The sequence below is a fragment of the Acuticoccus kalidii genome (genome assembly GCF_021556395.1).
Lineage (GTDB): Bacteria > Pseudomonadota > Alphaproteobacteria > Rhizobiales > Amorphaceae > Acuticoccus > Acuticoccus kalidii.
The window spans coordinates 216095-256620 of the sequence record NZ_JAKGCS010000005.1 but is presented as its reverse complement, the minus strand read 5'-3'; the positions used below and the strand labels follow the sequence as shown (position 1 = coordinate 256620).

The 40526-nt window shown below is 65.4% G+C and carries 38 protein-coding genes and 1 riboswitch (1 of these 39 cut by a window edge); of the genes, 26 read left to right on the top strand and 12 right to left on the bottom strand.

Translation table 11 applies throughout. From position 1 onward, the window contains the following. The 3 genes from L1787_RS01360 to L1787_RS01350 all read right to left on the bottom strand — a co-directional run. Window positions 1–262: hypothetical protein (locus L1787_RS01360; protein ID WP_235706678.1), on the bottom strand; the 262-nt coding region annotated here is incomplete at its 3' end. Between the two features lie 2001 nt (window positions 263–2263). After that, the gene (locus tag L1787_RS01355) at window positions 2264–3610 is read right to left on the bottom strand and encodes a sensor histidine kinase (protein WP_235706677.1); all 1347 of its coding nucleotides are present in this window, start codon (window positions 3608–3610) and stop codon (window positions 2264–2266) included. Further along, window positions 3603–4283 (bottom strand): response regulator, encoded by a 681-nt coding sequence (locus tag L1787_RS01350; protein ID WP_235706676.1) that lies wholly within the window; start codon window positions 4281–4283, stop codon window positions 3603–3605. The genes L1787_RS01355 and L1787_RS01350 overlap by 8 nt, the downstream gene beginning before the upstream one ends. A 146-nt stretch (window positions 4284–4429) precedes the next feature. Here L1787_RS01350 and L1787_RS01345 point away from each other — a divergent pair, with 146 nt between their 5' ends. Then, a complete protein-coding gene (locus L1787_RS01345) occupies window positions 4430–5149 on the top strand; it encodes a class I SAM-dependent methyltransferase (RefSeq protein ID WP_235706675.1) in 720 nt (239 codons plus the stop codon). Window positions 5150–5232: 83 nt separating this feature from the next. Here the strand turns inward: L1787_RS01345 and L1787_RS01340 are convergent, their stop codons facing one another. After that, window positions 5233–6009, bottom strand: coding sequence for a hypothetical protein (locus tag L1787_RS01340; RefSeq protein ID WP_235706674.1), 777 nt, complete (start codon window positions 6007–6009; stop codon window positions 5233–5235). 292 nt (window positions 6010–6301) lie between these two features. On the opposite strand from L1787_RS01340, the gene L1787_RS01335 reads away from it, so the two are divergent. From L1787_RS01335 to L1787_RS01310, 6 genes are all read left to right on the top strand, one after another. After that, entirely contained in the window at window positions 6302–7078 is a 777-nt protein-coding gene (locus L1787_RS01335) for an SDR family NAD(P)-dependent oxidoreductase (RefSeq protein WP_235706673.1), read from the top strand. A gap of 98 nt (window positions 7079–7176) precedes the next feature. Continuing rightward, window positions 7177–8703 carry an ABC transporter substrate-binding protein gene (locus tag L1787_RS01330; RefSeq protein WP_235706672.1) on the top strand — a complete coding sequence of 509 codons (1527 nt, stop codon included), beginning with the start codon at window positions 7177–7179 and terminating at the stop codon, window positions 8701–8703. A gap of 30 nt (window positions 8704–8733) precedes the next feature. After that, a complete protein-coding gene (locus L1787_RS01325) occupies window positions 8734–9681 on the top strand; it encodes an ABC transporter permease (protein WP_235706671.1) in 948 nt (315 codons plus the stop codon). Beyond that, entirely contained in the window at window positions 9678–10541 is an 864-nt protein-coding gene (locus L1787_RS01320; RefSeq protein ID WP_235706670.1) for an ABC transporter permease, read from the top strand. Before L1787_RS01325 ends, L1787_RS01320 begins: the two co-directional genes overlap by 4 nt. 2 nt (window positions 10542–10543) lie before the next feature. Beyond that, window positions 10544–11512, top strand: a complete 969-nt coding sequence (locus L1787_RS01315; protein WP_235706669.1) for an ABC transporter ATP-binding protein — start codon at window positions 10544–10546, stop codon at window positions 11510–11512. After that, window positions 11505–12518 carry an ABC transporter ATP-binding protein gene (locus L1787_RS01310; protein WP_235706668.1) on the top strand — a complete coding sequence of 338 codons (1014 nt, stop codon included), beginning with the start codon at window positions 11505–11507 and terminating at the stop codon, window positions 12516–12518. Before L1787_RS01315 ends, L1787_RS01310 begins: the two co-directional genes overlap by 8 nt. A gap of 66 nt (window positions 12519–12584) precedes the next feature. Here the strand turns inward: L1787_RS01310 and L1787_RS01305 are convergent, their stop codons facing one another. The 4 genes from L1787_RS01305 to L1787_RS01290 form a co-directional block, all read right to left on the bottom strand. Continuing rightward, window positions 12585–13733: an amidohydrolase/deacetylase family metallohydrolase gene (locus L1787_RS01305; RefSeq protein ID WP_235706667.1), complete on the bottom strand. Its 1149-nt coding sequence runs from the start codon at window positions 13731–13733 to the stop codon at window positions 12585–12587. 90 nt (window positions 13734–13823) lie between these two features. After that, window positions 13824–15065, bottom strand: a complete 1242-nt coding sequence (locus L1787_RS01300) for a mechanosensitive ion channel family protein (protein WP_235706666.1) — start codon at window positions 15063–15065, stop codon at window positions 13824–13826. A 297-nt stretch (window positions 15066–15362) separates the two neighbouring features. Then, window positions 15363–16478: a ribonucleotide-diphosphate reductase subunit beta gene (locus L1787_RS01295; RefSeq protein WP_235706665.1), complete on the bottom strand. Its 1116-nt coding sequence runs from the start codon at window positions 16476–16478 to the stop codon at window positions 15363–15365. Continuing rightward, a complete protein-coding gene (locus L1787_RS01290) occupies window positions 16475–19327 on the bottom strand; it encodes a ribonucleoside-diphosphate reductase subunit alpha (protein ID WP_439648251.1) in 2853 nt (950 codons plus the stop codon). The genes L1787_RS01295 and L1787_RS01290 overlap by 4 nt, the downstream gene beginning before the upstream one ends. Window positions 19328–19427: 100 nt before the next feature. Further along, a riboswitch (cobalamin riboswitch) is annotated at window positions 19428–19632 on the bottom strand. 278 nt (window positions 19633–19910) lie between these two features. Here L1787_RS01290 and L1787_RS01285 point away from each other — a divergent pair. The 16 genes from L1787_RS01285 to aspT all read left to right on the top strand — a co-directional run bounded on the left by L1787_RS01285 (window position 19911) and on the right by aspT (window position 35063). Further along, window positions 19911–20213, top strand: coding sequence for an urease subunit gamma (locus L1787_RS01285; RefSeq protein WP_235706664.1), 303 nt, complete (start codon window positions 19911–19913; stop codon window positions 20211–20213). Window positions 20214–20235: 22 nt separating this feature from the next. After that, a complete protein-coding gene (locus tag L1787_RS01280) occupies window positions 20236–20652 on the top strand; it encodes an urease subunit beta (protein ID WP_235706663.1) in 417 nt (138 codons plus the stop codon). Window positions 20653–20654: 2 nt separating this feature from the next. Then, on the top strand, window positions 20655–22373 hold the full coding sequence (locus tag L1787_RS01275; protein WP_235706662.1) for an urease subunit alpha: 1719 nt from the start codon (window positions 20655–20657) through the stop codon (window positions 22371–22373). Window positions 22374–22426: 53 nt separating this feature from the next. Beyond that, window positions 22427–22810 carry a fluoride efflux transporter FluC gene (locus L1787_RS01270; protein ID WP_235706661.1) on the top strand — a complete coding sequence of 128 codons (384 nt, stop codon included), beginning with the start codon at window positions 22427–22429 and terminating at the stop codon, window positions 22808–22810. Window positions 22811–22822: 12 nt separating this feature from the next. Then, on the top strand, window positions 22823–23209 hold the full coding sequence (crcB, locus tag L1787_RS01265; protein ID WP_235706660.1) for a fluoride efflux transporter CrcB: 387 nt from the start codon (window positions 22823–22825) through the stop codon (window positions 23207–23209). Window positions 23210–23235: 26 nt separating this feature from the next. Further along, window positions 23236–23820 (top strand): urease accessory protein UreE, encoded by a 585-nt coding sequence (locus L1787_RS01260; protein ID WP_235706659.1) that lies wholly within the window; start codon window positions 23236–23238, stop codon window positions 23818–23820. Window positions 23821–23874: 54 nt separating this feature from the next. Then, window positions 23875–24555: an urease accessory protein UreF gene (locus tag L1787_RS01255; protein WP_369415042.1), complete on the top strand. Its 681-nt coding sequence runs from the start codon at window positions 23875–23877 to the stop codon at window positions 24553–24555. Window positions 24556–24581: 26 nt separating this feature from the next. After that, window positions 24582–25247 (top strand): urease accessory protein UreG, encoded by a 666-nt coding sequence (gene ureG, locus L1787_RS01250; RefSeq protein WP_235706657.1) that lies wholly within the window; start codon window positions 24582–24584, stop codon window positions 25245–25247. A gap of 12 nt (window positions 25248–25259) precedes the next feature. Continuing rightward, window positions 25260–26195, top strand: a complete 936-nt coding sequence (locus tag L1787_RS01245; RefSeq protein WP_235706656.1) for an urease accessory protein UreD — start codon at window positions 25260–25262, stop codon at window positions 26193–26195. Window positions 26196–26212: 17 nt separating this feature from the next. Then, on the top strand, window positions 26213–27217 hold the full coding sequence (yut, locus tag L1787_RS01240; protein WP_235706655.1) for an urea transporter: 1005 nt from the start codon (window positions 26213–26215) through the stop codon (window positions 27215–27217). A gap of 78 nt (window positions 27218–27295) precedes the next feature. Then, window positions 27296–28537, top strand: coding sequence for an ammonium transporter (locus tag L1787_RS01235; protein ID WP_235706654.1), 1242 nt, complete (start codon window positions 27296–27298; stop codon window positions 28535–28537). A 129-nt stretch (window positions 28538–28666) separates the two neighbouring features. Beyond that, complete coding sequence (locus tag L1787_RS01230) at window positions 28667–29920, top strand: ArsB/NhaD family transporter (RefSeq protein ID WP_235706653.1); 1254 nt, start codon at window positions 28667–28669, stop codon at window positions 29918–29920. 27 nt (window positions 29921–29947) lie between these two features. Then, the gene (locus tag L1787_RS01225; protein WP_235706652.1) at window positions 29948–30568 is read left to right on the top strand and encodes a hypothetical protein; all 621 of its coding nucleotides are present in this window, start codon (window positions 29948–29950) and stop codon (window positions 30566–30568) included. 181 nt (window positions 30569–30749) lie between these two features. Beyond that, the gene (locus L1787_RS01220) at window positions 30750–31304 is read left to right on the top strand and encodes a hypothetical protein (protein ID WP_235706651.1); all 555 of its coding nucleotides are present in this window, start codon (window positions 30750–30752) and stop codon (window positions 31302–31304) included. A gap of 23 nt (window positions 31305–31327) precedes the next feature. Then, window positions 31328–33286 carry an FUSC family protein gene (locus L1787_RS01215; RefSeq protein ID WP_235706650.1) on the top strand — a complete coding sequence of 653 codons (1959 nt, stop codon included), beginning with the start codon at window positions 31328–31330 and terminating at the stop codon, window positions 33284–33286. Window positions 33287–33371: 85 nt separating this feature from the next. After that, a complete protein-coding gene (gene aspT, locus L1787_RS01210; RefSeq protein WP_235706649.1) occupies window positions 33372–35063 on the top strand; it encodes an aspartate-alanine antiporter in 1692 nt (563 codons plus the stop codon). On the opposite strand, the gene L1787_RS01205 is transcribed toward aspT, so the two are convergent. After that, the gene (locus L1787_RS01205; RefSeq protein ID WP_235706648.1) at window positions 35000–35242 is read right to left on the bottom strand and encodes a hypothetical protein; all 243 of its coding nucleotides are present in this window, start codon (window positions 35240–35242) and stop codon (window positions 35000–35002) included. The two genes, aspT and L1787_RS01205, sit on opposite strands and share 64 nt — an antisense overlap. Before the next feature lie 493 nt (window positions 35243–35735). Here L1787_RS01205 and L1787_RS01200 point away from each other — a divergent pair, with 493 nt between their 5' ends. Then, on the top strand, window positions 35736–36293 hold the full coding sequence (locus L1787_RS01200) for a hypothetical protein (protein WP_235706647.1): 558 nt from the start codon (window positions 35736–35738) through the stop codon (window positions 36291–36293). 24 nt (window positions 36294–36317) lie between these two features. Here L1787_RS01200 and L1787_RS01195 read toward each other — a convergent pair whose 3' ends face one another. Next, window positions 36318–37208 (bottom strand): LysR family transcriptional regulator, encoded by an 891-nt coding sequence (locus L1787_RS01195; RefSeq protein WP_235706646.1) that lies wholly within the window; start codon window positions 37206–37208, stop codon window positions 36318–36320. A gap of 159 nt (window positions 37209–37367) precedes the next feature. Here L1787_RS01195 and bla point away from each other — a divergent pair, with 159 nt between their 5' ends. After that, a complete protein-coding gene (bla, locus tag L1787_RS01190) occupies window positions 37368–38252 on the top strand; it encodes a class A beta-lactamase (RefSeq protein WP_235706645.1) in 885 nt (294 codons plus the stop codon). 80 nt (window positions 38253–38332) lie between these two features. On the opposite strand, the gene L1787_RS01185 is transcribed toward bla, so the two are convergent. Together L1787_RS01185 and L1787_RS01180 are read right to left on the bottom strand one after the other, a co-directional pair. Next, entirely contained in the window at window positions 38333–38995 is a 663-nt protein-coding gene (locus L1787_RS01185) for a TetR/AcrR family transcriptional regulator (RefSeq protein WP_235706644.1), read from the bottom strand. Between the two features lie 93 nt (window positions 38996–39088). Next, entirely contained in the window at window positions 39089–40096 is a 1008-nt protein-coding gene (locus L1787_RS01180) for an NAD(P)-dependent oxidoreductase (RefSeq protein ID WP_235706643.1), read from the bottom strand. Between the two features lie 90 nt (window positions 40097–40186). Here L1787_RS01180 and L1787_RS01175 point away from each other — a divergent pair, with 90 nt between their 5' ends. After that, on the top strand, window positions 40187–40526 hold the 5' portion of the coding sequence (locus L1787_RS01175) for a TetR/AcrR family transcriptional regulator (RefSeq protein ID WP_235706642.1). The gene runs 272 nt beyond the window's last position; the window shows 340 of its 612 coding nt (coding positions 1–340); it begins with the start codon at window positions 40187–40189; its stop codon lies off the right edge, out of view.

The window sequence follows — 40526 nt, the reverse complement described above, 5'->3', positions numbered from 1 at the left end:
CCCCACCCGCGTCGCGAGCAGCCCCGCCTCGTTGGTGATCGCCCGCACCGAGGCGTCGTAATCGAGGTGCATCCCGTAGGTGAGGCTGCCGACCCCGTTTGGCGTCGGCCAGCGGGTACTTCGTCAACACCCCCGCCGGGCTGAGCTCCATGTCGCGCACGAAGAAGGTCGTCTCCGCCGTGCCGCCGGGCGGGGTCACGGTCCGCACAAAGCGCGCATCGTCCGGCCCGTGGGCCATCTCGGTGAGACCGTTCTTGGTCACCCGGCTGACGCGGTTGAGACCGCCCCAGACGATCGTCCGGTTGATCGCGGCAAAACCCTGGACCGTCTCGAGATTGCCGTTGGCGTCATAGGTGTTTTTGGGAAAGACGCGTCAGGCGCGTATCGCGACCGTCCGTAGCGCGCCGTCGCAGCCAACTATATGCGCAAGAGCAATGGCTATGCGTGCAGTACTCGTGTGAGGCTCTAACTACCCCCCCCCCGACGAGAACTTATAGAGCTGGCAGAGTATCATTGCGTAGCTTTCCTTGCGGTTTAAGGTAGGCGGCGCCTTTACACACCTGAAGATCAATTCAATAAGAATTTTCAGTTTTTATATCTGCTTATCGAGACTAAGAGAGAGCCTATCTCAGAATTATTTTTAATACTCATATTTTATGAATTTTATACTATTTCAATGGATCTACAGGATCTAGCATCTGATTACTATAAATTTCATTTACAGGAATCGCGTTGATACGATCAAATCTTCGATCAATATCTCCTGTAGCAAAGAACAAAATTATTGATTGAATCATATTTATACCCCTTTCACTTGCCTTCTTGATAAGAAGGCCTTTCCCTAAAATTATAAACAGTCGAGATACGCAGAAAAATCTATCAGCTTTCTGCCTCGGCAAAGCCATATAGTATGAGGATCATGACCATATTACCCTCGGTTCTTTTTTGTAAAGATTTTTGTCCTTTGATGACGCAACTGTTCTAAAATTTAGGGCAAAGCACGGCCTATCATATTTATCCCACTGAATTTCAATGAGGCAAATATCGTTGCTATCTCTTTTAAATAAGTGATCCTTATCGCAATATCCATTGCGCCTCACCTCAGAAAATCCATTTTTACTGAATATTTCCGCCGCATCCTTTAGAAGGGTATCGTGAAGTTGGTCAGATATGGACACATCCATCTATTTGTCTCGAATTCAATCTGTCACATCGTCAAATATACCGAATTGTGCTTCAATTCGATTGCCGATAACTCCTCCCGCAGCGCCAGCCGGAGCGCCCGCAATTTTGCCAACAGTCCTAGGTCCGGTTCTATGCACCTCATATTGCGGCCCATAGACTCGCTCAGCTTTACGTTGATTCGGGCTCAATCTCGCCTTCGGCCCAAATTTACTTTCGATATATCGCACACGTATTTCCGCCTTTGGGCGGACCGTAATGTGCGGTATGCTTCTCGGCCTTGACATAAAGTCAACTCGGCTATGTCGCCCTTGTCCAATAGCAAGTCTAACCTGTGTTTGCACACTGTTTCCGCGAGCTCGTTCCCTCACGGATGTTATGGATTCCCCCAATCGCCCCTTCGCTTGACTAGATAGGGCAGCAGAGCGGTGAGACGCAGCCACTCCTACTACCCCGCCTAGCGCAGCGCCAACACCCGCAGAGGTGGCGAGTTTTTCAGTGTCGATAGCGCGTCCTTGGAGTAAATCCTCGGACGCCGACATAACAGCTCCCGCTACCAAGTCCTACTGCGTCTGGCCCAACCGCCACTGGGTCAATCCGGCCAACAACGCCGCCGAGTCCGGGCCTGAGAAATCCCTCGATCTGGCGTTTGCGCGCGAGACCGGAGCGAAACATCCCGCGAGAGAATGCCGTCAGTGTGTGATGATTTCGCAGACCGCTTCCGCATTGTCGGTGGCGGACTCGATGGGCTGCTCGGTGCAGGCACAAGCTGGTCGGCGCATGTCCGCTTCTGGCACTGGGTTACCGCAGCGTCTCAGTGGCCTCCCGGCGACCGACACAACCTTCCCAAGGCCATCGAGAAATTTTCCAGTCAATCATGCGCCCTCTACCGATCCTCTCATGAGACGGCTCACACAGTGCTGGCTCAAGCCCTCAGAAATCCGCAGAAACCCTCAACATTCCGCGACACCTCAGCTCTCCCCCGGAGCACCATTCCCCGCCGAATGGCCCTGACTTCCAAACTCTCCTACCGACCACACCCCGGCGCTCACCAGTGCCGCTCCACGGCGTCCCCCAACCCCTACCCCGGAAAGACGAGCTCCACCCGCAGACCGGTCGGCGCGAGGTTCGAGATCGCGAGGCGTCCGCCGTGGGCGGCCATGATCCGTGCGGCAATGTAAAGCCCTAGGCCGGCGCCGTCGCCATGGGCGCCCGCCCGCACGAAGCGGTCGGCGATGGCCGGCAGCCGGTCCGGCGGCACCCCCTTGCCACGATCGATGACCGAGATGCGGACGGGGTCGGCCTCCAGGCGGATCACCACTTCGGACCCGCGCGGGGCGTGCTGAACCGCGTTTTCCACCAGATTGACCAACGCCACCGCGATTGCGTCGGAATGGGCCGCGATCGCGGTCGGCGGCGATTGGCACTCGTAAGCGAACTCGACGCCGGCTTTGTGGGCCAGCGGCTCGAGGCGGGTGATCACGTCGATGATCACGGTCTCCGCGTCGATCCGCTGGGAGGCCTCGACGAGGAGCCGCTCCGCCTGCGCCGAACTCAACATCTGGGCGCAGAGCCGGACCAACGTGTCGATCTCGCGCCGCAGCGACGCGACATCGACAGCGTCTTGGTCGACCTCGAGCCGCGCTTTTAACGCCGCGAGCGGCGTTCGTAGGGAGTGGGACGCATCGAGGATGAAGGCGCGCTCCCGCTCCATCGCGTCACGCAGGCGCTGCAAAGTCGCGTTCAGCGCACCGGCGAGCTCGCGCACTTCAGCCGGCGCGTCGCCGACATCGATCGGCTCGACATCGCGAAACTCGCGTATCGTCTTGGCCTCGCCCGCAAGGTGCTCGAGCGGCTTCAACGTGGCCCGGATCACCTGCCCCGAGACGAGCAGCATCAGCGCCGCGAGCGGAAAGATCGGCAGGACGTGAACGCCGATCTCCTCGACGATCGAGAGGAGGAGCCGGTATTCGGGGTCGGAGAGGACGACGACCTGGACCTCGCAGAGTTCGGCCTCGCAGCGGAAGGTCTTGCCACCGATCCACCGCCCGTCGCCGAGATCGTGGGTCCACTCGTCGGCGGCGGAGACGGGGATGCCGGTGAGCGCCGCCCAGTCGAAATTCGACTCGGCGAGGGTGGTGCCGCCCCGACCCAGGACCCGCCAACCATAGGCCTCCGGGTGCCGATCATAGAGGCCGCCGATCTCGTCTTCGTGCGGCAAAGGGAGCTCGTCGAAGGTCATGCCGTCGAACGCCTCGGCGACATCCTGAACCATCCCGAGCACGATCCGTTGCGGCAATTCGGACAAGTCGCGCCCGTCGACGAGCGCGACAACGAGGACCGTGAGGCACGTGATCGTCGCCGTCACGACGGTGAGGCGGTGGCGGATCTTCTCCGCAAGCGACCACGACCGCCGCCGTTTACGCATCCTCGCCCCTCTCCAGCACGTAGCCGACACCGCGAATGGTGCGCACCGTTGCCGTCGCCCCGTTCGCCTTCAGAATGCCGCGCAGGCGCGACATCGAAGCCTCGAGCGCATTGCGGCTCGCATCGCTTTCGAAATCGTAGAGCTGATTGTCGAGATAGCGGCGCGAGCAGACGGCCCCGGCGCGCTGGATGAGCGCCCGCAAAAGCTGCAACTCACGCCGCGCGATCGCCACCGGGGCCTCGTTCACGAAGACCGCCGACGCGTTGAAATCGAACGAGAGATTGCCGACCTGCTCGCGCGGCTGCACGAGATCGGACGGGCGCCGCAACAGCGCGCGGCAGCGCGAGCGGAGCTCTTCGATCGCGAAGGGCTTGACGAGATAGTCGTCCGCGCCGCTATCGAGACCGTCGACCCGGTCGTTCAACTCGCCCCGCGCCGTCAGCACGAGAACCGGCATCGTGCGCCCATCGCGGCGAAGGCGGTGCAGAAAATCGAGCCCGTTGCCGTCGGGCAGGCCGAGATCGAGCAGCACGAGGTGGTAGTCGGCCACCGCGATCCCCGCCTCGGCCTCGGCGAGCGTCGTCACCCAGTCGACGCTATAGGCGTCATTCGCGAAGGCGCGCCGCAGGCTGTCGCCCAGGCTCGGATGGTCTTCGACCAACAAGATCCGCATCGCTCGACCGTCGCCCTCCCGTCAGAGCCCCACCCTGAGCGCCCCACCATCCGCGCCCGGTATCGAAGACCACCGTCAGCGTCCCGTCAGCATCCCCGACGTAAGCCCGCCGCACTCGGAACCATGGCAGGCGCGGTGCTCGATATATGACAATCGTTGATGCGACAAAGGTGTCGCCGGCCCTCCAGTCGCTCGCCGCCGCCGATGACAGGGACGATTTCGCCCGCGTCGTGCTCCCCCTCTTCAAGGGGCGGCGGGTGCTCGATGTCGGATGCATCAATCACCATTTCTTCGCCACCCCCAAGCGACGCCGCCATTCCTCGTTCTTCCGTATCGAGCGGGAAGCCGCGTTCGTGCTCGGCATCGACAATGTGCGCCCCTCGGTCCGTCTCGCGCGGGAGCATGGTCACAATGTCGTTTATGGCGATGCCGAGACCTTCGTCGCCGAGGAGGCGTTCGAGGTCGTGCATGGCGGCGACATCATCGAGCATCTCAGCAATCCGGGCCTCTTCCTCGCCTGCTGCCGGGCCAATCTCACCGATGATGGACTCTTGGTCCTGTCGACCCCGAACACCTTTTCCGTCGCGACGGCCTGGGAGGTTCTCAGCCGTGCGACGAACGATCCGAAGGTGCATCCGCAGCACACGGCCTATTTCTCACCGACCACGCTCAAGGAGCTTGCGCGCCGCTACGGGTTCGAGCCGGTCGCCTTCCACACGATCGAGATCGCCACGACCGGCCTCACGCGCCATGAGCGGACGCTCCTCGCGCTCAATCGCGCGGTGACGCGCCTCGCGCCACGTTTCAAGCGGACGATGGTCGCCGTTTTCCGCAAGACGGCGCCGCCGATAGACGGGCCGATCTAGCCGGCAGCGGAGAGGTCCAGCGCGGACCGCGATCGCACGACGGGGGGCGTGCCGGCGCGATGCGCGATGTGGCGAGCGACCGGTTAGTCGGCGCTCTCGGCATCCCGCCCCGCCGCACGCAGCGATCGCCGCTTGGTCTCCGAGCGGAAGATCGCGCCGACGAGCTCCTGAATCTCCGGCGCCTCGTCGACATCGAAGCGGGACTCGGTGTCGAACGCGATGCCCCATTCCTGCGCCAACCACTCGATATCGCCGAGCGACTTGCCCTGCACATAGCCGACCGTCCAAGGTGGCAGGCGGAATTTCGGGCCGGGCAGATCCCGCAGGTCCGGGATGTTGAGCCGCCTCTCGTCGTGCTGGCGGCAGAGCTTCGTCAGCTCGGAGATGACGTGGACGGCCAGTTGCGACATGCCCTCGTTCATCCGAACGAGCGTCAACGCCGCCTCGAGATCGCGCCGCCCGATCGCGTCGAGAAAATCGACGATCACGTCGTTCGCGGCAAAGGACGCGCGGTCGAAGGGGCGCACCACCATATTCTCGCGACCGACGGCGGCCTCCCACGCGCCGAGCTGGTCCCGATAATCGAACAGCGGTGGGTTGCGGCAGACCTCTTCATAGGTCCGTGATCCGGCCTTCACCGCCTGTTGCGCGCTGGAGACCGCGAAATCCACCGGATGGCGGATATAGATCACGACGCGCGGATCACCGTAGATCGCGGCCAATCGCTCGGCGAAGACGGCCTTCTCCTCTCCGCTCAACCGCTCGACGACCTCGGTGCTGACGATCGTCGTGTCGGCGCGCTTCGCCAATATCTTCACGCGGTCATCGAAGATATCCGGCTGCTTCTTGAGCAACCGCACCAGCTCCGTGTGATTATGTTGCAAATGAGAATCTGGATAGTCGACACCGTTTTTCAGGAGCGCCGAGCGAGAGGCATGCAATGTTGCCTGGATGGACCCGGTTCCTGTTTTCCGTGTTCCAGCGTGAATCCAAAGCATTTCAACAACTCTTGTATAAAAGCGTTATGAGAATCGCATTGCCGGTGTCGAAGGGTCAATGCGCCCCTGGACAGCACCCGGTGATTTGTCTTTTTATAACTAAACGAGCGCTTGAGTTGCCACGCCGTTGGCCGAGCCTCAGCTGGGAGACGACGTGAGCGTACTTGACCGATTCCGGCTCGATGGAAAGCGCGCGCTCGTCACGGGAGCGAGCCGCGGGCTCGGGCGAGAAATCGCACTCGCCCTCGCCGATGTCGGCGCCGACATCGTCCTCGTCGCCCGTCCGTCCGATGCGCTCGACGAGTCCGCCGCCGCGATCACCGCCCTCGGCCGGACCGTGACGACCTTCCCCGCGGACATTTCCGACCCCGACATCGCCGCCGAGACGTGCGAGCGCGTGCTCGCCACCGGCCCCATCGACATCCTCGTCAACAATGTGGGCGGACGGCGCGAAAACGTTCCGATCGAAGCGCAGACGCTCGACAGTTGGCGCGCCATGATGGATCTCAACCTGACCGCCGCCGTCACCTGCACGCGGATGATCGGCAAGGCGATGATCGATGCGGGACGCGGCGGGCGCGTCATCAACATCGCGTCGAGCAACGCCTCGCGCGTCGGTCGCGGGATCGGCGGGCGTCATTACGAGGCGGCGAAGGCGGCGATCGTCCAATTCACGCGGGCCGCGGCCGTCGATTGGGCCCCGCACGGCATCACCGTCAACGCCATCTGTCCTGGCCTCTTCATGACCGCCCCGAACCAGCGATGGGCGCGCGAGAAGCCCGAGATCATCGAGGCCGCCGTCGGCAATATTCCGATGGGGCACGCCGGTGATCCGAAGGATATCGGTCCACTCGCGGTCTATCTCGCGTCCGACGCGTCCTGTTTCATGACCGGCGCGTCGCTCGCGATTGATGGCGGCACCACCTGCTGACGAAGGCGGCATGCCTCGCGCGCACGCCTCATGACGCCGTTTTCAAACTATAAAGGGGAGCGAACAGTATGAACGCCGTACGGAAAACACGTTCACTGATGCTGAGCTGCGCCGCGGTGATCGCACTGGCCGCGGCCGGAGCCTTGCCGGCCGGCGAAGCCGAAGCGGCCACGCTGCGCTACGCCACCATCGGCGAGCCGCCGAGCCTCGACATCCAGATGGGCACCGCGACCCTCGCGACCACCATCGGCCAGAACATGTTCGAGACGCTCTATGCGTTCGACGAGGCGGGCGCCCCGCAGCCGATGCTGGCCGAGGGCGAAACCATCTCCGAGGACGGCAAGACGATCGTCATCACGCTGCGCACGGGTGTGCCGTTCCACAACGGCGCCGAGATGACGGCGGAGGACGTCGCGGCGTCGCTCAATCGTTGGATCGAGTTCGGCGCGCGCGGTCAGACGCTGAACGCGAGTTCCGTCGAGGCGACCGGCGACAATGAGGTGACGATCACGCTCGCCGAGGTGAACGGCGCGTGGAAGAGCCTCCTCGCCTTCCCGAACGGCGGTCCGGCGATCTACCCCGCCGACATCGTGACGGCCGCCGGCGGCGAGCCGATCAAGCCGGAGAATTATGTCGGCACCGGTCCTTACAAGTTCGTCGAATGGCGCCCCAACCGGCATGTCGAGCTCGAGAAGTTCGAGGACTATGCCGCGCGCAGCGAGCCGTCCGACGGTTCGGCCGGCGCCAAGGAAGCGACCATCGACACGCTGCAGTTCATCCCGGTCGGCGACGTCAGCACGCGGGTGAGCGGCGTGCAGGCCGGCGATTACGACTATGCCGAGTACATTTCCGGGGACCTTTACGGCATCCTCAAGGATGATCCCTCGATCGCCCCGCACATCAGCAGCGCGCCGATTTTCGGGCTCATGTTCTTGAACAGCAAGGAAGGCATCCTCGCCGGAAACTGGAAGCTGCGCCAGGCGATCCTTGCCGGCCTCAACATGACCGAGGCGCTGCAGATCTCCGTCGGCGACGCGGAGCTGTTCGCCGCCGAGGGCTCGATCTTCCCCGAAGGCAATGTCTGGTACTCCGATGCCGGCACCGAGAACTACAATCAGAACGACCCGGAGAAGGCCAAGAGCCTCGCCGCGGAAGCCGGTTATAATGGCGAGCCGATCAAGCTCCTGGTCTCGACCAACTATCAGCAGCATTTCGACCAGGCGAACGTCTTCAAGCAGCAGCTCGCGAAGGCCGGCATCAATGTCGAATTGAACGTCACCGACTGGGCGACGCTTCTCAAGGAGCGCGGCGAGCCCGGCTCCTGGGACATGTTCATGACGCACCACGGCCCCTCGCCCGATCCGGTGCTTCTGACCTTCATGAACGCCTCTTATCCCGGCTGGTGGACGACGGACGAGCGCAATGCCGATCTCGCCAAGCTCGTCGGCACTTCCGATCTCGGCGAGCGTCAAGCGGCGTGGGCCACCACCCAGGAACTCGTCTACGAGCAGATTCCGGCGGTGAAGGTCGGCGACGTGTTCTCCTTCGACATCGCTTCGCCGCAACTCCAGACGACGTGGGAGCGGGCCCCGGCCTTCCCCTATTTCTGGGGAGCGACGAAGTAATCCGCACGATATTCGGGATCTGACCCTTCGATGCTGGGTTTCATCGTCAAACGGACGGGTGCGGCGCTCGCGACGTTGGTCGCCGCCTCCGTTCTGATCTTCATGTTCATCCACCTCATTCCGGGCGAACCGGCGGCCGTCATGCTCGGCGACGCCGCGACGCCGGAACAGGTGGCCGCGCTGAGGACGCGGCTCGGGCTCGATGAACCCCTCATCATCCAATATTTCTATTGGGCCGGTAACGCCTTGCAGGGCGATCTCGGCCGCTCGATCTTCTTCGACGAGCCGGTGACGACCGTCATCGCCGACGGCGCCGAGACGAGCATCCTGCTCGCGTCGATCACCATGATCTGGGTCGTCCTCATCGGCGTTCCGGTCGGCGTGATCGCCGCGATGCGGCGCGGAAGCTGGCTCGATCAGGGCCTTTCGGGGCTGGCGATGCTGCTCGCCTCGATCCCGACCTTCTGGGTCGGTCTTTATCTGATCCTCGTCTTCGCCGCCCAGCTCGGCTGGCTGCCCTCCTCGGGCTATCCGTCGATCTTCGACGAAGGCGGATTGGCGAACCTTCGCTATCTCATCCTGCCGAGCCTCGCGCTCGCCACCCCCAATGCGGCGCTGATCCTGCGTCTCACGCGGGCGAGCATGCTCGACGTGTCGAAGGAGGACTATGTCCGCACCGCCCGCGCGAAGGGCATCAGCCCCCGCCAGGTCACGGTGCGGCACATCCTGCGCAATGCGCTTCTCGTGGTGGTCTCGGCGTTTGGCTTCACCTTCGCGGCTCTGATTTCCGAGGCGGTCGTCACCGAGACCGTGTTCGCCCTGCCCGGCATCGGACGGACCGTCGTGCAATCGATCCTGCGACGCGACTATCCGGTGATCCAAGGCGTCATCCTCGTGATCGTCTGCCTCTATCTCGTCCTCAACCTCCTGGTGGACATCTCCTACCGCTTCCTCGATCCGCGAGTTGAACTCGAATGACTGCGACGCTCCAGGGAGTCTTCGGTGCGGCGATCCGCCGGCCGCTCACCGCGTTCGGCCTCCTCTTCCTCGTCGTCGTGATCGTGTTCGCGCTCGCCTCGCCGTTGATCGCCCCCTATTCACCGCTCGAGATCGATTCGCTCAATCGCCTCGTGCCGCCGAACGCCGAACACTGGTTCGGCACCGACCATTTCGGCCGCGACACCTTCTCGCGCGTCGTCTATGGCGCGCGTCTCGCGCTATTGATCGGCATCGGCGTCGTCGGCTTCGCGCTGATGACGGGCGTGCCGATCGGCGTGGTCTCCGCGCTCTATCCGCGGCTCGGGCGTGTCCTGATGCGCGGCGTCGACGTCCTCATGGCGTTTCCGTCGCTCCTCCTCGCGCTGGGGCTCATCGTCATTCTCGGTCGGGGCGTATCCAACGCGATCCTCGCGATCGGCGTCGTCTATCTGACGACGACCGCCCGCATCGTCTACGGCGTGACCTTGCGGCTGCGCGAGGAGACCTATGTCGAGGCGGCGCAGTCGATGGGGGCGGGTACGCTCTGGACCGTGCGCAAGCACATCCTGCCCAACATGATCTCCCCGCTTTTGGTGCAGGCGAGCTTCGTGTTCGCCTTCGCCCAGCTCGGTGCGGCCTCGCTCGACTTTCTCGGGCTCGGCACGCCGCCGGACATTCCGAGCTGGGGCAACATGCTCGCCGAATCGCGGCTCTATATCACCCGTGCGCCGTGGCTTCTGTTCTTTCCGGGCATGATGATCGCGCTGACGGCCTTCTCCCTCAATCTCACCGGCGACGCATTGCGCGACCACATGGATCCGCGCTTCCGCGAGGCCATGGGCAACCGGAAGAGGACGTAACGATGCTCGCCGTCGATGACCTCGTCGTCTCAGTCGTCACCTCCCTCGGCTCGCTCGACATCGTGCGGGGGGTCTCCTTCCAGATCGCGCCCGGCGAGATCCTCGGTCTCGTCGGGGAATCGGGCTCGGGCAAGTCGATGACCTCGCTCGCCGTCATGGGCCTTCTCGAGACGCCGCGCACCCGCGTCACCTCCGGGCGGATCGCGATCGATGGCGCCGACATCACCCATGCGACCCCCTATGAGCGGGTGCGCAAGGGCAACGGCGACATCGCGATGATCTTTCAGGAGCCGATGACCTCGTTGAACCCCGTCCGCCGGATCGGCGACCAGATCGCCGAAGCGATCAAGGTTCATGATCCGAAGGCGGACGTGCGCGCGCGGACGCAGGAGCTGATGGACCTCGTCCGCCTGCCGGACTCGGCCCTCCAGCACGGCGCCTACCCGCACGAGCTGTCCGGCGGGATGCGCCAGCGCGTGATGATCGCGATCGCCCTCGCCTGCCGGCCCAAGGTGTTGATCGCCGACGAGCCCACCACCGCGCTCGACGTCACGGTCCAGCTTCAGATCCTCGGACTGCTGCGCGATCTGTGCGATCGGCTCGACATGGGCATCTTGTTCATCACCCACGATCTCGGCGTCGTCTCGCAGCTCGCCGACCGCGTCGCGGTGATGTACGCCGGCCAGATCGTGGAGACCGGCAGCGTGAGAACCATCTTCTCCGCTCCGCTCCACCCTTATACTGCGGGGCTCATGGCTTGCGTGCCGGACCCGTCGACCGGGCACGCGCCGCTCGTCACCATTCCGGGACAGGCGCCACGGCCGGACGAGGTGCCGCCCGGCTGCCCCTTCTCGCCGCGCTGCTCGCGGGCGGACACGCCCTGCCGGAGCGGTCCGGTCCCGACGGTGCGTGCCGGGGACCACGCGGCGCTCTGCCATTTCCCGCTCAACGAGGAGCTCGTCCATGCCTGAGGCGTCGATGGCCACGCCGTCCCCCGCCGCCGCATCGCCGATCCTGGAGCTGCGCGATCTCACCAAGCATTTTCGCGCGAGGCGGGCGGGGAAGACCTACACGATCACCGCCGTGAACCACATCTCGCTCGATCTCGTCGAAGGTGAGGTGCTCGGCATCGTCGGCGAATCGGGCTGCGGCAAGACCACCGTCGGCCGCATGATCATCGGGCTCGAACAGGCCGACGAAGGCGAGATCCGCTTCGGCGGCAGCGATATTCTCGAACGCCGGGGCGCGGCGCTGAAGGCCGCGCGCCTGAAGCTCCGTATGGTCTTCCAAGACCCATACGCATCCCTCAATCCGCGCCGTTCCGTCGAGGACAGCGTCGCCGAGACGGGGGACATTCACGGCATATTCGAGAACGCGAAGCACCGGCGCGAAATGGTCGGCGAAGCGCTCACCCAGGTGGGCCTCAACCCCTCCTTCGCGAGCCGATATCCGCACGAACTCTCCGGCGGGCAGCGCCAGCGTGTGGGCATCGCCCGCGCGATCCTACCGACGCCGGACGTGATCATCGCGGACGAGCCCGTCTCGGCGCTCGACGTGTCGATCCAGGCGCAGGTTCTGAACCTCCTCGCCGATCTCAAGGCCCGGCTCGGCCTCACGATGATGTTCATCTCCCACGATCTCGGCGTCGTCGCGAAGATCAGCGACCGCGTTGCGGTTCTTTACATGGGAAACGTGGTGGAGATCGGTGACGGCCCGGCCCTCTTCGCCGACCCGCAGCATCCCTATACGCAAATGCTGATCGCCTCGGTCCCGCGGATCGATCCGGCGAGCCGCGTCACCGGAACCGTCGAGCGCGGCGAGCCGCCAAGCCGCTTCCGCGCGATCGAGGGCTGCCCCTTCCAGGACCGCTGCCCGAAGCGCACCGACATCTGCCGCACGATGCCGGAGCTGCTGCCAACGACGCCGGGGCGCCGCGTCGCCTGTCACCATGTCGACGCGGTCGTCGCAGCCGACTGACACGGCGTCGAGGATCCGGCCGGTCCCCGCGGGCCAAGCCGCCCGCAGGGATCGATCCGGAGCCGATCAATTCGGCTGCGGCGCCGTCCCGTCGCCCCACCATTTGCCGCCGATCACCGTGCCGACGCTCGCAAAGCGCGTGTCGGCACGGAGCTTTTCGCCGACGACATCGACATGCTCGACCGGCTCGTGGCGCAATTCGAGCACGGTCGCGTCGCCCGGCGTTCCCACCTTCAGCGACCCGAGCTCGGGGCGTCGGATGATCTTGGCCGGGTTCTCCGTCGAGCAGCGGATGACGTCGGTGAGATCCATTCCGAGCGCGAGGAATTTCGACATGACGGCGAGAAGGTCGTGCGCCGGCCCGTCGACGCAGAGCGCGTGAACGTCGCTCGAAATCGCGTCCGGCATGATGCCTTCGCCCACCATCGCCCGGCAGGAATCGAACGAGAAGCCGCCCTGCCCGTGGCCGATATCGAAGTAGACGCCCCGCTCGCGCGCGGCGAGCACCTCGGCGCGGACATTGCGCGCCGCATCGATCGGCGCGTTCGGCCAGGGGCGGAAGCAATGAGTGAGCACGTCGCCGGGGCGTAAAAGGCGCAACACCTCCTCCTGGCTCGGCGGCCGGTTGTCGATATGCGCCATCACCGGCAGGTCCAGAAGATCGGCGACCTCGAGCGCGAGCTGGAGCGGGGCGATGCCGGACGTCCCGCCCGCCTTGGCGCCGATGCGCACCTTGATGCCGACGACGATGTCTTTATTGGCGCGCGCCGCCTCGAGGCACTCGTGCGGATGGACGAGGCGCATGTCGCCGCACTCGCCGACCATCACGTTCTTCGAGAAGCCGTAGATGCCGGCGAACGAGATGTTGACGTAGGCGAGGATACGCGGCTCGGTCCGCTCGATGACGTGCGTGCGGAAGCCGGGAAAGTTGCCGGCGCCGGCGCTGCCCGCGTCCACGAAGGTGGTCGTGCCACTCCGCCGCGCGATCGTTGGCGCGTCCACCCCGAGCGAGGTGCCGCCCCAATAGACGTGGGTGTGCAGGTCGACGAGGCCGGGGGTGACGATCTTGCCGGAAACGTCGCGGACCTCGGCCGCCTCTCCGAGATCCGTGCCGACGGCCGCCACCTCGCCCGCGGCAAAGGCCACGTCCGCGACACCGTCACGTCCCGATGCGGGGTCGATCACGCGACCCCCCTTCAACATGAGATCGAACATCGTCCACCCTTCTGCCGCCCACGCGGCGCGTCCCCTAGACCCGTCCCTGTCTACGCGCCCTCTTCGATGCGTGACAAGGACATCACCCGTTCAGGCCTCGCTCGCGCCGGACGGTGCGGGCTGGGGCGCCTCGGTCGGCGTCGCCGGCTCGATGCGGGGCTTGCCATCGACCGGCGGGAGGAAGAGATCCGGCCGGTCATTGGGGATCGATTCGACGTACACCGAGCGCGACGGGAAGGCGAAGCTCGTTCCCGCACCGAGGACGACGTTCATCACGGCATAGGCGAGCTGCTCCTGCACTTCGAGCCATTCCCGCCAGGATGTCGTCACCGTGAAGCAGTAGACGAGAATGTTGATCGACGAGCCGCCGAACGCGTCGATCCGGACATGGGTCGACGCCTGGTTCGGCCGCACGAAGTCCGGCGACGTCAGAATATAGTGCTCGATCCCGTCGCGTACGGTCTTGAGCTGGTCCACCGTGGTCGAATACGGCACGCCGATCGTCCACAGGATCCGGCGGCGGCGCATCTTCGTGTAATTGATCAGCGCATTTTCCGAAAAGGCGTTGTTCGGAACGTCGACGGCCGCATCGTCGAAACGGCGAATGCGCGTCGATCGCACGCCGATATATTCGACCGTTCCTTCCACGACGCCGTTCACCTCGATCCAATCACCATACTTGAAGCGTTTCTCGGCGAGGATGAGAAAGCCGGCGACCAAATTCTTGAAGAGATCCTGTGCGCCGAGGGCGACGGCGGCGCCGATGAGGCCCATGCCGGCGAGCAGCGGCCCGATCTCCACCCCCCATTCTTGCAGGATCAACGCCACGGCGGCGAAGACCAGCACGCCTTTGACGGTGTGGCGGATCATGTCCGCCATCGTCGGGCTGAGCGCGGAGGAGCGGAGCTTGAGCGAGGCGACGAACGGGCTCGTCAGCTCGAACAGCGCCCAGAAGAGCGCCGTCAGGACCATCGTCGCGACGATGCGCGAGGCGATCTCGGCATAGTCGCCATTCTGGTCGAACTTCATGACCTCGAACGCGAAGAACGCGCCGATCGCCACCGGCACGATGCCGGCCGGGCCCTTGAGGGCGTGACGCACCGCCGGATCGAGATCGCGGATCGGCCGATTGGCGAGACGCCCCATCACGACCATCAGGAGATAACGCTGCGGGCGGCGCAGGATGAGGAAAAAGAGAAAAATCCCCAAAGCGATCAGGATTCGGCCGACCGGGAGCCCCCAGGTGGAGTGCGTGATATAGATTTGCAGCTCGGACCAAAGATGTTCGGTCGCGGGTGACACGCCAGCCACCGTATCGATCAGTTCAACCAACGTCATATCCCTACGCGATCTCTCCGGCGCATCTGAATGGCGGCGTCATCGTTTCATGCGATGATCGACGTCTCGACGCTGAGGACGAGGATCCGGCTTCGGGTGGACGCCCACGTCGTCCCGCTCCCCATCGGCCGCTCGCGGGCATATTGGGCCAGATTGGATTTCTGCACCACCGTCCGAATTGGGATATGCCGGATCTCGGCACACATCGAAGCGGGACGCGCAACAAAACGCGATGCCGGCCGCTTCCCCCCGGCCGGCATCGCGCCGTTCTGGGCGCGGGTCGCCCCGCCCTCAGTCCCAGACGAGCGCGCCGCCGCTCTGATACTCGGTGACGCGCGTCTCGAAGAAGTTCTTCTCCTTGCGCAGGTCCATCGCCTCGCTCATCCACGGGAACGGGTTGTCGGTCGGGCCGAAGACGGGCGCGAGGCCGAGCTGCCCGCAGCGGCGGTTGGCGATGAACCGCATATACGCCTCGCACAGCTCCGCATTGAGGCCGAGAAAGCCGCGCGGCATCGTATCGCGTCCATAGGCGGCCTCGAGTTCGGCCGCTTCCTTCAGCATCGCGCGCACCTCGTCCTGGAAGGCGTCCGTCCAAAGGTGCGGGTTCTCGTGGCGGATCTGGTTGATCACGTCGATCCCGAAGTTCAAGTGGATCGATTCGTCCCGCAGGATGTACTGATACTGTTCGGCGATCCCGACCATCTTGTTGCGCCGGCCGAGCGAAAGGATCTGCGCGAAGCCCGTGTAGAACCACATTCCCTCGAAGACGACATAGAAGGCGACGAGATCGCGCAGGAAGGCTTGGTCGGCCTCCCGCGTGCCGGTCTCGAAGGTCGGGTCGTCGAGATGCCTCGTATACTTCAGCGCCCAGGCCGCTTTGTCGGTGATCGACGGCACCTCCCGATACATGTTGAAGAGTTCGCCTTCATCGAGGCCGAGACTTTCGACGATATATTGAAAGGTGTGCGTGTGGACGGCCTCCTCGAACGCCTGGCGCAGGAGATATTGCCGGCATTCGGGGTTCGTCAGATGCCGGTAGACGGCGAGGACGATGTTGTTCGCGACGAGGCTTTCCGAGGCGGCGAAGAAGCCGAGATTGCGCTTCACCGCGTGACGCTCTTCGTCGGTAAGCCCGTCGCGCGACTTCCACAGAGCGATATCGGCCTGCATGGACACCTCGGTCGGCATCCAATGATTGTTGCAGGCGGCGAGATATTTCTCCCACGCCCAGCGATATTTGAGCGGAAGGAGCTGGTTCACGTCGGCGGTGGCGTTGATCATCGCCTTGTCGCCGACCGTGACACGCCCCGCCTCGCGGTCGATCGTGCCGAGACCGGTCGCATCGACCGGCTGCGCTTGGGGGGCCGCCGCAGGATCGCCCCAGTCGAGGGAAATGGACGCGCTCATTGGCAGGCCTCGCAGGTCGGATCGTCGATGGAACAGGCGGAGACGGGCGCGGCAGCCACGGCGTTGAGCCGCCCGTCGGTCCCCTTGAGGGTGGATTTCTCGACGCTCGTCGCCGCGCGGGCGCGAAGATAATAGGTGGTCTTCAGGCCGCGGGCGAAGGCGAGACGGTAGACCGCGTCAAGCGTCTTGCCGGACGGTTTTGCGAGATAAAGGTTCAGCGACTGGGACTGGTCGATCCACTTCTGCCGCCGCGCCGCCGCCTCGACGAGCCACCGCGGATCGATCTCGAACGCCGTCGCATAGAGCGCCTTGAGATCGTCCGGCACGCGGTCGATCGCGCCGAGGCTGCCATCATAATATTTGAGGTCCGAGGCCATCACCTCGTCCCACAGGCCGCGCGCTTTGAGGTCGTGAACGAGGGTCGCGTTCACGACCGTGAAGTCGCCCGACATGTTGGACTTCACATAAAGGTTCTGGAAAATCGGCTCGATCGACTGCGACACGCCGCAGATGTTGGAAATCGTCGCCGTCGGCGCGATCGCCATGGTGTTGGAGTTTCGCATACCGATGGTCGTGACGCGGGCGCGCAGGCTCTCCCAATCGAGCCGGGCCGAACGGTCGAGGTCGAGCCCGCCGCGCGCCTCGGCGAGCAGCTCCAGCGAATCGATGGGCAACACGCCCTTTGACCAGAGCGATCCCTCGAAACTCGGATAGCGCCCCCGCTCCGCGGCGAGATCCACCGACGCCGAGATCGCATGATAGGACAGCGCCTCCATGCTCTCGTCGGCGAACGTCACGGCCGCCTCGGAGGCATAGGGAATGCGCAGCGTCGCGAGCGCGTCGGCAAACCCCATCAACCCCAGCCCGACCGGCCGATGCCGCAGGTTCGACCGCCGGGCCTCGGGGATCGTGTAAAAATTGATGTCGACCACATTGTCGAGCATCCGCATCGCGACCGACACGGTGGCCGCCAGCGCCTCATGGTCGAGACCGTCGGGACCGACATGGGCGGCAAGGTTCACCGAGCCGAGATTGCACACGGCGACCTCGTCGCTCGCCGTGTTGAGCGTGATCTCCGTGCACAGATTGGACGAGTGCACGACGCCGCGATGGCGCTGCGGCGAGCGGATGTTGCAGGGATCCTTGAACGTGATCCACGGATGGCCGGTCTCGAACAGCATCGAGAGCATCCGCCGCCACAGATCGACCGCGCGCACGGTGCGGTGGACGGCGATCTCCCCCCGCGCCGCCTTCGCCTCATAGGCCTCATAGGCGACCTTGAAGTCGGGACCGTAAAGATCGTGAAGGTCGGGCGTCTCGTCGGGCGAGAAGAGGGTCCACGGCCCGTCATCGGCGACGCGCGCCATGAAGAGATCGGGCACCCAGTTCGCCGTGTTCATGTCGTGCGTGCGGCGCCGGTCGTCGCCGGTGTTCTTTCTGAGGTCGAGAAATTCCTCGATGTCGATGTGCCAGGTTTCGAGATAGGCGCAGACGGCACCCTTGCGCTTGCCGCCTTGGTTCACCGCGATCGCCGTATCGTTCGCGACCTTGAGGAACGGGACGACGCCCTGGCTCTCCCCATTGGTGCCGCTGATATGGGCGCCGAGCCCGCGCACCGGCGTCCAATCGTTGCCGATGCCCCCGGAGAACTTGGCGAGAAGTGCGTTGTCTTTGACCGACTTGAAGATGCCGTCGAGATCGTCCGGCACCGTCGTCAGGAAGCAGGAGGACAGCTGCGGGTGCCGGGTGCCGGCGTTGAAGAGCGTCGGCGTCGAGCACATGAAGCGGAAGGTCGAGAGGCGCTCATAGAACGCGATCGCCGTCTCCTCGCGATCGATCTCCCGCAGCGCGAGGCCCATCGCAACGCGCATGAAGAAGACCTGCGGGAGCTCGAAGCGGACACCGCGATCGTGGAGGAAATAACGGTCCACGAGAGTCTGAAGGCCGAGATAGTCGAACGCGAGGTCGCGCTCGGGACGGATGGCGCGGCCGAGCCGGTCGAGATCGAAGCGGGCGAGTTCAGGGTCGATGCGCCCAGCCTCGATCCCTTTCTGGATGGCAGCGCGAAGGGTGTCCGGATAGCGGTCCGCCATCTCGGCTGCGCTCGCCTCGTCCGGCCGACCGGCGAGGCCGCTCAACACCTCGCGGCGCAGGCTGTGGAGGAGAAGACGGGCGCTCGCGCGCGAATGGTTCGGCTCGGCCTCCACCAGCGTACGGGCGGCGAGGACGGGGGCGAGCGCGAGCTCGTCCTCGCTGATCCCGTCATAGAGATTGCGGCGCGTCTCGGCGAGGATGACGCTCGGATCGACGCCATCGAGCCCGTCGGCGGCTTCGCCGATCAGGCCGGCGAGCCGCGCCTCGTCGAGGGGGACGTGGGAGCCGTCGGCGCGGCGCATCGAAAGGCGCGGCGCGGTGGGCGCGGTCTCCGCCTCCTTGGCAAGGCGCTCCTGCGTGCGGGCCTCGCGGTAGAGGACGAACGCGCGGGCGATCTTGTGATAGCCGCCCCGCATCAGGGCGAGCTCGACCTGATCCTGGATATCCTCGATGTGCAGCGACGCGCCGGTCGGCGCGCGGCGCGTGAGGTTGACGACGATCTCTTCGGCGAGATCGGCCACCGTCTCGTGCACGCGCCGCGAGCCGGCCGCGCTCGTCCCCTCGACGGCGAGGAAGGCTTTCGTCAACGCGAGTTCGATCTTCGCCGGATCGAAGGCGGCGACGGCGCCGGAACGGCGGATAACTTTATAGTCGGCGAGACCGTCCCCGCGCGGGCGGTTCGACGCGCCGGGCGTCATCGGCGGCCGCGGCGTCGCCGCGAGACCGTCGGTCGAGATTTCGTTCGTAATGGACATCGGCTTATCCCCAGTGGCTGGGGGCAAAGGCCGAGCGGACGCGTGTCACCGCCCGCAAGGGACGTCGACCGTGCGACCCACCAGGACACCCCGCCCGTGGACGTTCGTTCGCGTCACGGCAGGTCTCCTGGCTCGCGGGTCGTCACTCCCCCCACCTTCCCAGCCTCTCGGCCAGTGGTTCATCGGGGATCGTTCGCCGCTCACAGTTGCGGGGGCAGCTTCGGTTTTGCCTCAAAGCGGGCGCACCGAATTCCCTTTTCACCTCCAAGCCGTCGGCTTAGAGGACCATGACACCGGATCTTGTGTCCCGACCTGCGGAACTCGTCAATATGTTGATTTGGGTTTCCACACTCGGGCGGAACATGCCGTTTGAATCGGCGCTTGGTGGAGCCGTTCACGTTTGTGCAACAATATTTGGATTTTTGCTCGCAATGGCCCGCTGCTGAAACGATCCAGCGAAACATTTATATTACATCTGGGATATTGCTTAGCGGCGAACGCTGGTTTAGGGCAACATTTGATGCAAAATGGGCTCAGGAACTGAAACTTCTGATTGGTTTCCGTTTTGCAAAGGAGGCGGGCGATGCACTTCACACCCAGGGAAATCGATAAGCTTATGATCTACACGCTCGCGCAGGTCGCGCAGCGTCGTAAAGATCAAGGCATAAAGTTAAATCATCCTGAAACAGTCTCCCTCATTTCCGTCGCCGCTCTCGATGGGGCGCGCGCGGGGAAGACTGTCGAGGAGGTCATGGAGATCGCTCGCGGCGCCGTTTCTCGGGACGACGTGATGGAAGGCGTGGTCGATATGATCCCGTACGTCCAGGTGGAAGCGGTGTTCACCGACGGGAGCCGTCTCGTCACCGTCCACGATCCCATCAAGTAGACCCTGAGATAGGTGCTCGGCCATGACTTCCAGTGACAACGGCACTCCGGTTGGCGGCTTCGTTTTGGCGTCGGACGACATTGAACTGAACGCCGGCTATCCCGTCACGACGATCAAAGTTCGCAACACCGGCGACCGCCCTATCCAGGTTGGATCCCACTTTCACTTCTTCGAGGTGAATGCGAGCCTTGAATTCGACCGCGCGCAATCGTTCGGAAAGCGGCTCGACATCCCGGCCTCCACGGCGCTGCGGTTCGAGCCCGGCGACGAGCGCGAGGTTTCGCTGATCCCCTTTCAAGGCAAGCAGCGCGTCCTCGGCTTCAACAGCCTGGTCGACGGCTGGGTCGGTGAAGAAAACTACGATTCATACCGACCCCGGATGACCGATGCGCTCGAACGCGTCGCTCGTTACGGCTTCAAGAACAAGTCGGAGTCCTGACCATGGCGAAGATTTCGAGAAAGCAATATTCGGAGCTGTATGGCCCCACGACCGGCGACAAGATTCGCCTGGGCGATACGGATCTTTATATCGAGATCGAGAACGACCTTCGCGTCTACGGTGAAGAGGCCGTCTATGGCGGCGGCAAGACGCTGCGCGACGGCATGGGCTTCGACAACGAGCTGACGAGTGCGGCCGGCGCGCCGGACCTCGTCATCACGAACGTCACGATCGTCGACAGCGTGCAGGGCATCATCAAGGCCGATGTCGGCATCAAGAACGGCCTGATCTCCGCGATCGGCAAAGCCGGCAACCCGTCAATCATGTCCGGCGTCACGCCGGGCCTCGCGATCGGACCCGGCACGGATGCGATCTCCGGCGAGCACCTCATTCTGACCGCCGGCGGCATCGACGCCCACGTCCACTTCATCTCCCCCCAACAGGCCGAGGCGGCGCTCAGCAACGGCGTCACCACCCTGTTCGGCGGCGGCGTCGGCCCGACCGACGGCACCAACGGCACGACGATCACGCCGGGCACCTGGAACATCGAGATGATGCTCCGCTCGTTCGACGCGTGGCCGGTCAATGCGGGCGTGCTCGGCAAGGGCAACTGCTCCTCCGCCGCGCCGATCGAAGAGCAGATCCACGCCGGCGCGATGGGCCTGAAGATTCACGAGGACTGGGGCAGCACGCCGGGCGCCATCCGCGCCTCGCTGAAGGTCGCGGACGATTTCGACGTCCAGGTCTGTATCCACACCGATACGCTGAACGAGGCCGGTTTCGTCGAGAACACGATCGCCGCCTTTGAAGGCCGGACGATCCACACCTACCACACCGAAGGCGCCGGCGGCGGCCACGCGCCGGACATCATCCGCGTCGCGGCGCTGTCCAACGTCATCCCGAGCTCGACCAACCCGACGTTGCCTTACGGCATCAACTCGCAGGCCGAGCTCTTCGACATGACGATGATCTGTCACAATCTCAGCCCGAAGATCCCGACCGACGTCGCGTTCGCCGAGAGCCGCGTCCGCGCCGAGACGATCGCCGCCGAGAACGTGCTGCACGACATGGGCGCCATCTCCATCCTGTCGAGCGACAGTCAGGCGATGGGCCGCGTCGGCGAGAACTGGACGCGGACGATCCAGACCGCGCACATGATGAAGCAGCGCATGGGCGCCTATGAGGGCGACACCTCCGGCAACGACAACGAGCGCGTTCTGCGCTTCGTCGCCAAGGTGACGATCAATCCGGCGATCGCCCAGGGCGTCAGCAACGTCATCGGTTCGGTCGAAGTCGGCAAGATGGCCGACCTCGTCCTGTGGGACACGGCCTTCTTCGGCGCCAAGCCCAAGATGGTGATCAAAGGCGGCATGATCTCGTGGGCGCTGATGGGTGACCCGAACGCCTCCCTGCCGACGCCGCAGCCGGTTCTCTACCGTCCGATGTTCGGCACGATGGGGTCCGCCCTCACCAAGACGCGTGTGACCTTCACCTCGCTCGCCGGCTATGAAGACGGGATCGTCGATCGCTACGAGCTGAAATCTCAGGTCATCCCGGTCTACGGCACGCGGACGATCACCAAGAGCTCGATGGTTCGCAACACGAGCCAGCCGAACATCGAAGTGAACCCGGAAACGTTCGCGGTCACGGTCGACGGCAAGCACGCCACGATCGAGCCTGTGACCACCGTTCCGCTCGGACAGCTGTACTTCTTCAGCTAGCCAAAGGAAGTCGCCGGTCCGTCGTGATCCTTCGCTGCTGTTGAACTGGTCGAATGCAAGCGATCGATATCATGTGGGTCTTCCTCGGCGGTGGCATCGGGTCGGTGCTCCGCTGGGGAGTCGGCCTCGCCGTGGAGGCCCGCATTCGGATGCGGTTCCGCCTCGGCACGTATCTGGTGAACGTCACCGGCGCCTTCGTCATCGCGTACCTGTCGACGGCCTTCATGATCGACTGGCACCATCGTTACGGCGATATGATGTCGTCCTTCGTGCTGACGGGTATACTGGGTGGGTACACCACCTTCAGCTCGATGCAGCTCGACACCGTCCAGATGGCGGAGGACGGGCGGCACGGGCTGGCGCTGGTCTACATCGTCTCGTCCATCGGCAGCGGCCTTCTCGCCGTCGCCGCTGGCGTGGCGCTCGCGTCGATATAGAGGCGGCGGCTCATGGTCTCGAAGATCATCATCGTGTTCCTCGGCGGCGGGCTCGGCGCGATCGTGCGGGAATTCTTCATGTTGCTGATTCCGCAGACGCGCAGCGACTTTCCGCTCGACATTTTCGCGGCGAACGTGATCGCCTCCTTCATTCTCGGGCTGACCTTCGGCAATCGTCGCCTCAACGCCGTGTCGGACGAGTTTCTCCTGCTGGTCGGGACGGGGGTCATGGGGGGCATGTCGACCTTCTCGTCCTTCGTCTACGGCGCCTATTCGGAGATGACGTCCCCCGGCCACATGGCGGTCGGGGCGCTTTACGTCATCTCCAGCGCCGTCGTCGGCTATTTGCTTACTCTGCTCGGCATCACCGCGGCCAAGTGGCGTCATCGCGAGGCGTGATTTCTGAGCTCATGTCCGGAGGACGTATGATTCTCGTCGAGAAGAAATTGGGTCATCTGAGCGACCCGGAATGGCATGACCGCGCCCATCATGCCGTCGTGGATTCCCTCGTTCTGGAACAATGGGAAGCCCCGAAGAACCGCCTGCGCAAGGCGAGCGAAGGCGGCGTCGAGCTCGCCATCTCGCTGCCGCGCGACGAGCACCTGCACGATGGCGACGTGCTCCATTATGACGCCGAGACGAACGTCATCGTCGTCGCCCGCGTCGCGCTCAAGGACGTGCTCGTGATCGAGCTCGAAGGGCTCGAGACGCTGTCGCCGACGGAGATCCTGCGCACCTGCTTCGAGCTCGGCCACGGGCTCGGCAACCAGCATTGGCCGGCCGTGATCAAAGGCTCGACCGTCTATGTGCCGCTCTCCGTCGACCAGAAGGTGATGGCCTCGGTGATGCGCACCCACGCATTCGAGCACGTGAAGACGCGCTTCGCGCCGGGCGAAGAGATCGCCAAGCTGCTCGACGCCAAGGAGGTCCGCCTCCTCTTCGCCGGGGCGGATGCGACGCCGCATCATCATCACGGCGCCCACTCCCACGACCACGACCACGCGCATTAGGGGCGCGTGATGGACGCTGGCGACGACACGATCCGAAGCGCCGCCGTACCGAACATGGTGCGGCTCGGCCGGCTCCTGCAATTTTCCGACTCGACGCTGCCGGTCGGCGCGTTCGCCTTCTCCAACGGCCTCGAATCGGCGCTGCAGACGGAGGTGGTCACCGATCCGGCGAGCCTTCGTGAATATGTCGAGCTGATCCTGCGCCAGAGCGCGCGGATGGACGGCATCGCCTTCCTTCACGCCCATCGCGCCGCGATGAACGGCGACCATGATGCGATCCTCGTCGCCGATCGCGCCATCTGGTGCCGCCGTGTCGGCGAGGAGCAGCAGCTCATGCTCGCCCGGATGGGCAAGAAGCTCGCCGAGCTCGCGCTCAAGATCGGGCCCTTCCCGCGCCTCGAGCGCTGGCTCGGTGACATCAAGTCGGGCGCGACGCCGGGATGCTTTCCGGTCGGCCAGGCGATCGCCCTCGCCGAGCTCGGCGCCCCGGAGAGCGAGGCCTTCGTCGTGCACCAATACGGCGTCGCCTCGATGATCCTCAGCGCCGCCGTGCGCCTCATGCGGATTGACCATCTCGACACGCAGCGCATCCTGTTCGCCGCGCAAGATCGCGTCGCAGACGATTACCACGCGGTGCGGGCGCTCGGCCTCGACGAAATGGCCGTCTTCGCACCGATTTTCGACGTTCTCGTCGCGCACCACACAACAACCCGCGTTCGACTGTTCATGAACTGAACGTCGTCCTCGAAAAGGAACGTGCAATGAAGAAGATCACCCGCATCGGCATCGGTGGTCCTGTCGGCTCGGGCAAGACCGCGATCATCGAGACCATCACGCCGCGCCTGATCGACATGGGCATCAAGCCCTTGATCATCACCAACGACGTGGTGACGACGGAAGACGCCAAACAGGTCCGCCGGACGCTGAACGGGGTCCTCGTGGAAGAAAAGATCGTCGGCGTCGAAACCGGCGCGTGCCCGCACACCGCGGTCCGCGAGGATCCGTCGATGAACATCGCCGCCGTCGAGGAGCTCGAAGAGAAGTATCCCGACAGCGACGTGATCCTCATCGAGTCGGGCGGCGACAACCTCACGCTCACCTTCAGCCCCGCGCTCGCCGATTTCTACATTTACGTCATCGACGTCGCGGCCGGCGACAAGATCCCCCGCAAGAACGGGGCGGGCGTGTGCCAGTCCGACATCCTCGTGATCAACAAGAAGGACCTCGCCCCCTATGTCGGCGCGAGCCTCGAGGTGATGGACCGCGACTCCAAGCTGATGCGGGGCAAGAAGCCGTTCGTCTTCACCAACTGCAAGACCGGCGAAGGGATCGACGGCCTCATCGATCTCATCATGGACATGGCACTTTTCGACGTGACGCCCGTGAAGCCCGCCAAGGCGCACGACGCGCCGCAGCCGGCCGAGTGAGACCCGGACGCGATGCCGCTGCATGAGCTGCTCGGCCGCCTCGACGAGGCCCGTGAGCTGTCCCCCTATCACACCGAACCCGGCCAGATGCGTGCGGCCGGGCCGGGCAAGATCGGCGAGTTGCGGCTCGGCTTCTCCCGGCGGGGCGACCGATCGGTGCTGCACGATCTCTATCGTGTGGCGCCCCTCCTCGTGCAGCGGGCGCTCTATTGGGACGAGGGGATGCCGGAGCTGCCGATCTGCACGATCATCTCGGTCGGCGGCGGCATCCTTCAGGGCGATCGCTACAAGATCGACATCACCGTCGAGGAAGGCGCCTGCGCGCAGGTGATCTCGCAAGGCGCGAACCGCATCCACCAGATGGATGCGAATTACGCCTCGCAGCATCAGAGCGTCACCGTCGGGGCCGGCGCCTATCTCGAATATCTGCCCGATTTCACGATCCCCTATCGCGGCTCGCGCTTCATCAATCAAACCGACATCGTCCTCGATGAGACCGGCATCCTTCTCTACGGCGAGATGATGATGTCGGGTCGCAAGCATCACCATGCCGACGAGCGCTTTGGCTTCGACCTCCTGTCGATGGCGGTGTCGGTCCGCCGGGCGGACGGGCCGGTGCTCTTCACCGAGAAGGTCCTGATCGAGAAGAGCGATCCCACCATCGATTTCGCGGGCGTGATGAAGGGCTTCGACACGTTCGCGAACATCATGTGCCTCGCGCCGCCGAAGATCGCGGCCCGCATTCAAGAGCGCTTCGAGCCGCACTTCGAGACCGAGGCGCCGCGCGCGATCAGCGGCGTCTCGAAGCTCCCGAACGCCGTCGGACTGATGCTCCGCGTGGTCGGGATCGAGACGCACGACGTGCGCAAGGAGGTCCGCCGCTTCTGGCGGATCGTGCGTGAAGAGGCACGCGGCAAGCCGCTGCCGACCGAACAATATTGGCGATAAACGGCGGATTTTGACCGATGCCTGACAAGAATAACGACTTTCTGTCTCTTTGCCTGCGCGGCACGAGCCAGGTCTTCTTCATGGAAAACGTCGTCACCGGTTTCCTGTTCTTCGCCGCGATGGCGGTGGCGTCCTACACGACCGGCGTGTGGGCGACGACCATCGGCGCCGCGGTCGGCATCGTCGTCGCCACCGGGACCGCGCAACTGCTGGACTATGACAAAGAGTCGATTACGTCGGGCCTCTTCGGCTTCAACGGCGTTCTCGTCGGCGCCGCGCTTCCGACCTTCGTCGCCGCCTCACCGCAGCTCTGGGTCTATATCGTGTTCGGCGCGGCGGCGAGCACCGTGGTCACCGCCGCCTTCGGCGCGACGCTCACCAAGAGCTGGGGCGTGCCGGGATCGACCGGGCCCTTCGTCCTCACCGGCTGGCTTCTCGTCGCCGGCGCCTATTCGTTCGGCGGGCTCGAGGTGATCGGCGACACCCCGCATTTTGCCACCGATTACGCCCAAGGCGTCGTCAAGATCCCGTCTTATATCGAGATGGTGCAGATCTTCTTCCGCAATATCGGGCAAGTCTTTCTGCTCGGGAGCGAGTTCAGCGGCGCCATTATTCTTCTCGGCATCTTCCTCGCCTCGGTGCCCGCCGGCATCGCCGCGGCGCTGGGGTCGCTCATCGCGGGGGTGGTCGCCGTCGGCATGGAGGCCGATCCCTCGGTCGTGCTCCAGGGCCTTTACGGCTTCAGCCCCGTCCTCACCGCCCTCGCGGTCGGGGTGATCTTCATCAAGACCTCGATGAAGGTGGCGCTCTACGCCGTGGTCGCCACGGTCGTGACCGTCTTCATCCAGGGCGGCCTCGATGTGATCATGGACCCGGACGGCCTGCCGTCCTTCACGGCGCCTTACGTCCTGACGATGTATCTGTTCATCGCGCCCAAGCGGTTCCTCGCACCCCATCCCCACCGGCCGGTCGTGCACTACCCGGCCCACAAGGCGGCCGCCGCGGCCGCGTCCTCGAAATAGACCCGCAACGGATCTCACCTCTCCTGACGGGGCCGCGCGGTCAATGCGCGGCCTCCGCCGCACCCCAAGGATCTTGCGATGGAAAGCATCAATACCGGCGATACCGCCTTTATCTTAGTATGTACCGCGCTCGTGTGCATGATGACGCCCGCCCTCGCGTTGTTTTACGGCGGCCTCGTCAAGCAACGCGACATGCTGTCGATCATGATCCAGAACTTCGTCTGCATAGGCGTCGTCGGGTTGATCTGGGTCTTCGGCGGGTTCAGCTTGGCGTTCGGCCCCGATATCGGCGGCATCATCGGCGACGTCCGCACCTATTTCGGCATGTACCATGTCGGCATCGAGCCGAACCCGGCCTATGCGGACAACGTGCCGTTCATCATGGTGTTCGCCTATCAGATGATGTTCGCGATCATCACGCCGGCGCTGATGACCGGCGCGTTCGTCGGCCGTTTCAAGTTCGGCGCCTATCTCTTCTTCATCGCGTTGTGGACGATCCTCGTCTATTTGCCGGCGGCGCACTGGATCTGGGGCGGCGGCTTCCTCGCCAAGCTCGGGGTCGTCGACTTCGCGGGCGGCATCGTCATCCACACGGCGGCCGGCTTCTCCGCGCTCGCGACGGCGCGCTATCTCGGCAAACGCAAGCTCGCATTGGGTGAAACCGAATCCGAGCCGTCGAGCCTTCCCCTCGTCGCACTCGGCGCCGGCCTCCTGTGGTTCGGCTGGTTCGGCTTCAATGCCGGCGGCGCCTATGCGGCCAACGCGCTCGCCGCCTACGCCTTCACGAACACCATGCTCGCCGGCTCCATCGCCATGCTCGTGTGGATGTTCTGGGAATGGCGCGCCACGGGTCACCCGTCCTTTTCCGGCGTGCTCGTCGGTGCGGTCGCGGGCCTGGCGACCATCACGCCGGCAGCGGGCTATGTCGAACCGATCGCCGCGCTGCTGATCGGGGCCGTCGGCGCGACCGCCTGCTATTTTGCCAAGCACGTGCAGGAATGGCTGAAGATCGACGACACGCTCGAGGTCTGGCGCGCCCACGGCGTCGGCGGCATGACGGGCGCGCTGTTGATCGGCGTCCTCGCCAGCTCCCACATCAACGAGGTGTCGGCCGGTCTCCACCAGCTCGGCATTCAGGCCCTCGCGGTCGTGATCGTCGCCGTCTATGCTTGGATCATCACCACCATCCTCCTGAAGATCCTCGACGGGTTCGGTACGCTCCGCGTCCCGGAGGATATCCAGGAAGAAGGTCTCGACGAATCCATGTACGGCGAGCGCGCTTACAGCCTCTGGGACATGCAGCGCAAACTTCCCGAATAATCCAGCAACAATCGCCGTGGCGGAGGCGGTGGAGCGGCGTCGCTCGACCGTTCCGCCGCCTCCGCCACGGCGGCGATCCGATACGGCTGGGGTGATCGGACCTCGAATTTTTCACCAGACGAGACCACAATGGACGTGACGATCGCTCTCTTCATCCTCGTGTACATCGCCATGGGGGTGGGCCATCTGCCGGGCTTCGGGGTCGATCGGACGGGGGCGGCCGTGGTCGGTGCGATGCTCCTCATCGCCTTCGGCGAAATCTCGCCGGCCGGCGCATGGGCCGCGATCGACTATCGCACCATCGGCCTTCTCTTCGGCCTGATGATCATTTCCTCCGCCTTCGTCGTCTCCGGCTTTTACGACTGGGCGGCCCGCAAGGTCGGCGGGCTGCGGGTCGGGCCGTCGATCCTGCTCGCGATCCTCGTGGTCGTCGGCGGCCTCCTGTCGGCGGTCCTCACGAACGACGTGGTCGTCGTCGCGATGACGCCGGTCCTCACGACCATCACCCTCGCGCGCGGCCTCAACCCGGTGCCGTTTCTGCTCGGCTTCTGTTTCGCGGCGAATGTCGGATCGGCGGCGACGCTGATCGGCAGCCCGCAGAACATGGTGGCGGCCGAAACGCTGCACCTCACCTTCTCCGGCTTCATGCAGGTGGCGGCGATCCCGGCGCTCCTCGGCCTCCCCCTCGTCTGGCTCGTCCTCGCGATCTGTTATCGCGGCAGGTGGGAACTCGCCGACACGGCGCGCGCCGCGACCGCAGACGGCGCCGTCGCCGCGGCCCCGGTCGAGATCCCCTTCGACCGCTTCGAGACGGGCAAGGCCGCCCTCGTCACCGTCGCGGTGATCGCCGCGTTCGTGCTGACGGATTGGCCCCATATGCTCGTCGCCCTCGCCGGGGCGAGCGTCCTCCTCGTCAACCGGCAGATTTCCTCCAACGACATGCTGCGCCTCGTCGACGGCAATCTCCTGCTGCTCCTGATGGGCCTCTTCGTCGTCAACGCCGCCCTCGCCTCGACCGGCATTCCGCAAGACATTCTCGACGGCCTGCGCGGAGTCGGGCTCGATCTGCACGAGCCGATTTCGATGCTCGTGGTGATGTCGGTCCTCAGCAATGTCGTCGGCAACAATCCCGCCGTGATGCTGGTGGCGCCGTTCCTGAACGGCGCGGAAGGCGCCGAGGCGCTCGGCGCGGCGATCGCGCTCGGAACGGGCTTTTCCTCGAACGCGATCGTCTTCGGGAGCCTCGCGGGCATCATCGTCGTCGAGCAGGCCCGCCTTCACGGCATCACCATCCGTTTCGCCGAATTCGCGAGAGCCGGCATTCCGGCCTCGCTCTTGAGCCTTGTCCTGGCGGTCGCCTGGATCGTCTATCTGGGCTCGTAATCCGCTCGACGTATCGAGGAGACCATCTTGAAGAGACTGCGTATTGTCCCCCTCGCGTTCGCCGCCATGGTGGCGCTGTCCGGCACGGCCCATGCTCAGAAGGACCGGAACGACGCGATGTTCCAGGCCTGCCAGCCGGCGGTGACGAAGGCCGTCCAGCGCCAGCTCGGCGCCAAGCAGCGCGTCCAACTCTTTTACGGCGATTGGACCGTCGAGTTCGTCAGCAACGCGGAAGAGCGGATGCGCGGCGGCGGCCAGTACGAGACCAATAACGGGTTCCGCCAGTTCACGTTTCAATGCCTCTGGAATATCCGCAACGGCTCCGTGACCGACGTCCGCGTCGCCGAGAAAAAGCCCGGACCGCAGCCCGGCAAGCCCGGAAAGCCCCAGAACCCGCAGGGTGACCGCGCCGCCTATGAGGCGTGCAAACCCGGCGCGAACCGGGCCGTTCAGCGCGAGCTCGGCGCGACCTCGCCCGTTCGCTTCAACGACAAGGCATGGAATGTCGAGTTCGTGAACATGGCCGAAGTGCGCGTGCGCGGTCGCGGCGAATACACAGCGCGGCGCGGCCCGTCGAATTTCAGCTTCGTCTGCCTTTACAATGTCCGTGATGGACGCACCTCGGACATCCGCGTCGTGCGCCGCTAACGCGGCGACGGTGCGGCGCGCGCCGACGGGCGCTCCGTGATCTCGACCGGGCGCGCCCTCCTTCGCGGGAGGGCGCGCCCGCATTCCGGAGCGACATTCGGCTCGCCCCGCTCCGCCCTATCGAACGTTACGGTCGGCCGAGCGTCATGCCGATCTCACCCAGAACTGGAACGCCACGATCATGGACACAGCGAACACCACACCCGCACCGCATCGCCGCGACAGTCTCCGGCGCCTGGTTCTCCGTGAGCTGCCCTATCTCACCGTCTTGCTGCTCATCCTGGGTGGCGTCGCCTATTCGAGCATGATGCGCGCCCCGCTCGAGACCTATTGGGCGCTCGTCGCGGTGGTGAATTGCGGCGCCTGCATCGTCGCCGGCTGGCACTATGCGAGCGGCCGCAAGGGTCAGATGCGGCTCGTGGTGACGCAGATCCTGCACTGGGGCGCGTTCCTCGCGGTGATGGGCCTCGTGTTCCTGCCGAGCGTCCAATCCGTCGCGACCGCCGATGGCACCAGCCTCATCATCATGCTGCTTCTGGCCCTCGGCACCTTCGTCGCCGGCGTCCATACGACCTCTTGGCGGATGGGCCTCAACGGCATCATCATGGCGCTCTTCGTGCCGGCCGTCGCATGGCTTGACCAGTCGGCCCTTCTCATCGCGCTCGGCGTCGTCGTCGTCGCTCTGATCGTCGCGGGTTTCGTCGTCTTTACGCGAAGCCGGCATCACCTTTCCTGACCCGGCTCTCTCCGTTAGGCCTCATGAACACTGCATCCGACCTTCCCAGTCCCAACTCCTGGCTCCGCGAGCTCGCCCGGCTGAAGCCGGCGCGCTGGCCGTGGGGCCGCTCGATCCGCGCGGGGATCTGCGTCGGATTGCCGTTCGTCGTCGGCGTCCTCACCGGCGAGATCATGACGGGCATGTGGGTCGCGCTGTCGACCCTCCTCTTCGCCGCGGGCGAGAAGGCCGGCAGCTATCGTTCCATCTTCCAGACGATCGCGATCGCGGCGCCGATCGGCGCGCTCGGCTACTTCGCCGGCTATCTGACCGCCCTCCCCTGGCCGGCGCTGCTCGGTGTCATGGCCGTGGTGGGGTTCGTCGCGGGTCTCATCAGCAGCTACGGCGCGGCGCTCTCCATCGGCGCCATGCAAGCCCTCCTCGTCGCCTCGATCGCCATCGGCATTCCGGCGATCGCGCCCTTCTGGCAGCCCGCAGCGCTGTTCCTCGTCGGCGGCGCCCTCTATGCGGCGGTCCTCGGGCTCGAAGCGCTGTTGTTTCCGCGCCTTCCCCGCCATCAAGCGTTCGGCGACCTGCTCGCCGCCTTGGCCGACCTCGCAAGGGCCCGCGCCCGCGAGGGCGCCGTCTCCGCCGAGACGGGATCGACCGCCATCGAGGCCGCGCGGCGCACCGTGACGGAGCAGCTCTCGGCGCTCTACGCGATGCTCCTCGACACACGCTATGACCACGACCAGCGCGACCCCGAGAGCGACCTGCTGGCCGCCAAACTCCACCATTGCGATACGGCCTTCGCCGAGCTGATGTCGTCGAACGCGCCGGCATCACTCGAAGCCGCCGCCACCCGGCTCGGCCAGGTCGCGGCAGCGATGAAGCACGGTCGGCCCCTGCCCGCCGCCGCCACGCCGATCGGCGAGCCGCGGCTCTCTCGGACGGTCGAGGGGCTCGTCGCGTCCTGTTCGCCGGGCTTCCGTCCCGACACCGGCGCGACCGGCATGGGGGTCGGCGCAAACCCGCCGCGACAGCCGCTTTCGGTGAAGCTCGACCGCCTCTTGCCCGGCCAAGACGCCGTCCGCTCCGCGCTCGCCCTCTCTTTGTGTCTCGTCCTCGCTTATGCCTCGCACTGGGTGATCGACGCGAACCATTGGTTCTGGGTGCCGCTGACGGTCTCGCTCGTCATGAAACCGGATTTCGGGTCGATCTTCGCGCGCGCAGTCCTGCGGTGCGTCGGGACGCTCGGCGGCGTGGTGATCGGCGCGATCGCGCTCGCCTCGATGTCGAAAGGGGTCGAGATGGCGATCGCGATCGGGATCTTCGCCGCGTTCATCCCCTGGGCGATGATGCGCTCCTACGCGCTCCAGGCGCTGGTCCTCACGCCGCTCATCCTCGTCTTCGTCGACATCATCATTCCCGGCATCCACAATGTCGATTATGCGGTGCAGCGCCTGCAAGACACCGTCATCGGGTCGGTGATCGTGCTCGTCTTCGGCTACTTCCTCTGGCCGAAGCCGAATGCGTCCGCCTTCGCGGCGACGCTCCACGGCGCCATGCAATCCGTCGCCGACTATCTGCGTGCGGTCACCGCCTGGCGCGACGCGCCGACGGCGAGCCGGCAAAAGACGGTCGCCATGGCGCGCCGCCAGGCCTATCGCCGCCTCGCCGGCATCCGCGCCCAGCTCCAGAAGGCGATGGCCGAGCCCGCGCCGGCGGGCCGCGACGCCGTCGCCTGGTTTCCGCTCGTCGCCTCGGCGGAACGCATCTGCGACCAGATCACCGCCGCGTCCGCCACGAGCGGAACGGTGCTGTCGCACCAAGAGCGCGAGGCGCTCGAGGCCCTCGCCCGCGAGATCGCCGCCGCGCCCGGCGCTCCGATCCTTCCCGATCGGCGGCCGGACGAACGCGAGGCCGCGGACAACGCGTTCATGTCGAGTGTGACGGCCGAGCTGTCGCATATTCGCAGGCTGGTGGAGCCCGCCCCCACCTGACCGCTTTCATCGCGCAGCCGGCAGGCGGGTCATCGCCCCCGTCCGGCTGCGGCAACGCCGTCTCTCAACCACGGTGGAGATCACGATGCTGGACTGGCTGACAGCCACGTTGAAGCACAACACCGAGATCGCGCTCTTCCTGTCGCTGACGATCGGCTACACCGTGGGCTCGCTCACCTTTCGCGGGATCGGTCTCGGCGTCGTCACCTCGACGCTGCTCGCCGCCCTTGCGATCGGCCAGATCGGCATCGAGATCTCGGGCGACGTGAAGACGATCTTCTTCCTGTTCTTCCTGTTCGCCATCGGCTTCAGCGTCGGCCCGCAATTCGTGCGCGGTCTGGCGAGCAACGGACTGCCGCAGGCGCTCTATGCGCTCGTCGTGGCGGCGCTCTGTCTCGGGTCGGCCTGGTTCGCGGCGCGCATGGCGGGCTATGATCCAGGCCTTGCCGCCGGCCTTTATGCCGGCGCGGCGACGATCACCCCCGCGATGGGCCTCGCCGAAACGGCGGTGCGCTCGCTCGGCCTGCCGGCGGCGGCCGAGGCCTCCAATCTCCAATCGATCCCGATCGCCTACGCGATCACCTACATCTACGGCACGTTCGGCGCGGCGGTCGTCCTCTCGCTTCTCGGCCCGCGACTCCTGCGGATCGATCTCGCGGCCGCCTGCCGGGACTATGAGCAGCGCATGGGCGGGTCGAGCGATGCCGACTCGGTGGGCAGCGCGTGGCACCAGTACATCATCCGCGCCTATCGGATCGAACCCGGCGCCGCCCTCGTCGGCAAAACGGTGGCAGAGGCCGAGATCGAGCTCCATCGCGGGCGCATCTTCATCGAGCGATTGCGGCGTGGCGACACGATCTCCGACGCCGGCGCCGACACCGTGCTCGAAACCGGCGATGTCGTCGCAATCTCGGGACCGCGCTCGGTCCTGACCGAGGGCCTTACGCCCTATGTCCACGAGGTCGACGACGCCCCCCTTCTCGACATGCCCGTCGAGGGGGTCGATATCGTCCTCACCGGTCGCGCCCTCGCGAACCGCACGCTTGCCGACATCGCCTCCGACCCGTCGACACGCGGCATCTTCCTGAGGCGGGTCCGCCGCGGCGCCACCGGCGTGTTGCTGCCGATCCTGCCCGACACGCTGCTCCACCGCGGCGATGTGATCACCGTGCAGGGCCGGCCGGCGACGGTCACGCGGCTCGCCCGGCGGATCGGCCGGGTCGATCGGCCCGGCAATCAGACCGACATCGCCTTTCTCGCCCTCGTGCTGACGGCGGGCGCCCTCATCGGCACGCCGATCCTGATGGTGGGCGAAGTCCCGCTGACGCTCTCGACGGCGGGCGGAACCCTGCTCGCGGGCCTCGCCGCGGGCTGGCTTCGCTTCTACTACCCCGCCTTCCGCGGCGTGCCGCCGGCGACCATCTGGTTCATGAATTCGATCGGCATCAACGTCTTCATCGCCGTCATGGGGCTCGATGCAGGGCCGATGTTCGTCGAAGGCTTGCGCGAGGCCGGGTTCAGCCTCCTCCTCTGGGGCGCCGCGGTGACGACCGTTCCGCTGATCCTCGCACTCTATATCGGCAAATATGTCTTCCGCTTCGACGACGCGGTCGTCATCAGTTGTTGTGCCGGAGCGCGCGGGGCGACAGCGGCGCTCGAAATGCTCACGCGGCAAGCCAAGAGCGACGTGCCCGCCCTTGGCTTCACCGTGCCTTACGCGGTCGGCAACACGGCGCTCACCATTCTCGGCGTTGCGATTGTGTTGTTGATCGCCTGACAGATCGGATAGGAATCCTGGCGGACGGCCCCGTCGGCATCGACCGACAAAAGCGTGACCCGCTCGCAGTTCATCGTGCGGGTCAGCGTCTCCATCATGGACAATTGCGGCACGGAGCCGTCGACCACGCCGTGGATCGTCGCCACCACCTCCTCGAACCGAAGCTGCCCCGCGTTCATTCCACGCCCCATGGATGGCCCATCGCGGCATTGCCTGCTTAGATTGCACAATAGCATCGATCGATTGGATCGATGACCCCGCGCTCATGTCCCCCGACGCGGCAGCGGCGGCGTGCCCATGAAGGTGATCGGCGCGATGACGAGGCCCGTTGCAATGGTCCGGCCCGGCTTTCATTTCGGCAGCATACTTCATTTGGGGGAAGCCGCTGGCGCACCGCCTTCTTAGTCTGACATTCGTGGCAATCGCAGTCCGACGTGGGACAGGATCATGCATTCGGTGTTTGATACGGCATGGGGTATGCGACGACTGACGGAAATTCTTGCAAGCGCGCAATCCCAACTCGAAGGTTGCTTACACCACGCCTACGCCTCGTATCACATCCGCGTGGATCAATATCTGTCATACCTTCACACGCAGCACGAAACCTTCCGCCTGACCGAAACGATTGCATCGCACACCAGGGGACATCACGCGATCTATGATCGGCCTCTGTTGTGTGAGCGCCTCGTGACGATCGGCGCCGAGAGCCGCCGCCACGCCGACTTGGTCGACACGGCATTGCGCCAGGTCTCGGCGCCTGACGTCACCCCGGTCTGGCGTTCGCACGACATGGTCGAGGCTTACGCTGCGGCGACGCATACGCCGTTTCACGCGCTCGGCGCCCTCGTGGCGCTCGAATATCTGTCGACGTCGACCGTCTCCCAGACTCATGCGGCCGCGCTGAACAGCCACCTCCTGTCATGGCGGGGCACGAACTTCTTTACCGAATACGGCGACAAATTCTTCAAACGGGGTGAGCGGATCCTCGACGCCATCGAGCGGGCGATGCTCGGCGCCGACCATTTCGAGGCGTTGGCGGACGGGTCGTGGCGATCCTGCGAGACCTATATCGTGATGCTGAACGCCGCCCTTACGTGGACCGCGCCGGCACCACGCCCGGTCGATCGCCCCAAGGAACGCGGACCGCGCGCCGACACGTTCGCCGCCGGGGCGGACCGGCTGAACCCGGTCGGCGCGCGGCCCATCATCATCCCTCCGACGCGCGATTGAGAGGGCCGGTGGCCGCCGCGGCGATCATCCCGGCGGGGCCGTCGCGGCCGCGTCGATCTCGGCGCGGATCCAGGCGGCGAAGAGGCCCATCGCCGGGGTCATCGCCCGCTCCGCCGGGTGGGTGAGCCAATAGCGCCCGGTCGTCACCGTGCGGCCGAACGGCTGCACCAGCCGCCCCTCCGCCAGATGGCGGGTGAACATCGCGACCGGCAGCAGCGCGACGCCGGAGCCGGCGGCGGCCACCTCGGCGAGCGCGAGGGACGAATCGAACACCGGCCCGGTGAGCGGCGGCGCGGACGCCCCGACCTCGGCGAACCAGCGGGGCCACTCGTCGCTCCGGTAGCTGCGCAGGAGGGTCTGCTGGGCGAGATCGTCCGGGTGTTCGAGCTGCGCGGCGACCGACGGCGCGCACAGCGGCGCCATCGGCGCGTCGACGAGGGGGATCGCCTCCACCCCCGGCCAACTCCCCGCCCCGAAGCGGATCGCCATGTCGAGCCCTTCGCGGCCGATCTCGACGCGGTTGTTGTGCGTCGAGACACGCAGATCGATCTCGGGATGAGCCTGCCGCAAAGCGGGCAGTCGCGGCATCAGGAAGCCGAGCGCAAAGGTCGTCACCACACCCACCTTCAAGACTTCGATGTGATGGTCGCCGCTGATCCTGTCGAGCGTCCGGGCGATCGTGTCGAAGCCGTGCTCGAGGACCGGGAACAGCGCCTGACCCTCGTCGGTCGGAATCAGCCCGTTCGAGGTGCGCAGAAACAGCGTCTTGCCGAGGAGGTCTTCGAGCCGCGCGATTTGGTGGCTCACCGCAGCTTGCGTCACCCGCAGCTCCACGGCGGCGCGGGTGAAACTTCCCTGCCGCACCGCGACCTCGAAAACGCGCAGGGCGTTGAGCGGAATGTCCGGTCGATCCATCGGGGTATTATCTCAGCTAATGGCGCGCCTCATGATTACTCGTTTGTTGGCCTCTGAGGGGCCCTGTAATCAAGAGGGCGTGACGTCACCTAATCGCTGACCCGCGAGACTCGACCGCTCTCGCTCTGGCCCATTCCGGCCGAAACAAGGACCGACCGAATGATCCGTGACTTCATCACGCTGCCTCGCGCGGCGGGGCTGGCGCTTTGCGTCCTGCTTCCGACCGCCGCCCTCGCCACCGATGCCGAGGATCGTCTCGCCGAGACGATCGCCGCGCTGGAGGCAAAGCATGACGCCCGTATCGGCGTACTCGTCCGCGACGGCGCGTCGAACTGGGAATGGGGACACCGCGAGGACGAGCGGTTTCTGATGGCGAGCACGTTCAAGTCCGTCCTGTGCGGCGCGGTGCTCGACCGCGTCGACCGCGGCGCACTGACGCTCGACGAGCCGATCGCGGTGCGCGAGACGGATATGGTCGCCTACGCGCCGGTCACCGAAAAGCATGTCGGTGGCACGATGACCGTCGGCGCGCTCTGCCTCGCCACCTTGGATATGAGCGACAATCCGGCCGCGAACCTTCTGATCGAACGTCTCGGCGGCCCGCAGGAGGTGACGGCCTATCTCCGCGCGATCGGCGACGACGTCACCCGGCTCGACAGGTTGGAGCCCGATCTCAACATCTTCGCGCCCGGCGACCCGCGCGACACGACGAGCCCGGCGGCAATGCTGTCGACCTGGGACGCGATGCTGCGCGGCGACGCCCTCGCCCCCGCCTCGCGCGAAAGGCTGACGACGTGGATGAGCCATGGCGGCGTCACCGGCAAGCTTATCCGCGCCCATACGCCCGAGGGGTGGACGGTGTCCGACAAGTCGGGCGGCGGCACCGATTATACGCGCAACCTCGTCGCCATGGTGACACCGCCGAACGGCTCGCCCTACTTCGTGGCGATCTACCTGTCCGACACGCCGGCTGATTTCGCCACGAGAAACGCCGCCGTCGCCGAGATCGGCGCCGCGATCGTCGACGTCATCGCCGCGCGATAGGGCGCGGCGCGCCATCCGGCGGCCTCACCTCGCCGCCTTGCCGGGGACGGAGCCCGAATGCGGGCGCCGCCCTCGCCGGTTCAATCGCTGGCCGCCGCCGCCGCTGTCCGCGCGTCGAAGGCGGCCAGCGCCGTCTCGGCGACGCTTTCGAGCTCGGCCCGGCTCGCCCCGTCACGGGCGAGGATCGACATCCCGCCTTGGACGGACTGCAGGAAGCGGGCGAGCGCGAGGATATCGGTGCCGGCAGGCAGCTCGCCGGACGCGACCGCCGGCCTGAGCCGAGCCGTCAGACGTTCGATCGTCATGGCGCGGGAGGTGCGCATCAGCTCGGCGAGTTCGGGATGATCGTCCCGGCCGACCGACGCGAGCGTGACCATGCAGCCGCGCGGATTGTCGCCGAGCCCGCCGGTGAACGCCACCGCCGAATCGAGGAGATAGTGCCGGATCGCCTCGCGCGCTGTCGGGGCCGACTGGAATTTGCCCCAGACCACGGCGTCATAGATCTCGCCATAATGGCGGAGCGCTTCGGCATAGAGCGCATCCTTCGAGCCGAAGGCGGCATAAAGGCTCGGCGAGCCGATCCCCATCGCGGCGGTGAGGTCGGAGATCGACGTCGCCTCGTAACCCTTCCGCCAGAAGAGGCGCATCGCTTCATCGAGCGCCACCTCGCGATCGAACGCACGGGGGCGCCCTCGGCCGCGCGTCGCGCCCGCCCCTTCGCCCGATGTCCGTGCTTTCTGCATCGAACATTATATAAATCGACCGCCAGTGCGCGGCAAGCGCGGCGGGCGGAAAACGCGGCGCTCGCGCGCCATGCGCCCGCCCGATCGCATGCGTTATGCCGCGTCGAGGCGCAGGAGCGTCCCACCCATGGCCTCGAAGCGCTTCAGATAGGCCGAGGGATCGAGGAGCTGGTGGGGAAAATAAAGGCCGTGCGTGACCGCCGGCCCGCCATCCAGCCCCACGAGCCGCTCGAGCAACAGCGCGACACCCAATCCCGTGAGCGGAAACTGCCCCTGCGGGTGGACGACAGCGTGACGGGTGCTGAGCGGGCGCCCGGCCCGATCCTCTCCGGCAAGCTCGATGGTGATCTCGGTCGACATCGGTTCGCCCCGGCGGCGGCTCGAGGTCACCCCCATCGCGAGGTCGAACGTGACGTTCGGCGCGCCCGTCTCCATCGCGAGGCCGAGTACGTCGTTGGGCGACAGCGCCTCCGCCGCCATCTCGGTGCCGTCGACCGCGCGCAACCGGCCTTTCGCCTCCTCGCCGACCCGCCAGGTCCAGATCCCGTTTTGACGGGCGAGAGCGGCCGGCGCGGCCTTCGTCAGCCGCTCGAGGTCGTCGAGCTGTGCCGGGCCGCCGGTGTCCTCGTCGTCGAGCAACGCGCCGATCGCGATCGTGTCGATGCGGCCGAACCCCTTCGCGATATCGAGCGTCGGCAGCGTCGTCGCGCCGACGAGCCATTCGGTCGCGAGGACGACGGGCGCGGCGGCGGGCCAGTGCATATAGGCCGCCACTTCCGGGGCGATCTCGTTGAGCATCGGGGCGATGCTCACATAGGGAACGCTCCGATCCTGCGCGAAACGAAGGGCGGCGGTGCGCGTATCGTTGAACAGGACCGCGACCGCGGCGACGGGCCGTTCACCGAGGCCGAGATCGTCCACAGCAAGGTCGACCACGACGCCCTCGGCCTCGCCGATCTCGGCGGCGAGGCGTGCGGCCTTCTCCCCGTCGCGGCCGCCGATGAGGATCGGCAAATCGGGATGCGCGGCACGCAGATGCCGTGCGGCCCAGCGCCCGACGGCGCCAGCGCCGCCAATGAGGAGGATGGGAGATGTCGACATTGCAGGGCGTCCTTCCGTCCGGTTAATAACTTACCATTCGTAGGATCAGCACCTAGTTACCATTAGTAGGTTATGCAAGGGCATCATGCCGTGACTTCCGTCCAGAACGACGCCGGAGAGACCCGCCAGCGCAGACTCTCGAAGGATGACCGGCGCCGCCAGCTCCTCGACACCGCCCTCCAAATCGTGCGTGACGAGGGGGCGGACCGGCTGACGCTCGGCCGTCTCGCCGCCCGCGCCGGCGTCTCCAAACCGGTCGCCTACGATCATTTCGGCACGCGGGCGGGCCTCCTCATCGCGCTCTATAAGAGGCTCGACCGCGAGCAGTCGGACGCCCTCCGCGCCGTGCTCACCACCGGCGAGCGGACGCGCGCGGAAACGGCCGAGCATCTCGCCGCGACCTATATCCATTGTTCGGTCGATACCGGCG

Bases quoted from the DNA above. Each gene is read 5' to 3' on its own strand.
- L1787_RS01330 (WP_235706672.1), top strand. From the start codon at position 7,177: ATGCTGAGCTGCGCCGCGGTGATCGCACTGGCCGCGGCCGGAGCCTTG.
- L1787_RS01355 (WP_235706677.1), bottom strand. From the start codon at position 3,610: ATGCGTAAACGGCGGCGGTCGTGGTCGCTTGCGGAGAAGATCCGCCAC.
- crcB (WP_235706660.1), top strand. From the start codon at position 22,823: ATGGTCTCGAAGATCATCATCGTGTTCCTCGGCGGCGGGCTCGGCGCG.
- L1787_RS01275 (WP_235706662.1), top strand. From the start codon at position 20,655: ATGGCGAAGATTTCGAGAAAGCAATATTCGGAGCTGTATGGCCCCACG.
- L1787_RS01285 (WP_235706664.1), top strand. From the start codon at position 19,911: ATGCACTTCACACCCAGGGAAATCGATAAGCTTATGATCTACACGCTC.
- L1787_RS01255 (WP_369415042.1), top strand. From the start codon at position 23,875: ATGGTGCGGCTCGGCCGGCTCCTGCAATTTTCCGACTCGACGCTGCCG.
- L1787_RS01215 (WP_235706650.1), top strand. From the start codon at position 31,328: ATGAACACTGCATCCGACCTTCCCAGTCCCAACTCCTGGCTCCGCGAG.
- L1787_RS01235 (WP_235706654.1), top strand. From the start codon at position 27,296: ATGGAAAGCATCAATACCGGCGATACCGCCTTTATCTTAGTATGTACC.
- L1787_RS01180 (WP_235706643.1), bottom strand. From the start codon at position 40,096: ATGTCGACATCTCCCATCCTCCTCATTGGCGGCGCTGGCGCCGTCGGG.
- L1787_RS01185 (WP_235706644.1), bottom strand. From the start codon at position 38,995: ATGCAGAAAGCACGGACATCGGGCGAAGGGGCGGGCGCGACGCGCGGC.
- L1787_RS01220 (WP_235706651.1), top strand. From the start codon at position 30,750: ATGGACACAGCGAACACCACACCCGCACCGCATCGCCGCGACAGTCTC.
- L1787_RS01345 (WP_235706675.1), top strand. From the start codon at position 4,430: ATGACAATCGTTGATGCGACAAAGGTGTCGCCGGCCCTCCAGTCGCTC.
- L1787_RS01260 (WP_235706659.1), top strand. From the start codon at position 23,236: ATGATTCTCGTCGAGAAGAAATTGGGTCATCTGAGCGACCCGGAATGG.
- L1787_RS01290 (WP_439648251.1), bottom strand. From the start codon at position 19,327: ATGTCCATTACGAACGAAATCTCGACCGACGGTCTCGCGGCGACGCCG.
- aspT (WP_235706649.1), top strand. From the start codon at position 33,372: ATGCTGGACTGGCTGACAGCCACGTTGAAGCACAACACCGAGATCGCG.
- L1787_RS01245 (WP_235706656.1), top strand. From the start codon at position 25,260: ATGCCGCTGCATGAGCTGCTCGGCCGCCTCGACGAGGCCCGTGAGCTG.
- L1787_RS01280 (WP_235706663.1), top strand. From the start codon at position 20,236: ATGACTTCCAGTGACAACGGCACTCCGGTTGGCGGCTTCGTTTTGGCG.
- L1787_RS01270 (WP_235706661.1), top strand. From the start codon at position 22,427: ATGCAAGCGATCGATATCATGTGGGTCTTCCTCGGCGGTGGCATCGGG.
- L1787_RS01315 (WP_235706669.1), top strand. From the start codon at position 10,544: ATGCTCGCCGTCGATGACCTCGTCGTCTCAGTCGTCACCTCCCTCGGC.
- ureG (WP_235706657.1), top strand. From the start codon at position 24,582: ATGAAGAAGATCACCCGCATCGGCATCGGTGGTCCTGTCGGCTCGGGC.
- L1787_RS01230 (WP_235706653.1), top strand. From the start codon at position 28,667: ATGGACGTGACGATCGCTCTCTTCATCCTCGTGTACATCGCCATGGGG.
- L1787_RS01295 (WP_235706665.1), bottom strand. From the start codon at position 16,478: ATGAGCGCGTCCATTTCCCTCGACTGGGGCGATCCTGCGGCGGCCCCC.
- L1787_RS01325 (WP_235706671.1), top strand. From the start codon at position 8,734: ATGCTGGGTTTCATCGTCAAACGGACGGGTGCGGCGCTCGCGACGTTG.
- L1787_RS01305 (WP_235706667.1), bottom strand. From the start codon at position 13,733: ATGTTCGATCTCATGTTGAAGGGGGGTCGCGTGATCGACCCCGCATCG.
- L1787_RS01320 (WP_235706670.1), top strand. From the start codon at position 9,678: ATGACTGCGACGCTCCAGGGAGTCTTCGGTGCGGCGATCCGCCGGCCG.
- yut (WP_235706655.1), top strand. From the start codon at position 26,213: ATGCCTGACAAGAATAACGACTTTCTGTCTCTTTGCCTGCGCGGCACG.
- L1787_RS01205 (WP_235706648.1), bottom strand. From the start codon at position 35,242: ATGAACGCGGGGCAGCTTCGGTTCGAGGAGGTGGTGGCGACGATCCAC.
- bla (WP_235706645.1), top strand. From the start codon at position 37,368: ATGATCCGTGACTTCATCACGCTGCCTCGCGCGGCGGGGCTGGCGCTT.
- L1787_RS01350 (WP_235706676.1), bottom strand. From the start codon at position 4,283: ATGCGGATCTTGTTGGTCGAAGACCATCCGAGCCTGGGCGACAGCCTG.
- L1787_RS01195 (WP_235706646.1), bottom strand. From the start codon at position 37,208: ATGGATCGACCGGACATTCCGCTCAACGCCCTGCGCGTTTTCGAGGTC.
- L1787_RS01310 (WP_235706668.1), top strand. From the start codon at position 11,505: ATGCCTGAGGCGTCGATGGCCACGCCGTCCCCCGCCGCCGCATCGCCG.